At 67.8% G+C, this 55,031-nt stretch carries 55 protein-coding genes and 3 pseudogenes (2 of these 58 running past the window's edge); 25 read left to right on the top strand and 33 right to left on the bottom strand.

Going from position 1 to position 55,031, the window contains the following annotated elements:
* A protein-coding gene (locus QZH52_RS14855; RefSeq protein WP_286531133.1) for a response regulator transcription factor crosses the window boundary here: on the top strand, positions 1-215 show its 3' portion. Its footprint begins 154 nt before the window's first position; only the last 215 of its 369 coding nucleotides appear in the window; the start codon falls outside the window, past its left edge; its stop codon occupies positions 213-215.
* A gap of 21 nt (positions 216-236) precedes the next feature.
* Here QZH52_RS14855 and QZH52_RS14860 read toward each other — a convergent pair whose 3' ends face one another.
* The 3 genes from QZH52_RS14860 to QZH52_RS14870 form a co-directional block, all read right to left on the bottom strand.
* Positions 237-1,379 carry an autotransporter family protein gene (locus QZH52_RS14860; protein WP_301810350.1) on the bottom strand — a complete coding sequence of 381 codons (1,143 nt, stop codon included), beginning with the start codon at positions 1,377-1,379 and terminating at the stop codon, positions 237-239.
* 158 nt (positions 1,380-1,537) lie between these two features.
* Complete coding sequence (locus QZH52_RS14865; protein WP_286531136.1) at positions 1,538-1,981, bottom strand: hypothetical protein; 444 nt, start codon at positions 1,979-1,981, stop codon at positions 1,538-1,540.
* A gap of 64 nt (positions 1,982-2,045) precedes the next feature.
* The gene (locus QZH52_RS14870; RefSeq protein WP_301810353.1) at positions 2,046-2,636 is read right to left on the bottom strand and encodes a GNAT family N-acetyltransferase; all 591 of its coding nucleotides are present in this window, start codon (positions 2,634-2,636) and stop codon (positions 2,046-2,048) included.
* A 216-nt stretch (positions 2,637-2,852) separates the two neighbouring features.
* On the opposite strand from QZH52_RS14870, the gene QZH52_RS14875 reads away from it, so the two are divergent.
* Genes QZH52_RS14875 through QZH52_RS14895 form a run of 5 tightly spaced genes read left to right on the top strand, consistent with a single transcriptional unit; the run spans position 2,853 to position 7,485 of the window.
* A complete protein-coding gene (locus QZH52_RS14875; protein ID WP_286531139.1) occupies positions 2,853-3,563 on the top strand; it encodes a flavin reductase family protein in 711 nt (236 codons plus the stop codon).
* Between the two features lie 29 nt (positions 3,564-3,592).
* Positions 3,593-4,795: an alpha/beta fold hydrolase gene (locus tag QZH52_RS14880; protein WP_301810360.1), complete on the top strand. Its 1,203-nt coding sequence runs from the start codon at positions 3,593-3,595 to the stop codon at positions 4,793-4,795.
* A 13-nt stretch (positions 4,796-4,808) separates the two neighbouring features.
* Positions 4,809-5,702, top strand: coding sequence for an alpha/beta hydrolase (locus tag QZH52_RS14885; protein ID WP_301810363.1), 894 nt, complete (start codon positions 4,809-4,811; stop codon positions 5,700-5,702).
* A gap of 31 nt (positions 5,703-5,733) precedes the next feature.
* Positions 5,734-6,522, top strand: coding sequence for an enoyl-CoA hydratase/isomerase family protein (locus QZH52_RS14890; RefSeq protein ID WP_301810367.1), 789 nt, complete (start codon positions 5,734-5,736; stop codon positions 6,520-6,522).
* Positions 6,523-6,573: 51 nt separating this feature from the next.
* On the top strand, positions 6,574-7,485 hold the full coding sequence (locus tag QZH52_RS14895; protein ID WP_286531146.1) for a LysR family transcriptional regulator: 912 nt from the start codon (positions 6,574-6,576) through the stop codon (positions 7,483-7,485).
* A 2-nt stretch (positions 7,486-7,487) separates the two neighbouring features.
* Here the strand turns inward: QZH52_RS14895 and QZH52_RS14900 are convergent, their stop codons facing one another.
* Together QZH52_RS14900 and QZH52_RS14905 are read right to left on the bottom strand one after the other, a co-directional pair.
* On the bottom strand, positions 7,488-8,192 hold the full coding sequence (locus QZH52_RS14900; RefSeq protein ID WP_301810369.1) for a gamma-glutamylcyclotransferase: 705 nt from the start codon (positions 8,190-8,192) through the stop codon (positions 7,488-7,490).
* A gap of 109 nt (positions 8,193-8,301) precedes the next feature.
* Entirely contained in the window at positions 8,302-9,261 is a 960-nt protein-coding gene (locus tag QZH52_RS14905; protein WP_301810372.1) for a GlxA family transcriptional regulator, read from the bottom strand.
* Between the two features lie 93 nt (positions 9,262-9,354).
* Here QZH52_RS14905 and QZH52_RS14910 point away from each other — a divergent pair, with 93 nt between their 5' ends.
* On the top strand, positions 9,355-10,182 hold the full coding sequence (locus QZH52_RS14910; RefSeq protein WP_301810375.1) for an SDR family NAD(P)-dependent oxidoreductase: 828 nt from the start codon (positions 9,355-9,357) through the stop codon (positions 10,180-10,182).
* 91 nt (positions 10,183-10,273) lie between these two features.
* Here QZH52_RS14910 and QZH52_RS14915 read toward each other — a convergent pair whose 3' ends face one another.
* The 3 genes from QZH52_RS14915 to QZH52_RS14925 form a co-directional block, all read right to left on the bottom strand.
* Positions 10,274-10,654 carry a helicase SNF2 gene (locus tag QZH52_RS14915; RefSeq protein WP_301810378.1) on the bottom strand — a complete coding sequence of 127 codons (381 nt, stop codon included), beginning with the start codon at positions 10,652-10,654 and terminating at the stop codon, positions 10,274-10,276.
* Positions 10,655-10,806: 152 nt separating this feature from the next.
* Positions 10,807-10,935, bottom strand: coding sequence for a hypothetical protein (locus QZH52_RS14920; protein WP_301810381.1), 129 nt, complete (start codon positions 10,933-10,935; stop codon positions 10,807-10,809).
* Between the two features lie 163 nt (positions 10,936-11,098).
* Positions 11,099-11,857 (bottom strand): sulfite exporter TauE/SafE family protein, encoded by a 759-nt coding sequence (locus tag QZH52_RS14925; RefSeq protein ID WP_301810383.1) that lies wholly within the window; start codon positions 11,855-11,857, stop codon positions 11,099-11,101.
* A gap of 104 nt (positions 11,858-11,961) precedes the next feature.
* On the opposite strand from QZH52_RS14925, the gene pdxR reads away from it, so the two are divergent.
* Complete coding sequence (gene pdxR / locus QZH52_RS14930; protein WP_286531161.1) at positions 11,962-13,455, top strand: MocR-like pyridoxine biosynthesis transcription factor PdxR; 1,494 nt, start codon at positions 11,962-11,964, stop codon at positions 13,453-13,455.
* Positions 13,456-13,574: 119 nt separating this feature from the next.
* Positions 13,575-13,982, top strand: a complete 408-nt coding sequence (locus QZH52_RS14935) for a nuclear transport factor 2 family protein (protein WP_286531162.1) — start codon at positions 13,575-13,577, stop codon at positions 13,980-13,982.
* 38 nt (positions 13,983-14,020) lie between these two features.
* Here the strand turns inward: QZH52_RS14935 and QZH52_RS14940 are convergent, their stop codons facing one another.
* The gene (locus tag QZH52_RS14940; protein WP_286531164.1) at positions 14,021-14,908 is read right to left on the bottom strand and encodes a DUF3616 domain-containing protein; all 888 of its coding nucleotides are present in this window, start codon (positions 14,906-14,908) and stop codon (positions 14,021-14,023) included.
* Between the two features lie 287 nt (positions 14,909-15,195).
* On the opposite strand from QZH52_RS14940, the gene QZH52_RS14945 reads away from it, so the two are divergent.
* The 3 genes from QZH52_RS14945 (at position 15,196) to QZH52_RS14955 (ending at position 17,838) form a co-directional block, all read left to right on the top strand.
* Complete coding sequence (locus tag QZH52_RS14945) at positions 15,196-15,615, top strand: organic hydroperoxide resistance protein (protein ID WP_286531166.1); 420 nt, start codon at positions 15,196-15,198, stop codon at positions 15,613-15,615.
* Positions 15,616-15,625: 10 nt separating this feature from the next.
* Positions 15,626-16,432: an alpha/beta fold hydrolase gene (locus QZH52_RS14950; RefSeq protein ID WP_286531167.1), complete on the top strand. Its 807-nt coding sequence runs from the start codon at positions 15,626-15,628 to the stop codon at positions 16,430-16,432.
* A 68-nt stretch (positions 16,433-16,500) separates the two neighbouring features.
* Positions 16,501-17,838, top strand: coding sequence for an epoxide hydrolase family protein (locus QZH52_RS14955; protein ID WP_301810391.1), 1,338 nt, complete (start codon positions 16,501-16,503; stop codon positions 17,836-17,838).
* A gap of 11 nt (positions 17,839-17,849) precedes the next feature.
* Here QZH52_RS14955 and QZH52_RS14960 read toward each other — a convergent pair whose 3' ends face one another.
* From QZH52_RS14960 to QZH52_RS14990, 7 genes are all read right to left on the bottom strand, one after another.
* Positions 17,850-18,545 (bottom strand): hypothetical protein, encoded by a 696-nt coding sequence (locus QZH52_RS14960; protein ID WP_301810394.1) that lies wholly within the window; start codon positions 18,543-18,545, stop codon positions 17,850-17,852.
* A gap of 53 nt (positions 18,546-18,598) precedes the next feature.
* On the bottom strand, positions 18,599-19,636 hold the full coding sequence (locus QZH52_RS14965) for an alpha/beta fold hydrolase (protein WP_301810397.1): 1,038 nt from the start codon (positions 19,634-19,636) through the stop codon (positions 18,599-18,601).
* Positions 19,637-19,710: 74 nt separating this feature from the next.
* Positions 19,711-20,694, bottom strand: a complete 984-nt coding sequence (locus tag QZH52_RS14970) for a GlxA family transcriptional regulator (protein ID WP_301810538.1) — start codon at positions 20,692-20,694, stop codon at positions 19,711-19,713.
* A 42-nt stretch (positions 20,695-20,736) separates the two neighbouring features.
* Positions 20,737-22,152, bottom strand: coding sequence for a TolC family protein (locus QZH52_RS14975; RefSeq protein ID WP_301810400.1), 1,416 nt, complete (start codon positions 22,150-22,152; stop codon positions 20,737-20,739).
* A 19-nt stretch (positions 22,153-22,171) separates the two neighbouring features.
* Positions 22,172-23,074, bottom strand: a complete 903-nt coding sequence (locus QZH52_RS14980; protein ID WP_301810401.1) for an efflux RND transporter periplasmic adaptor subunit — start codon at positions 23,072-23,074, stop codon at positions 22,172-22,174.
* A gap of 7 nt (positions 23,075-23,081) precedes the next feature.
* Entirely contained in the window at positions 23,082-23,312 is a 231-nt protein-coding gene (locus QZH52_RS14985) for a DUF1656 domain-containing protein (RefSeq protein WP_301810403.1), read from the bottom strand.
* A complete protein-coding gene (locus QZH52_RS14990; RefSeq protein WP_301810405.1) occupies positions 23,306-25,354 on the bottom strand; it encodes an FUSC family protein in 2,049 nt (682 codons plus the stop codon). The genes QZH52_RS14985 and QZH52_RS14990 overlap by 7 nt, the downstream gene beginning before the upstream one ends.
* A 165-nt stretch (positions 25,355-25,519) precedes the next feature.
* Between QZH52_RS14990 and QZH52_RS14995 the strand changes: the two genes are divergently transcribed.
* Together QZH52_RS14995 and QZH52_RS15000 are read left to right on the top strand one after the other, a co-directional pair.
* On the top strand, positions 25,520-25,852 hold the full coding sequence (locus tag QZH52_RS14995) for a hypothetical protein (RefSeq protein ID WP_366919299.1): 333 nt from the start codon (positions 25,520-25,522) through the stop codon (positions 25,850-25,852).
* Between the two features lie 196 nt (positions 25,853-26,048).
* Complete coding sequence (locus QZH52_RS15000) at positions 26,049-26,828, top strand: enoyl-CoA hydratase (protein WP_301810408.1); 780 nt, start codon at positions 26,049-26,051, stop codon at positions 26,826-26,828.
* Between the two features lie 54 nt (positions 26,829-26,882).
* On the opposite strand, the gene QZH52_RS15005 is transcribed toward QZH52_RS15000, so the two are convergent.
* The 5 genes from QZH52_RS15005 to QZH52_RS15025 form a co-directional block, all read right to left on the bottom strand.
* Entirely contained in the window at positions 26,883-27,752 is an 870-nt protein-coding gene (locus tag QZH52_RS15005) for an MgtC/SapB family protein (protein ID WP_286531184.1), read from the bottom strand.
* Positions 27,753-27,817: 65 nt separating this feature from the next.
* Complete coding sequence (locus QZH52_RS15010) at positions 27,818-28,336, bottom strand: low affinity iron permease family protein (protein ID WP_301810540.1); 519 nt, start codon at positions 28,334-28,336, stop codon at positions 27,818-27,820.
* A gap of 181 nt (positions 28,337-28,517) precedes the next feature.
* Positions 28,518-31,178, bottom strand: coding sequence for an excinuclease ABC subunit UvrA (locus QZH52_RS15015; RefSeq protein ID WP_301810412.1), 2,661 nt, complete (start codon positions 31,176-31,178; stop codon positions 28,518-28,520).
* 33 nt (positions 31,179-31,211) lie between these two features.
* Positions 31,212-31,955: a DUF72 domain-containing protein gene (locus QZH52_RS15020; RefSeq protein WP_301810415.1), complete on the bottom strand. Its 744-nt coding sequence runs from the start codon at positions 31,953-31,955 to the stop codon at positions 31,212-31,214.
* A gap of 2 nt (positions 31,956-31,957) precedes the next feature.
* Positions 31,958-32,452, bottom strand: a complete 495-nt coding sequence (locus QZH52_RS15025; protein WP_301810417.1) for a hemerythrin domain-containing protein — start codon at positions 32,450-32,452, stop codon at positions 31,958-31,960.
* A gap of 221 nt (positions 32,453-32,673) precedes the next feature.
* Here QZH52_RS15025 and ku point away from each other — a divergent pair, with 221 nt between their 5' ends.
* On the top strand, positions 32,674-33,579 hold the full coding sequence (ku, locus tag QZH52_RS15030) for a non-homologous end joining protein Ku (RefSeq protein WP_301810419.1): 906 nt from the start codon (positions 32,674-32,676) through the stop codon (positions 33,577-33,579).
* A gap of 17 nt (positions 33,580-33,596) precedes the next feature.
* Here ku and QZH52_RS15035 read toward each other — a convergent pair whose 3' ends face one another.
* The gene (locus tag QZH52_RS15035) at positions 33,597-33,797 is read right to left on the bottom strand and encodes a hypothetical protein (protein WP_301810422.1); all 201 of its coding nucleotides are present in this window, start codon (positions 33,795-33,797) and stop codon (positions 33,597-33,599) included.
* A 179-nt stretch (positions 33,798-33,976) separates the two neighbouring features.
* Positions 33,977-34,345, bottom strand: a complete 369-nt coding sequence (locus QZH52_RS15040; protein ID WP_301810425.1) for a hypothetical protein — start codon at positions 34,343-34,345, stop codon at positions 33,977-33,979.
* A 241-nt stretch (positions 34,346-34,586) separates the two neighbouring features.
* Here QZH52_RS15040 and QZH52_RS15045 point away from each other — a divergent pair, with 241 nt between their 5' ends.
* The 3 genes from QZH52_RS15045 to QZH52_RS15055 all read left to right on the top strand — a co-directional run bounded on the left by QZH52_RS15045 (position 34,587) and on the right by QZH52_RS15055 (position 38,314).
* Positions 34,587-36,014, top strand: coding sequence for a serine/threonine protein kinase (locus tag QZH52_RS15045; protein WP_301810426.1), 1,428 nt, complete (start codon positions 34,587-34,589; stop codon positions 36,012-36,014).
* Positions 36,005-37,189, top strand: a complete 1,185-nt coding sequence (locus QZH52_RS15050) for an OmpA family protein (RefSeq protein WP_301810429.1) — start codon at positions 36,005-36,007, stop codon at positions 37,187-37,189. Before QZH52_RS15045 ends, QZH52_RS15050 begins: the two co-directional genes overlap by 10 nt.
* A gap of 147 nt (positions 37,190-37,336) precedes the next feature.
* Entirely contained in the window at positions 37,337-38,314 is a 978-nt protein-coding gene (locus tag QZH52_RS15055; protein ID WP_301810434.1) for a ferritin-like domain-containing protein, read from the top strand.
* 37 nt (positions 38,315-38,351) lie between these two features.
* On the opposite strand, the gene QZH52_RS15060 is transcribed toward QZH52_RS15055, so the two are convergent.
* Positions 38,352-39,266, bottom strand: a complete 915-nt coding sequence (locus QZH52_RS15060) for a LysR family transcriptional regulator (protein WP_301810437.1) — start codon at positions 39,264-39,266, stop codon at positions 38,352-38,354.
* Between the two features lie 136 nt (positions 39,267-39,402).
* Here QZH52_RS15060 and QZH52_RS15065 point away from each other — a divergent pair, with 136 nt between their 5' ends.
* From QZH52_RS15065 to QZH52_RS15095, 7 genes and pseudogenes are all read left to right on the top strand, one after another.
* Positions 39,403-40,437, top strand: a complete 1,035-nt coding sequence (locus QZH52_RS15065; RefSeq protein WP_301810439.1) for an SMP-30/gluconolactonase/LRE family protein — start codon at positions 39,403-39,405, stop codon at positions 40,435-40,437.
* A complete protein-coding gene (locus QZH52_RS15070) occupies positions 40,434-41,423 on the top strand; it encodes a fumarylacetoacetate hydrolase family protein (RefSeq protein WP_301810441.1) in 990 nt (329 codons plus the stop codon). Before QZH52_RS15065 ends, QZH52_RS15070 begins: the two co-directional genes overlap by 4 nt.
* Before the next feature lie 12 nt (positions 41,424-41,435).
* The gene (locus tag QZH52_RS15075) at positions 41,436-42,221 is read left to right on the top strand and encodes a cyclase family protein (RefSeq protein ID WP_301810443.1); all 786 of its coding nucleotides are present in this window, start codon (positions 41,436-41,438) and stop codon (positions 42,219-42,221) included.
* Positions 42,222-42,224: 3 nt separating this feature from the next.
* Positions 42,225-42,530, top strand: a pseudogene (locus QZH52_RS15080) (NAD-dependent epimerase/dehydratase family protein); the annotation flags it as partial.
* Positions 42,531-42,805: 275 nt separating this feature from the next.
* Positions 42,806-44,021: pseudogene (locus QZH52_RS15085) on the top strand (alpha/beta hydrolase family protein).
* A gap of 167 nt (positions 44,022-44,188) precedes the next feature.
* Positions 44,189-44,996, top strand: a pseudogene (locus QZH52_RS15090) (Bug family tripartite tricarboxylate transporter substrate binding protein).
* Between the two features lie 53 nt (positions 44,997-45,049).
* Positions 45,050-46,027, top strand: coding sequence for a Bug family tripartite tricarboxylate transporter substrate binding protein (locus tag QZH52_RS15095; RefSeq protein ID WP_301810446.1), 978 nt, complete (start codon positions 45,050-45,052; stop codon positions 46,025-46,027).
* A gap of 466 nt (positions 46,028-46,493) precedes the next feature.
* Here QZH52_RS15095 and QZH52_RS15100 read toward each other — a convergent pair whose 3' ends face one another.
* The 9 genes in view from QZH52_RS15100 to QZH52_RS15140 are tightly spaced (at most 51 nt apart) and all read right to left on the bottom strand, a layout consistent with a single transcriptional unit that may run on beyond the window.
* Positions 46,494-46,895 (bottom strand): FAD-dependent monooxygenase, encoded by a 402-nt coding sequence (locus QZH52_RS15100; RefSeq protein ID WP_366919300.1) that lies wholly within the window; start codon positions 46,893-46,895, stop codon positions 46,494-46,496.
* A 43-nt stretch (positions 46,896-46,938) separates the two neighbouring features.
* Positions 46,939-47,940 carry a Bug family tripartite tricarboxylate transporter substrate binding protein gene (locus QZH52_RS15105; RefSeq protein ID WP_301810449.1) on the bottom strand — a complete coding sequence of 334 codons (1,002 nt, stop codon included), beginning with the start codon at positions 47,938-47,940 and terminating at the stop codon, positions 46,939-46,941.
* Positions 47,941-47,965: 25 nt separating this feature from the next.
* Entirely contained in the window at positions 47,966-49,201 is a 1,236-nt protein-coding gene (locus QZH52_RS15110) for an FAD binding domain-containing protein (RefSeq protein WP_301810452.1), read from the bottom strand.
* A complete protein-coding gene (locus tag QZH52_RS15115; RefSeq protein ID WP_301810454.1) occupies positions 49,198-49,650 on the bottom strand; it encodes a VOC family protein in 453 nt (150 codons plus the stop codon). Before QZH52_RS15115 ends, QZH52_RS15110 begins: the two co-directional genes overlap by 4 nt.
* A 51-nt stretch (positions 49,651-49,701) precedes the next feature.
* Positions 49,702-51,816 carry a molybdopterin cofactor-binding domain-containing protein gene (locus QZH52_RS15120; protein ID WP_301810456.1) on the bottom strand — a complete coding sequence of 705 codons (2,115 nt, stop codon included), beginning with the start codon at positions 51,814-51,816 and terminating at the stop codon, positions 49,702-49,704.
* On the bottom strand, positions 51,813-52,295 hold the full coding sequence (locus QZH52_RS15125; protein WP_301810458.1) for a (2Fe-2S)-binding protein: 483 nt from the start codon (positions 52,293-52,295) through the stop codon (positions 51,813-51,815). Before QZH52_RS15125 ends, QZH52_RS15120 begins: the two co-directional genes overlap by 4 nt.
* A 25-nt stretch (positions 52,296-52,320) precedes the next feature.
* The gene (locus tag QZH52_RS15130) at positions 52,321-53,460 is read right to left on the bottom strand and encodes an NADH:flavin oxidoreductase/NADH oxidase (RefSeq protein ID WP_301810461.1); all 1,140 of its coding nucleotides are present in this window, start codon (positions 53,458-53,460) and stop codon (positions 52,321-52,323) included.
* Between the two features lie 19 nt (positions 53,461-53,479).
* Positions 53,480-54,622, bottom strand: a complete 1,143-nt coding sequence (locus QZH52_RS15135; RefSeq protein ID WP_301810464.1) for an amidohydrolase family protein — start codon at positions 54,620-54,622, stop codon at positions 53,480-53,482.
* Positions 54,623-54,658: 36 nt separating this feature from the next.
* On the bottom strand, positions 54,659-55,031 hold the 3' portion of the coding sequence (locus QZH52_RS15140; protein WP_301810467.1) for an ABC transporter ATP-binding protein. Its footprint extends 353 nt past the window's final position; the window shows 373 of its 726 coding nt (coding positions 354-726); its start codon lies beyond the right edge, outside the window; its stop codon occupies positions 54,659-54,661.

The following is a 55,031-nucleotide window of genomic DNA, read 5'->3' on the forward strand; positions in this document are numbered from 1 at the left end:
CGTCGGCCGACGTCGACGAGGCCGCGACGCTCGGACTGGTGCGCGCACTGAGGCAACGCGGTGTGGATTTGCCCGTGATCGTCCTGGGTCCGCACTCCGCGTTCCGCACGGCCGTCGACATCGCGCGGCTGGAGGCGACGGACTTTCTGGAGCGGCCGGTCAGCGTGCGCGAGTTGCGGGCCGCCGTGCGCCGCATGCGATCGGACACCTCCTAGCGCACAGTTCGTCAACCCCACTCACCACGCGTACTTCATGCCCCCGCGCACTGTCCATGCCTGGTAGGACTGGTTGCCCCACTGCCATCCGACGTCGCCCCAGCCGGCCCAGCCCGGCTTGAAATCGACATTGACGCCCGCCTTGACCTCATAGCGGCTGCCCGGGTACATGTCGCGCACCGAGAACTGGTTGACCGTGAGCTCTTCGCCGGTGTTGTCGTACCACCAGTTGAACGCCGCATAGGGCCTCACGCCCCAGCCCCAATCGGGGGAGGAGGTGCTGCGCAGCCGCAGTCCGAGCCTGGACGTGTAGGCGCTGCGATGGGAGCCCTTGACGGCGAGGCCATTCGGTTCGAGGGCGACATACGAATGGTTGTGCAGATAGATGATCTGGCCCTGTGGTTCGAGCACCCAGTTGCCGGATGCTCCCAATGGCATGGCATAGCCGCCTTCGGCAGAGAACATGCTGATGTGCGAGTCGTAGCCCGTGCGGTCGAAGGGAAGGCCGGTATCGACCGTGTTGCTGAAGCCGGCGTACTGGCCCCACACGTCCGTGTACCAGCCGAGCCGGCTCCGGTCGTTCTGGTACCAGGTGCCGTACATGCCGATCGCGCCGCCTGAGAAGTCGCCGCGCGCCTGGATCGGATTGCCGAGGGCGTTGGCGTCCGTGCGCCCGCTGGCATAGCCGGCCATGGCGCCGAGGTGCAGGCGGTCCGCACCGCCGAAAAGCGACCATTTCGCGACGTCCGCGCCACCCTGCAGGACCCAGCCCATGCTGTCGGTGTCGAACCGGCCGTCGGCGCTGGTCGAACTCATCCCCTGGCCACCGGCGCGGATCCAGGCGTTGCCCGGGCTGAGTTGCAGCGGGTCGCCCCACCGATCCTGCAGGCTGTGCACGAAGGCGAAGCTCGTCATTCGCTGAATGCCCATGTAGGCGCCGGTTTGCGGCCGAGCGAGGGCGGCGATGCTGGCGCCTGGATTGCAGAGGGTCGTGGCGCCGGCAGGTGCCGGGCTGCATTGGGCGAAGGCGCCGCAACTGCCTGCACAGAGGGCGGCGGCGGCCGATATGCGTGTGCAGGCCCGGGCAAGGTGCGTCCCCGGCCCACCAGCCGGCCGCCGGGCCGGAGCGCCTCTGCCGGGCACTCGTCGAGACGCACATCCCATGGCCGAACCCTCCTTCGGACAGGCCCGGCGATCTGGATTGCCGGACGGCTCGAGGGATTGTGCGCGGGTCTGCCGGAGTCGTCACTTACCGGCAAGCGGAATGTGGCGTTCCGTCAACTATTGCTGGTTTTGAGGTTTCGACCGCAGGCCGTCACCCTTCAGCGAGGCGCGCTCTTTTGAGCCTCCGCCCGCACCTGGGCTGCATTGGGCAGGGTCGACACGACCTTGCTGTTCACCCGCGACCCGCTGGTCACGTTCTGATCGGGGGCGGCGGCAGCGGCCTCGGCCTGGGCCCGAACCACGGCGGGGTCGGCCGTCGAGGTGAAGGGATCGGCGCCGCGCGAGCCGCGTGTCACGTTCTGATTGGGCGCGCGCGCGGTGTCGACGGCCTGCTGCTGCACCGCCGCGGGATCGGCCACCGAGTTGAACGGTTCGGCGCCGCGCGACCCGCGGGTGACGTTCTGGTTGGGCGCGTGGGCGGCAGCGATCGCCTCGGCTTGCACGTCGGCGCGGCTGCGGCCGGCCTGGGCATGCACCGAGCTTGCGAGCATCCACGCAATGGCCGTGGTCGAGACGATCTTGATGATGGGCGAGGCTTTCATGTGTCGATTTCCTTGGATCGTTGCAGCGGCTGATGTGCCGGCTTCGACCGCGATGCTATGGGCCTCACATTGCGCGACGATGACGAACCGGCCCTGCCTGCAGATCCAGGCGCAAGTTGGTGATGATCGCGAGCCCGGGCTCCTTGGAGAGCGTGAAGCCGAATCGCCGGGCGAGCGCCAGCATGCCCCTGTTCTCCGACAAGGTGCTCCCGACCAGCCGCCTGATGCCAGACTGCCGGGCCAGATCGATCAATGCCGTGAGCAGACGCACGCCGAGCCCCTGGCCCTGCCAGTCGTCGGCGATCACGATGGCGATCTCGGCCTCTTCGTCGGCGCCCTCGATGACGTAGCGCGCAACCCCCACCTGCCGTTCCAGACCATCGACGAAGACCGTCGCGACCATGGCTCCCTCACGCGATCGATCGATGTCGGTCCAGCGCCGGAGCTCTTCGTCCGACGGCTTTCTCGCCGACATCAGGCGTTGGTAGGCAGTGCGTGGTGAGAGCCCATCCACGAATGCGCGTTCGCGTTCGAAATCTTCCGGCTCGATCGGCCGGACATGGATGCCGCGCCACTCTTCGATGCCTTCCCCATGGAAGCCGGGAAGCCGGGAGTCGATACGGACGCCGGATGCGAGAGGACTCAGGGGGGACATGGTGGCTTGCTCCGATGGGCTGGGGTGTCTCGAATCTAGTCGTCGGGTTCTTCCGGAAAAAGGCGGTCCGGGGCAATGCGGTTTTGCGGTGGCTGAAAAAGTCGCCTCGCGTTCCTGCGCTCTATTGACGCGGCTGAAAAAGCGTTTTGTGCCGCGCGGCCTTACCGATCGGCAGCCGGCTTTCTACAGTCACGCCTCCTCAACCGGGAAGCCCTCATGATCATCGACGCCTCGACCCTCGACCCGACCTCGGCCTACAAGCTGCTGATCGGCTCCATCCTGCCCCGCGCGATCGGCTGGGTCAGCACGCAATCCCGCGAGGGCGTGGCGAATCTCGCCCCGATCTCCTTCTTCACCGCCGTCGGCCGCAAGCCGCCGATGGTCTCGCTGTCGCTCCAGCCGCGCTCGGACGGCGTGACGCTGAAGGACACCTTCTTCAACATTCGGGACACCGGCGAGTTCGTGGTCAACATGGTCACGCTGCCGCAGGCGCACGCCATGCACAGGTCGGCCTTCGAATTCGACTCGGACACCGACGAGTTCGCTGCGGTCGGACTGGAGAAGGAAGCCTCCGTGGCGGTCAGGCCGCCGCGCGTCAAGGGCGCACCCATCGCACTGGAATGCAGGCTCGACCGGCTCATCCCGATGGGGGACCTGGGGGACCACGTGGTCTTCGGCGAGGTGGTCCGCTTCCACATCCGCGACGACGTCTATCTCAAGGGCGGACGCATCGATACCGGCGCGCTGCAGGCCGTGGGCCGCCTGGCGGCCGAGTACACGCTGGTGCACAACGCCTTCACGACCCCGCTGGACGAACAGCTGCTGGCGTCGCTTCGCGGGCAGCGGGCAGGGCGCCTCGACGGCCATGCCGACGGCTATTCGCCGATCGACAGCAAGGAATGGTCCGCCTCCGGCGCGACGCGCTGAAACCCGAATAAATGACACAGGAGAATCGAATGACCGCATCCCATCCCTCCGTTCCAGACGAAGCTCGCGCCGGCGCGCCGGGTCCGACACTGGTCTTCGTGCACGGATTCCTCGACGGCGCCGCCGCCTGGGACGAGGTGGTCGCCGAACTCGGCGAGCGCGCGGCAGATGCGCTGTGCGTCGAGCTTCCGGGCATGGGCCTGCGGGTGGCCGAGTCCGGTCCGTACAGCCTCGACGGTTTCGCTGAAGACGTCGCCAGGCAGGTCCGCGCGCTCGCCAGCCCGGTGGTGCTCGTCGGCCAGAGCATGGGCGCGCAGGTTGCGGAACTGGCGGCAGGCCTGCTCGGGTCGCAGGTCCGCGCGCTGGTGCTGCTGACCCCGGTGCCGCTCGTGGGCACCGACCTTCCCGACGAGGCCATGAAACCCTTCCATGCACTGGGTGGCGATCCCGATGCCCAGCGCGGCTTGCGGCGCCAACTGGGCGTCCGGCTCGATGACGAGAAGCTGGAAAAGCTGGGGCGGCTCGGCGACCCGGTCGCGGCGGCCTCGGTCGGCGTCTTCGCCGACCTGTGGAACCAGGGCCATGCGCTGGGGGCCCAAGCCAGCCGGCATCACGGACCGACGTTGATCGTCCGGGGTGAACTCGATCCGTTCGTCACCGCCGAAGTGGTCGCGCAGGCGGTGCTGCCGCGCTTCGAGGCGCCCACGGTGGCGTCCATCGGCGAAGCGGGCCACTGGCCGCACGTCGAGCAGCCCAAGGCCTTCGCTGGGGTGCTGGCCGAGTTTCTCCGGGCGCTGGACGCCCGGCCGACCGCGGCGCCCTCGCAAGGCTGGACCCGCGCATTCGCGCAGAAGTCCTCCACGGCGTTTGCGGAGGCCTTCGCGAGCGACATCGTGCTCGAAGCCAGTGTGCTTGCCCATCCGGTCGTCGGCGCCGAGCAGGTCAAGACCGTCATGGGCGCCGCCAGCACGATCTACGAGGCGCTGGCCTTCACCCAGCAATCGACCAGCGGCCCGCGCACCTACCTCGAATGGGAGGCGCAGGCCTTCGGGGGCGAGAAGCTCTCGGGCGTCACGATCCTCACCCGCGACGACGAGGGAAAGATCGTCCGGGCCGCCATCCACCACAGGCCGTTGGGAAGCGCCCTGAAATTCTCGGCCGAACTCGGCCGCCGGGTGCAGGGCCAGGTGGCGGCCAGCCACTTCTTCGGCGCGGCCCACCCCAAGGACTGAACAGGAGATCGACATGGTGAAACGTACAGATGTGGAATTCGAGGTCGACGGCGGCGTCAAGCTGCGCGGCTGGCTCTTCGTGCCGCCGGGCGAAGGCCGGCGTCCCGCCATCACGATGGCCCACGGCTATGCCGGCGTGAAGGAGCACGGCATCGAGCCGTTCGCCAGGGCATTCGCCGAAGCAGGCTTCGTCGTGCTGCTGCATGACCACCGCGGCTTCGGCGCGAGCGAAGGCCTGCCGCGGCAGGACGTCGATCCATGGCGGCAGGTCGCCGACTGGCGAAGGGCCATCAGTTATCTGGAGAGCCTCGAAGTCGTCGACCCGAAGCGCATCGGGCTCTGGGGCACGAGCTATGCCGGCGGGCACGCGATCGTGCTGGGTGCGACCGAGCGCCGACTGCGCTGCGTCGTGGCCCAGGTCCCGACCATCAGCGGCTTCGAGCAGGGCCTGCGCCGCATAGCGCCGGAGAACATCCACATCATCGAGGAGATGTTCGCAGAGGACGACCGCGCGCAACTGCGCGGAGAACCGCCGCGCCGGCAGGCCATCGTGAGCGCCGATCCGGCCATTCCCGCCGCTTACCGCGCCAGCGACGCGATCGATTTCTACCTGCAGCCGGTGCCCGAAGGCGCCTGGGAGAACAACGTGACGGTGCGATCCACGCGCGCCGCGCGGATGTACGAGCCCGGCCACTGGATCGCACGCGTCTCGCCGACGCCGCTGCTGATGGTGGTGGCGACACGCGACACGATCACGCTGACCGACCTCGAACTCGCCGCCTACGAGCGCGCGCTGCAGCCCAAGCGGCTGGTGACGATCGAGGGCGGTCACTTCGACCCCTATCTGGGCGGCTTCAAGGCCTCCAGCACGGCGGCCGTCGAATGGTTCAGGCAGCACCTGAGCTGAGTTTGCCCATTGACCCTAGAGAGGACCCGCCATGCCCCACCTGACTGTCGCCTTCGACGAAAACCTGGCCACCATCGTGCTCGACCGGCCGCCCCAGAACCGCATCGACGACCAGATGATCGACGAGCTGGCCGCCGCCGTGACGGCCATCGAACGCAGTGAGGCTCGCGCGGTGCTGGTGCGCAGCGAGGGCGAGAACTTCTCGTTCGGCGGCGACATCATGAGCTGGCCGGGCGCCAGCGTTCGCGAGCTGCGCAGCCGTTTCGAGCACTACCTGTCGGTCTTCAACCGCTTCGAGCGGCTGCCGATGCCCGTCATCGCGGCGGTGCAGGGCCTCTGCTTCGGCGGCGGGCTCGAGCTGGCGGTTCGAGCGGACATGATCTTTGCGGGCGAGTCGGCGACCTTCGGCCATCCGGAACAGTCGCTCGGCATCGTGACCGTGCTCGGCGGCATCTACCGGGTCGCCGAACGTGCCGGCCGCTCGCGAGCCTCCGAATGGGCGATGACCTCGGAGCGGGTGCCCGCGGCCACGATGGAGCGCTTCGGCGTGGTCAATCGCGTGGTGGCGGACGCCGATCTGCTGAAGGAAACGCGTGAGTTCGCGCGCAAGGTCTCGGTGGGGCCCACGCGTGCCTACGCCGCGCACAAGGCGCTGCTGCGGGCCTGGGCGGTGGGCGGCGTCGCCTCGGCGGACGACGCCATGTTCGACATCGCCATGCCGCTGTTCGAGACCGACGATGTCCAGCGCGGGCTGAAGTCGGCGGTCGATGCGCTGAAGGCCGGCAAGCCGCGCCCGGTGCTGGCGTTCAACGGCCGCTGAAGTCCGCGATCGATCTATGATGGCCCTCCGTCTCAACGGAGGAGCCTCAACATGGACCGCATCGCCGCGATGAATGCCTTCGTCCGGGTGGTGGAGGCAGGCTCCTTCACCAAGGCCGCGGACACGCTCGACGTCCCGAACGCCACGGTGACCCGGCTGATCCAGGGTCTCGAGGAAGACCTGAAGGTGCGGCTGCTGCACCGCACGACCCGCTCCGTGACGGTCACCCCCGAAGGCGCGATCTACTACGAAAGGGTCGTGCGCCTGCTGGCGGATCTCGCCGACATCGAATCCTCCGCGCGCCTGTCGCAGGGCAAGCCCTCGGGCAAGGTGCGCGTCGAGACGGCCGCCGCCATCGGAGCGATGGTCATCGTGCCCGCCATGGCCGACTTCCAGCGCCAGTACCCGGACGTCGAAGTGGAGCTCGGTGTCGGCAACCGGCGCGCCGACGTCGTCGCCGAAGGCGTCGACTGCGCCATCCGTGCCGGGGAGGTCAGCGAGCAGCTGATGGTGGCGCGGCGGATCGGCGTCTTCCGGTTCGTCACGTGCGCCACACCGGCCTTCCTGGAGCTGCACGGCGCGCCGACGACGCCGGAAGAACTGCGCGAGCGGCCGGCTGTCGGGATGATGTCCGCGCGCAGCACCCGCGCGCTGCCGTTTCGCTTTTCCGCCGGCGACGCCGCGACCGACCTGGTGCTCGATCACAAGCTCGTCGTGAACGACACCAACTCCTACGTCGCCGCCGGATTGGCGAGCCTGGGCATCATCCAGGCGCCGAGCTATGCGGTGGGTCCGGCGATCAAGGCCGGGCAGCTCGTGCCGCTGCTCGAAGACTGGTGCACGCCGGCGATTCCGGTGCATGTGCTCTACGCCCCGAACCGCTACCTGAGCGCCAAGGTGCGGGTGTTCATCGACTGGACCGTCGCGCTCTTCGAACGCAACGACGACCTGCGGCTGCGTTGAGATCAGCTCGCGCCTGAATCCCCGAGCAGGATCGCCGCCTGCAGCCGCTCCATGCCGGCGTCGCGGATGCCCAGCCTTTCGAGCGTCCGCAGCGTCGCATCGAAGTACGCGCGCGAGCTGCCGATCGCGCCGTTGCCGGTGCGGATCAGCCGCGCGATGTCGGGGATCGGATGCCCTCCGATATAGCGCTCGTGCCGTCGGTCGACGACGAAGGTCAGGGCCCGAATCGCGCCTGCGCCGTTCTTGGCCGGCACCCAGTGGGCGTCGTAGGTGCCGGCGAACATTTCCCGTCGCCAGAGCAGCCGCAGCTCGGTGCGCACCTTCGCCGCGTCGATGCGGTAGAGGACCCCGCGGCAGGCGCCGCCCCTGTCCAGGCCCAGCATGGCACCGGGCGCCTGCTGCGATCCGCGCCCCAGCAAAGTGCGGATGCAGAAGCTGCGGTGCCAGCCTTGCACGCGCCCGATGCTGGCATGCGCCGCATCCATGGCCGGGTTCCACATGAGCGAACCGTAGCCGAAGACGTGCAGGTCCGCGCCCGGGTCGTGGGCGCCGAGCGCGGCTTCGAGCGTCTGCTCCATTTCGGCGTCGGTCCTGATCCTGACGCCTGCCGGCGGATTGGCCCGCAGCGACTCGATCATCGAACCGGTGATCAGCCGTTCGCGCGTCAGCAGGTGATCGGCGTCGAGGGGAATCGGGATGCTGTCCATGCGAGATGACGTGGCGTGTTCGTTCACGGCACTCTACCGATAGGAGCGATGCCGAGACAGCGTGCGCGGCTCAAAGCGCCATTGCGGAATCGACAACAATCGCTGCACCTCACGCGGCCGCCGAGGCGGCGGTGTGGCGCGCACGCGCTGCTCGCTTGAGGGCTTGCGGCGGCTGCCCGAAGATGCGCAGGAATGCCCGTCGCATGCGTTCGGGGTCGGAGAAGCCGGTCTTGCTCGCGATGCGTTCGATGCTCAATGTGTCGGCCTCGACCAGGATGCGGGCCGTTTCGGCGCGCAAGCGCTCGACGGCGCGCGCGGGCGATTGCCCGGTGCTCTGCCGGAACTCGCGACTGAAGTGGCGCGGGCTCATGTGCGCGGCGTGGGCCAGCGTCTCGACCGACAGGTCCCTGTGCAGGTGATCCTTGGCGTAGGTCAGTGCGGCCTGGATGCGGTCCGACTGCGACTCGAGCTCCGACAGCATCGAGAACTGCGATTGCCCGCCGGCCCGGCGATGGTGCACGACGAGCTTCTTCGCCACGGCGCGCGAGACGTCGACGCCCAGGTCTTCCTCGACGAGCGCGATCGCGAGGTCGATGCAGGCGGTCATGCCGGCCGAGGTCCAGACCGTGCCGTCGCGCACGAAGATGCGGTCTTCTTCGACACGCAAGGACGGGAACTGGCGCTGGAGTTCTCTCGCAAAGCACCAATGGGTGGTGACGCGCCGCGCATGGAGCAGGCCGGCGTTGGCCAAGACGAATGCGCCGGTGCAGATGCTCGTCATGCGCCGCGTCGGCTCGATCGCGCGCGCAAGCAAGCGCAGAAGCTTCGGCGACGACGTCGGCACCACGGTGGCCCCTGTCACGAGCAGCGTGTCGTAGGCGCCCGGGTCCAGCGCGATCGTCTGGACCGCGGCGCCGAGCGAGCTCTTGACGGCGCCGCCGCCCTCGGAGACGACATCGATCTCGTAGGCCGGATCGGCCACTTCGAGGTTGGCCATCTCGAAGACCGAGGCCGCCGCCATGTCGAGGATCTGGAAGCCCGGAAAGACGACGAGTCCGATGCGTTTCATGTTGGCTTAAAACGAGGGAAGTTTGTCATTCAGGACAGACCTTACATCGCTATCTTCGAACCTGTCAATCCACCCGACTCGAAAGGACTCCAGATGAAACCGACCGACCACTCCAAGCCCATCGCACTGGTCACGGGCGCCTCCAGCGGCATCGGCGCGATCTATGCCGACAGGCTTGCCAAGCGGGGCCATGACCTGATCCTCGTGGCGCGCGATGTCGCCAAGCTGAGCGCGCTCGCCGAGCGCATCCGATCCGAATCGGGCCGCCATGTCGAGCTGCAGCCCGCCGACCTGACGGCCAAAGACGACCTGCGGCGGGTCGAACAGCGGCTGCTGTCAGACGACCGCATCGAACTGCTGGTCAACAACGCGGGCGTGGGCGCCACCAGCGCGCTCATCGACTCGGACCCCGATCGGCTCGAGGACATGATCCAGCTCAACGTGACGGCGCTGGCGCGGCTCACCCGCGCCGTTGCCGTGGGCATGGCGCGCCGGGGAAAGGGCGCGATCATCAACATCGCGTCGATCGTGGCGGTGGCGCCCGAACTGCTCAATGGCACCTACGGCGGCAGCAAGGCCTTCGTGCTCGCCTTCACGCAATCGCTGCACCATGAGCTGGGTCCGAAGGGAATTCGTGTCCAGGCCGTGCTGCCGGGGGCGACCAGCACCGACTTCTGGAACGTTGCCGGCACACCGGTGGAACACCTTCCCGGCGAGATCGTGATGCGTGCCGAGGAGATGGTCGATGCGGCGCTCGCCGGCTTCGATCAGGGGGAACTGGCGACCATTCCTTCGCTGCCCGACCTCGGCGAATGGGAGCGCTTCGATGCGGCTCGCAAGGCGCTGGGTCCGAACCTGTCGCGCTCCCATGCCGCGCAGCGCTACCAGGCCGCGACCGCTCACGTTCTGGAGGCCGCATGATGCCGCTCGCCAGGAGCGCGTGAGCTTCCGTCTTCCCAAAAGAAAACGCCGTCTGCGAGAACCGCAGACGGCGTTTGTACGTGGGGCCGATTTACAGGGGCAGCTGCTGGCCATGCGCGGCAGCAAATGCCTGGGCGCGCACGGCGGAGCGATCGACCGCGCCCGAAGACACGGAGGTGACGCCTTGGCCGTAGCCCTCGGCGTACGGATTCGCGCTGTGGGCGGCGGCGACCGCAGTGCTGCGGACGGCACCGCGACCGGTCAGGCCGGTCGGAGCGGCTGCCACGCGCGAGGAGACGGCTTCGGCATAGGGGTTGTCGCTGTGTGCGGCAACCACGGCCTGGCTGCGCACATCGGCGCGCGCGTTCGCAGAGACGGGCGCTTGCACGCCCTCGTAGGTTTCGGCCTGGGCGCCGATGGCGGCAAGGAGAGAGACTGCGGCGGCAGCGACGATCTTCGTGGTGGTGTTCATTTCAGGTCCTTCAAAAGCTTGGATGAATCAGGACAGTGAACGACCGCCCTGTGGGGAGAAGTTTGCGGCAGAACGCGGCAAAGAAAACCCCTTGATCCCGCACTTGTCCGTTGATGAACTCGAAACAATCGAGGCGTGCGTTCTCTGCGGGGCTACGCGAGGAGCAAGGCAACGCCGAACGCGATTCCCGCCATCGAGAACGTCGCCAGCAGACAGGGAAGAATGAAGAGAGCGGCGCCGAAGTCCCCGTGGTGCGCTTCAATGGATTTCCATAGTTTCATTGCTGTCTCCTTGCGGTTCCTGGGAACCTTCGAGATCACTCTAGGCCTGGGCGGCCTCGTTTTCCAGTGGACGCTTTGAAATGGACTTTTCGTCGGCCAGGAACAATGAACGATTCGATGGAATGAGTGGTCGCCGCGGCACGAAAGCCGGCGTTCGAGCATCTCAGGCGAGATAGCCAGAAACGCCATCCCACAGAAGCTTCAGAGCCGTGAGGATCAACAGGCTGTAGGAGGCCCGGTACATCTGGCGCTGATCCAGCTTTTCATGCAGTCGCCAGCCCAGCCAGACACCTGAAGGGATGGCAAGCAAGCAGATTCCCATCAGGATCCAGACCTGTCCTGCCGGACGGGACAGCAGCAACCACGGCACGGCCTTCAGGATGTTTCCCACCGTGAAGAACATGCTGGTCGTCCCGGCATAGAGTTGCTTGCTCAGGCCCAGCGGCAACAGGTACATGGCCAGCGGCGGCCCGCCCGAATGCGCCACCATGGTCGTGATGCCGGACGAGAGGCCGGCGGCCACGGCCTTGGGCGACGAACGCGGCCGCACCTTCACCTGACCCCCGCTCTTGAACCAGAGAGCGACGAAAGTCAGGGTGATGGCCGCCATCACGATGGCGATGGCGCGGTGGTCCAGAAAGCGAAACAACGCATAGCCGATGCCGATGCCCGCCACCAGCCCCGGCACCAGCAACTTCAGGTCCGGCTTGGACCAGGTGGAGGGCTTCCAGTAGCGCAGGCTGAACAGGTCCATGGCGATGAACAGCGGAGCAAGCAGGCCGCCGGCCTTCACCGGGTCCATCACCAAGGAGAGCAGTGGGATCCCGACGATGGCAAAGCCGCCGCCGAAGGCGCCCTTCATGAAGCAGATCAGGAAGACGCCCGCGAAGGTGACGAGGATGGTGGTAGCGCTCAGGTCCATGGTGCTGTGTGCCGGTCGGTGCGGTGCGGGCTGTTCGGTGTGCTTGAAGCCCGAATATCCGGCCTGGGCGGCACAATGGGAAGTGCCAGTTCCTGGGTTTCTTCATGGGCCAGTTTTCACAGCCACCCCTTGCCGGCGCGCGCGGCGCCGAGCGTCGCATCTACCGCATGCTGCGTGCGCAGATCGAGGAGGGCGTGCTCGCTCAGGGCACCAGGCTCGCATCGACGCGGGCCCTGGCGGCCGAACTGGCCGTTTCGCGCACCACGGTCACGGCCGCCTACGAGCAACTGGCCGCCGAGGGTTTTGTCCAGACGTCGGCCGGCAAGGCCGCGCGGGTAGCCAGCGCCATCGGCGCGGGGAGCAGACGAGAGCATGCGAGATCGACGCGGAAAGAAGATGCGGCGCCGACGCTCTCACTCTACGGCCAGCGGGTCGCGGCCCTGCAGCCCTACAGCATGTCGTCGCCGCTGGCCCGCATCGACTTCAGGTACGGCGCGGTGGCTTCGCGTGATTTTCCGGCGCTGGGTTGGCAGCGTGCCTACCGGAGCGAACTGCTGCAGCGCCAGGAGAGTCGCCACGACAGCCAGCCCGAGGGCGAAGAGCGCCTGCGCAGTGCGCTGCACGGCTACCTGCGCCGCGCGCGTGGCCTGGCCTGCACGGTGGACCAGATCCTCATCGTGCACGGGTCGCAGCAGGGCCTGGACCTGTGCGCCCGGCTGCTGCTGAATCCGGGTGACGCCTTCGTCTTCGAAGATCCGGGCTATCGGATGGCGCGCTACTGCTTCGAGGCCACGGGCGCGCAGGCCTTGCCGGTGCCCGTCGATGCGTGCGGCCTGGACACGGCGAGCCTTCCGACCGACGGCCGCGCGCGCCTGGCCTTCGTGACGCCGTCGCACCAGTTCCCGATGGGCGCTGTGCTGCCCATCGCGCGCCGGCTTGAACTGCTGCAATGGGCAAGCCGCCACGGCGCGTGGATCATCGAGGACGACTACGGCGGGGAATTCCGCTACGGCCAGCGACCCATCGACGCGCTGCAATCCATGGACACCGACAGCCGCGTCATCTATGCCGGCAGCTTCTCCAAGGCCCTTTCGCCGCAGTTGCGCCTGGGCTATCTGGTGCTCCCGCGAGAACTGAGGCGGGTCTTTGGAGAAGCCAAGCGACTGACGGACCGCCACTCGGCCCGCTGGGAGCAGAACGTGCTGGCCGCGCTGATCGAGGAAGGCGCGTATGAGCGCCATGTTCGTCGTCTGCGGCGCGAGAACGAAAAGCGCCGCAAGGCGCTGCTGATGGCTGTCGAAGAGCAGCTTGCGGGTCGCGGGCAACTGATCGGCACCGCCGCAGGCCTGCACGGCGTGCTCATGCTGCCCGCACTGAGCGCCCGGGACGAACCGGCGCTGCAGGCGGCCGCGCTGGCGCGTGGGCTTGGCGTCTATCCACTGTCGCCGCTTTTTGCCGAACCTGAGACTCGAACGCGCAGGCGACCCGCCGGTCTCATTCTTGGCTATGCCGGCCTGACGGTGCCTGAGATCCATGAAGGCGTCGGCATTCTGGCCGCAGTGATTCGTCAGTGCCTGGCTCTGCCGCCAACGCGGTGACTATTCCGAAAGCGTGAAAAACGGATTGCGGCAAAGCGGCTTTTTCTCTCGCGGTGCCTCTCCTACAGTGCGTTTGTCGTCTTGCGAGACGCAACCCGTCAAACCTCCGAGGAGCCACCATGCACCCCCTGCGCAAACTACGCGAATCCGGTAGCGCCACACCCGCCCAGGTGAGCACGCTGCTGGCCGAGAACGTCGTATTCAACAGCCCGATCCTGGTCCGCCCGATCGAGGGGCGGGAACCCGTCGCAGCGATCTTTGCCCAGTCGAGCTCCACGCGCGGCAGCGGCACCTACACAGCGGAGTTCAAGCTCGATGACCGCACCACCTTCTTGCGCTGGGAAGGGACCATTGAAGGCCGCAAGCTCGAGAGCCTGGAGGTCATCGTGGACGACGAGCGAGGACTGATCGTGGAGCGCACGATTGCGCTGCGTCCGTATCCGGCGCTGAAGCTGTTCCGCGACGCCATGTACGCATCGCTCAAGGACAAGCTGCCGCCCGATGTGTGGGACTACCCGACGCCTTAGCCGCGTCGTTCCTGCCGACTCCCCGGACAGGCACAGCATCAAGACGCAGGCTGCAGTTGATCGAGGCCAATCCAAAGATAGTTCGCTGGCCGTCGGGCCTTGCGGTCACCGTCATCGCTGACCATGATGATTCCCGCAGCCCTGTCAATGACCGCCGGGCTCACCCCCTCGACGCGCGCCAGGTCCTTCAGACCCGGAACCACGAGGCGGCCCACAGCGTTGCTTCGCCAGCCATTCCAGAGCCAGAGAGAGAACTGGCCAGGCGCGCGGGAAACGGGTCCGCCGATGACCAGGTACTGTCCCAGTGCGGGAAGGAAAGACAAGGCGCGGATGCCATGGCCATCGAGGTCCAGTTCGTCGAGTTGGGGCGAAAGGCGGGGCTCTTCCCCCGCCTCGAAGATCGCCGCCGGATTGACGATCGCGGCAATGATCGCGCGGCCTTCATGCAGCGGGCTGCGAAATCCGATCAACAAATGATGCTCGATCGGATCGAATTCCAACGCTTCGATGTTGAGACCGCCAGCGGCTTTGACCTCCCGGATCCCGGCGGCTGAGGCCAGCACAGGATGCTGCTTCGTCAGGGCTTCCTTCAATCCTCGAACGACCCTCGGTGCGACGACCCGATTCCCCTCGACCCGGAAGCGCACCAGTCGCTCGCGCGATTTCTTCGCGTGGCCCTCGTCGTCACGAGAATGCGAGGTGATGGCGTAGAAGAAGCCCGCTCGATCCAAGGCAAGGCCCTCAAGATCGTCCAGTTTCCAAAAGTCACTGAAGAGCTGGAGCAGGGTGGCGGTGAGCGCAACGCTGTGGACATTGCCTGCGTCGATCGTGACCAGAGTGAATGGATGGTTCTTCTCGTCTTCGACCACAAGAAGACGCCCATCCGGCAATTGCCGGATCGCAGACGGCTCGTAGACGCCGGTCAAGGGTCGGAAACGCGGTGGTTCGAAGTTGGCCACCGGGCATTGTCTACCCATAGGTCGGCTCCCCACAAACACGCGGCGCTCGGAATTCCGATCGGCTCTCCCAGCATCACGATGTCTGAAAAGGGGGGGAATACGGCATTTGAAAGTCGGCGAGGACACCTATCTTCGAAATGCGAATGCTTGGTGGGATCGACGGGTACAGGCATTGACCAGGTCCCGTCGAAAACCGACCTGCACTGAATCGCTGCGAATGACTCCCAATCTCCCATCCATCTGAAGGAATGATCATGATCAATGAGATCGACAAGGTTCTCTACACCGCCAAGACCCACACCACGGGCGGACGCGATGGCGCTGGAAAGTCCAGCGACGGCGCTCTCGATGTGAAGCTGAGCAGCCCAGGCAGCAACAGGCCGGGCACCAACCCGGAGCAGCTGTTTGCCGTCGGGTGGTCGGCTTGCTTCATGGGTGCCATCGGCCTGGCGGCAAAGGCGAGGAGCATTGCCTTGCCCGCGGATGTCGCTGTCGATGCCGAAGTTGACCTTGGCATCACTGATGGCATCTTTTCGCTCCGGGCGCGACTCGACGTCCACGTGCCGGGATTGAATCGCCCGCTGGTGGAGGCCTTGGTCCGCGAGGCGCATCAGACCTGCCCCTACTCGAGAGCGACCCGCGGCAACCTCGACGTGACCTTCAACATCATCTGAGGGGGCTGTCATGAACACACCCACGACCGCGCTTCGAACCCTGCAGAACGCCTGCCTCGCGCTTCTGTTCGTCGCCGCCGCCTTGCTCCATCCGGCCGCGCACGCGGCAGCGCCATCGCCAGTACCGACCATCGTCCTCGTCCATGGCGCCTTCGCCGAGTCCCTGAGCTGGGAAGCCGTCATCGAGCGGCTGCTGGCGAAGGGCTACCCCGTCGTGGCCGTGGCCAATCCCTTGCGCGGGCTGCGAAGCGATTCGGCCTACGTGGCCAATCTGGTGGACACCATCCCCGGGCCCGTCGTCATGGTGGGCCACTCGTACGGCGGTGCCGTGATCTCGAACGCCGCCGAAGGCAAGGCCAACGTCAAGGGCCTCGTGTTCGTGGCCGCGTTCGCGCCGGAAAGCGGCGAGGCGCTCGGTGAACTGGGGGCACGGTTCCCCGGCAGCACGCTGGGCTCGGCGCTGGTTCCGGTTGCCCTGCCCGGCGGCGGCAAGGATCTCTACGTCCAGCAAGCCAAGTACCGCGAGCAGGTTGCAGCGGACGTTCCCGAGCGCGTCGCGGCCCTGCTCGCGGCCACGCAAAGACCCGTCGCCGAGGCTGCGTTCGCCGACAAGGCCGGCGCCCCTGCGTGGAAGGCTCTGCCGTCGAGGTTCATCTACGGCACGGCCGACAAGGCCATCGCGCCGCCACTGCTCGCGTTCATGGCGCGACGCGCGGGCTCGAAGCACACCGTTGCGGTTCCGGGCGCGTCGCACGCCGTTCTGGCCTCTCACCCCGACGAGGTCGCCGCGTTGATCGAAGAAGCTGCCGCCGATTGAAAAAGACGGCGCTGCGCTCAGCGCAGCGCCAGCTTCCCACTTGATCTTCAAATTGAAAGCCCATCCCCATGAATTCCCTCAAAAAAACACAGTCCTCGCCGCTGTCGCGGCGTCACTTTCTTGCCGGATCGACGGCCGCGCTTCTGACCAGTCCCTCGGCGTTCGCCCTGGCGCAATCCCGCCCCGATGAAGTCGCCGCGGCGCCCGTTGCGGGTCTCGTCGGCGACGATGCCCGGATCCGCCCCTTCGCCTTCCACGCACCGCAGTCCGAGCTCACCGACCTGCGCCGCCGGATCGCCTCGACGAGATGGCCTTCGCGGGAACTGGTGACGGACGCGTCGCAAGGCGTGCAACTCGCAACGATGCGCGAACTCGCGCGAACATGGCAGACGGACTACGACTGGCGTAAGTTCGAGTCGAGGCTGAACAGATGGCCCCAGTTCATGACGACGATCGACGGGGTGGACATTCATTTCATCCACGTTCGTTCGAAACATCCCGACGCCCTGCCGGTGATCGTCACGCACGGCTGGCCCGGTTCGATCGTCGAGCAGCTGAAGATCATCGATCCGCTGACCGATCCGACGGCGCATGGCGGCACGGCATCGGATGCGTTCGACATCGTGATTCCGTCGTTGCCGGGGCATGGATTCTCGGGAAAACCCACGACTCTCGGCTGGGACCCCATCCGCGTCGCGCGCGCATGGGTGGTTCTGATGGAGCGCCTTGGCTACACGCGCTACGTGGCACAAGGTGGCGACTGGGGCAATGCAGTCACCGAGCAGATGGCCTTGCTGAGGCCTCCCGGGCTGGTCGGCATCCACACCAACATGCCTGCGACGATCCCCGACGAGATCGCCAAGGCGCTGCAGTCCGGCGGACCGGCGCCGACCGGCCTCGCGGCTGACGAGAAGTACGCCTACGAACAGCTCGACTTCTTCTACAAGAATGGTCTGTCCTACGCCCAGGAGATGAGCAAGCGTCCCCAGACCCTCTACGGGATCGACGATTCCCCCATCGGGCTCGCCGCCTGGATGCTCGACCACGACGCCCGCAGCTACGCGCTCATCTCGCGTGTCTTCGCCGGTCGGCCCGAGGGGCTCACGCGCACCGACATCCTCGACAACGTCACGCTGTACTGGCTGACGAACACAGGCGTGTCTTCGGCTCGTCTCTATTGGGAAAGCAAGCTGGCCTTCTTCGCACCGAAGGGCGTCGCCATCCCTGTCGCGGTCAGCGCCTTTCCCGACGAGATCTACACGGCGCCGCGCAGCTGGACCGAGCGGGCGTATCCCAAGCTCGTCCATTACGGCAGGCTCGACAAGGGCGGGCACTTCGCAGCGTGGGAGCAACCGGAGGTCTTCGCTGCGGAGCTGCGCTCGGGGTTCAGATCGTTGCGCGGTTGAACCCGGTCGATTCAATCGAGGCGGATGTTGCTGATGTCGATGAACACCATTTCGGCGTCGAGCATCGGCCGCCCTTGGTCGTCTCTCATGTACGCGCGCCGCCGGGTCGGGAACTTGATACCGGCGGATTCCTGTATTTGGTCAACGTACTGCGCTGCTGCAAACCCGCCGGCGACATCGACCCGGTAGTCATGCCGCCGCAGCAGGCCGTCATCTCCAAAATAGAACTCTTGCGTGGTGCTGTGACTGGCGATCGCGGCCGGAAAGGTCGCGCGCAGTCCGCGCCAGCTTTCCTTGCCTTCCTGCCAGGGTTCGATGTCTTCGACGACGAATCCGGGCATGGCAAGGGCAAACGGCGACGTGAGATAGATCCACAACGCGTAGCCGTTGAAGTAGGCGCGCTGCAACGGGTCCCAGGGTGTCGCCAGCGCGTGGCCGGCGAAGGACGAGCGCGGGTCGCGGCGCTCGGCGACCACGGTGCCGTCCAGCTTTTCGATGGCGACGCGATCGGCTGTGAATCTGGTGCGCTGGTCAGGCGCCCCGAAGGGCGCAAGCGATGCCTGCTGCACGTGCAGCGAGACGGTCATTTCTCGCGGCGTCGGGTCCTGGGGCATGCCCTTGCGGATGAACAGCTGCCCGCCACTGACGATCGTGGCCCGGACACTGTTGAAACTGTGCCAACGGTCGAGTCCGCCATGGGCGTCCACGGCCTCTGACAAGAGCTTGTTCATGGCTTTGCTCCTTGCTTGGATGAAAAGTCTCAAAGACGGGTCACGTCGAGCACGGCCGCCGCGAAGGCTTCAGGTGCCTCCTGGGGCAGGTTGTGTCCGATGCCGCCGCTGACGAGCCGGTGCTCGTAAGGCCCCGAGAACTTCTTCGCGTAGGCGCTGGGCTCGGGATGCGGCGCACCGTTTGCATCGCCCTCCAGGGTGATCGTCGGTACCGCGATGACGGGAGCCTGCGCCAGCCGGGCCTCGAGGTCGCGAAACCTCGCCTCGCCATCGGCGAGGCCGATGCGCCACCGATAGTTGTCGATCACGATGCTGACGTGGTCCGGGTTGTCGAAGGCGGCCGCGCTGCGTTCGAAGGTCGCGGGATCGAAGCCCCACTTCGGAGACGCGGTCTGCCAGATCAGCTTGGCGAACTCCTTGCGATTCCGCTCGTAGCCCAGCCGGCCCCGTTCGGTGGCGAAGTAGTACTGGTACCACCACTGCGCTTCAGCCTGCGGTGGCAAGGGAATTTGGCCGGCCTGCTGGCTGCCGATCAGATAGCCGCTGACGGAGACCAGCGCGGTGACCCGTTGGGGCCAAAGCGCCGCCACGATGCAGGCCGTTCGCGCGCCCCAGTCGCAGCCGGCAAGCGTCGCCTTTTCGATCTTCAGTGCGTCCATCAGGGCGATGACATCGGCTGCCAGCGCGCTCTGCTGACCATTGCGAGGCGTCTTGTCCGAGAGAAACCGGGTCCCACCGAACCCGCGCAGGTACGGAACGATCACCCGGTGGCCGGCCGCGGCCAGCAAGGGGGCGACGTCGGCGTACGTATGGATGTCGTAGGGCCAGCCATGCAGAAGAATCACAGGCGCGCCATTGGCCGGGTCGATTTCGAAGTACTCGATGTCGAGGACGCCGGCGACGATGTGTTTCAGCGGCTGGAGGCGCTTCAGCGGCGATGCCTGCTGTCTGCCGGGCGAACCCGCGGCTTGGGCGAAAGCGGTCCCGGTGGCGAGCCGGGTGGCGACGATTCCGATTGCCGTGGCTCCCAGGAATGAGCGTCTGGGCAGGGAAGGGGTGTCTGACATCGTGAAAGTCCTTTCGAATCTGTGAGGAGAGATTTCTGGGTCCAGGATGGCGTCGATGTCGTCCGGACCCGTATTCATGTCACGGCGTGAGCGCCAGAAAACCGGCCCTCGGCGCGCACGGCAACGCTTTGCCTGGTCATCCTGCGCATGCTTTGCGGTGGTTGGCCCAGCGATCGAACGAAGGCCCGGCGCATTCGCTCGGGGTCCCCGAAGCCCGCCTCCTCGGCGATGACTCCGAGACTCAGATTGCCCGCGTCGATCATCACGCGGGCCGCCTCCACGCGCAGGTTCTCGATGGCGTGCGCGGGCGATTGCCCGGTTTCGGACTTGAAGGTCCGGCTGAACTGGCGCGGGCTCAGATGGGCGACTTCGGCGAGATCCTCGACAGACAGCGGCTTGCGCAGATTGGCGCGCGCGTGCGCCAGGGTCTGCTGGATGCGATCGGATTTCGGTTCCAGTTCGAGCAAGGCCGAGAACTGGGACTGCCCACCTGCGCGGCGGTGATACACGACGAGCTTCTTCGCAACCAGGCGGGCGACGTCGACCCCCAGATCGTCTTCCACGAGGGCGAGCATCAGGTCGATGCCTGCGGTCATGCCCGCGGACGTCCACACCGGGCCGTCGTGGACGAAGATGCGGTCCGCCTGCAGCTTGACCCGTGGATGGCGCTGCTCGAGTTCGTTGGCGAATGCCCAGTGCGTGGTGGCCAGGCGCCCGTCGAGCAAGCCGGCGTCGGCGAGGCCGAATGCGCCTGTGCAGATGCTCGCGATGCGCCGCGCACTGTGCTGGCGAGACCCGAGGAAGAGACGCAGCTTGTCCGATGTCAGCTGAGGGGCCAATGATCCGGTCATCACGATGGTGTCGAACTGCGTCGAATCGAGGGGCGTCGACGCGACCTGCACCCCCGACGAACTCTCGACCAGGCCACCCTCTTCGGACAGCACTGCGACCTGGTAGAACGGCTGCTCCAGGGACGCGTTGGCGAGTTCGAAGGCAGCAATCGCCGCCAGATCCAGGATCTGGAAGCCGGGGAAGATGAGGATGGCGACGCGTTTCATGATGAGCCGGGGTGAAGAAGCTGTGCGGTCGAACATGCGCGATCAACGTGGACGCCCGCTATCTTCCCAACCACCCCCGAGCGCAAGAAACACGTTGACCTGGTCCGACGCCAGCTTGCTGTCGGCGGCCGCGACGGATTGCTCGACGACGGTCAGCGTGCGCGTCGCATCCAGGACGGGCAGGAAGCCTTGTCTGCCGAGGGCAAACAGCTGTTGCGTGTCTTCGGCCGCACGGCTCGCCTTCTCGCGGGCCGCCTCGAGCAGGGCGCGCCGCTCCAGGTCGCGGGCGTAGGTCTCCAGTGCACTCTCTGCTTCCTTCAACGCGTTCAGCACGGTGCCGTCGAAGCGGGCGAAGGCAATCTGCTGGTCGGCATCCGCCGCGCGGATTCGGGCCTGAATGCGAGACCGATCGGGAAACTGCCAGCTGATCAGCGGCCCCAGCGAGAACTTCAAGGTGTCGGTATCGAGGAAGTTCTTGTTGAGCCCGACCGAGCCGATCGATGCGCCCAACGTGATCTTCGGATAGAGATCGGCGGTGGCCACGCCAATGCGCGCAGTGGCCGAATGCAGTTCGTACTCGCTGCGCCGGATGTCGGGGCGGCGACGCAGCAGGCCGGCGCCGTCTCCCACCGGAATCGGCCGCGCCAGATGCGGTTCTTGATCACACGACTGCACCGCACGCGGGAAGTCTTCGGGCGCGTGGCCGGTCAGCACCGCGAGCCGGTAGAGCGCCACCCGCTTCTGTGCGTTCAGGACCGGAAGGGTCGCGCGCACCTGGTCGGTCTGGGCCGACGCGCGGGTGACGTCCAGCGTGCTGCCCCGGCCGGTCCGGAACAAGGTCCGGGTCAGTTCGGTGCTTTTCTCCTGCAGGGCCACCGAACGCTCTGCCACCGCGATCTCGCGTCCGAACGAGCAGACTTCGAGGAAGGCACGGGTGGTCTCGGAGACGACCGTCACCCGTGTGGTGTCGTAGGCCGCGCGTGCGGCACCCGTGTCTGCGTTCGCCGACTCGATGGTCCGCGCGATCTGGCCGAACAGGTCGACCTGGTAAGACACGCCGGCGCCCAGGCCGTAGACGAAGTTGTTCGACAGAGGCTTGCCGGGCCTGAGTTCTTCCTCTGCCGAACGGCGCCCATAGGTGGTCGTGGCCAGCAGGGTGGTGGTCGGGTTCTTGGCAGCGTCGGCGTAGTCCAGGCCGGCGAGGGCGCGTTCGATGTTCCCCGCCGCGGCGCGGAGGTCGGTGTTGGCGACCAGGGCTTCCTGCACCAGCCCGTCCAGCGTGGCGCTTTCGTAGAGTCGCCACCAGTCTCCGGGGACGGGCTCGGGATCGAAGGCGGCATTGCCTGCGCCGAGGAACGGCCCGTTCGCGACCTGGCTGTTGGCGACCGCGCCGGCCGGACGTTCGTAGTTCGGCCCCACGGCGGCACAGGCCGTCAGCACGGCGGCGGCGACGAGCATGAAGAATCGACGGATCATTTCAGTACCCCTTGGCCACGCTGACGTCCTTGCCGCGCGGCGCCTCGACCACCTCGACGGTCGCGGTGCGGCCCATGATCAGGCGCGCATCCGGCGGTACGTGGTCCAGCTGCACCCGCACCGGTATGCGCTGTGCGAGCCGGACCCAGTTGAAGGTCGGATTCACGTTGGCGAGCAGGTTCGAGCTGCCGCTTCGCTCCCGGTCCTCGATGCCGGCCGCGATGCTGTCGACATGGCCATCGAGCCATTGGGTCTCACCGATCATGCGCACGCGCACCGGAGCGCCGACCCGGATGCGGCCGAGCTTGGTCTCCTCGAAGTAGCCCTGCACGTGCAGCGAGTCCTGGTCGACCAGCGCGAAGACCGGGCGGCCCGCCGTCGCGTAGGCGCCCGGGCGCAGGTCGAGGTTGGTCACCCAGCCATCGACCGGGGCCTTGACTTCGGTGCGGGCCAGGTTGAGACGCGCAGTGTCCAGCGTCGACGCGGCCTGCTGCAGGTTCGCCCTGAGCTGATCCACCTTGCTGCTGCCTTGCTCCCGGGACTCGGCAGGCACCAGGTCGCCGAGCGCGATGTTCCGACGGTTCTCGCGCCGGGCCTGATCGATCTGCACGCGCAACCCCTGCACCGTGGCCTCGGCCTGCTCGACCGCGAGCTGATGACGCGCGCGGTCGATGGTGAACAACACATCGCCCCGGTGCACCGCCTGGTTGTCGTGGACGGCGACCCTTTCGACCAGGCCCGACACATCGGGTGCGATCTGGATCACGTCCGCGCGCACCCGGCCGTCGCGCGTCCAGGGCGCCTCGCGGTAGTGGTCCCATGCAAGATGACCGACGAGGATGGCGGCGGCCACGATGGCCAGCGTCAGCACGACGCGGCCGATGGTTTGGAGCGAGGTTTTCATGTCGATTTCATCCCAGGAAAGCAAGCAGCCGGAGGTCTGGCGTACTGGCGGCGAAGGCGACGCCGCCCCACAGGAGCGTGAACAGCGCCAGGTCGACCAGCGCCGGGTGCCATACCAGTCGATACGCGCCGATGCGCGTCAGGACCTTGCGCAACGCAAGCAGCAACGCGCCGGCGATCACCGCTGAAGCCAGCCCCACGTTGACGAGGATTCCGAACAGGCTGATTTCGGCTAGCACGGCGCGCGCTCCGGGTCGTCGAGGGGCGGCGCCTCGGGAAACAAGCCTCGACGAAGGCCCGTCGCCGCGGCCAGGCCCCTGAGGCGCAATGCCCCGCCGCCAAGGGCGAGAAACTGCCGGAGGGTGTTGTCCAGCGCAGCAAGCAGGGCGCTTGACGGCTGTGCCGGACCTTTGCGCGCCTGGCTGGCGAAATGCGCCGAGAGCTGCCGCATCAGCGCGTCGACGGCCGGTGCGAAGGGGGCGCCTTCGGATTCGCCCGCGAGCTCGCGCAGAGTCGCCGTATTGACGCCGAGCCGCAGGTCGTTGAGCGCATCCGCGTGGCCCAGCCCCGAGGCTCCGCCCACGCGCGCGAGGCGCGGGATCAGCAGGCCGACGCGGTCGAGCATTCGGCTGGCCAGTGCGTCCGCACCGGGCGGCGTTCGCCCTGCGGCCAGCGCCGCGAGATCGCGCCATCCTGCGCGCAGGATGCGGGTCGCGCTGGTCTCGGCGCTCACGACACGCATGAGCGAAGTCACCAGGAGCGCGATGAGGCTGCCGGCCACTGCGCCGATGGCGATGTTCATGAAGCTGTCGAAGTCGGCACGCAGCGAGGGCTGGAGTGCCAGCAGCGTCTGCGAGATGAGGGCGAAACCCAGGGCGCGCAACCAGTGCTGCGGTGTGGCCAGGAACAGCGCGGTGCCGAAGTAGAGCGGCGACAGGGCCAGCGCGAAGGCACCGAAGCCGTCGACCGCCGGAAGGATCGCAAAGACATAGAGTGCGGCGACGGGCGCGGCGATCAGCGACCAGGCGACCATCAGCTTCTGCATCGGGCGGGGATCGTCGACGAAGGCGAAGACGGAAGAGCCGGCGGCCGCCAGGCCGATCATCGTCGCGCCCTGCGCCCAGCCGACGGTGATCGCCGCAGCCCCCGCGATGGCCACCGCCACAGCGGCCGCCAAGCCGGCGTAGGCGGCCAGACCATGGTCGACATGCAGTTGCCGCCGGCCCTGTGCGTCGGCGAGCCGCTGCGTCAGCGGGTCCTGCTCGCGGACCGGGTCGCGAATGAAGGGCATGAGATGAAGGCAGTCGTTCCAGGCCTCGGCGAGTTCGGCCAGGCGCTGGACCGCGCTTGCCGCCAGCATCTCGGTCCACGCGGGCAGGGTGCCAGGCGCCGGCAGCGCCTGCTGTCCTGCGGCGGCCAGCCGGTCGACACGGTCCTGGTCGCCCTGCGTGGCCTGGTCGATCCATTGCCGGACTTCCGCCACGTGCTGCGTCAATGCGGGCGGCATGGCGTTGCCGATGGCGCGGAGCCGATCCTCGACGGCGGACATCAAGGGAAGCAAGGCGACCAGGCGCGCTTCGAGCGCCGAGACGATGCGGCTGTCCGCCGCGCCCGCATCGGCATCGAAGCGCTGGCCGCTGGCGAGCTGGTGCAACTCCGTGAGGTCGGCGGCAACCCGCCGGCGGGCGGCCTTTTCCGCGGGCGTCGACCCCTCGGGCGACAGTGCGGCGGTCATCCAGGCGCGTGCGTCAGCCAGGATCGCGCCCAGCCTGGCGTCCATCTGGGACTTGAGCGAACGGGGAAACAGCAGGCTGTGCACCAGCGCTGCGCTGCACGCGCCGATGACGATTTCCTCGATGCGCGCGACGCCGATGTCGAAGAGTTGCGAGACGTCGCTGATCAGCGGCAGGCCCACCAGGGCGACGGTGTAGCCGGCCAGCAGGAAGGCATAGCTGCGGGGGCTGCGGTCCAGCAGCGAGACGTAGATGCACAGCCCCACCCAGGCCCCGACGGCAGCGATCATCAGCCCGGGCGTCTGGACCAGCGTGGGCAGGATCAGCATCGAGGCGATGATCCCGAAAACCGTTCCGGCGGAGCGGTACAGCGCGCGGGAGACGACGGAGCCGGAGGCAGCGCCCAAGGGTTGGCTCACGATGAACACCGTCAGCGATGCCCACCCGGGATTCGGCAGGCCGGCGCTGAAGGCGACATACAGGGCCAACAGCGCCGCCAGGGTGCAATTGGTCGCGTAGATCACGCCGCGGGTGTTGAAAGCGCTCATGGCGAGGATGGATCGTGAATGCCGGGGCGATGGCACCGGCTGCTCGTAGCGTAGGGCTGCAGATCGAGATTCGGAAGCCTGCGCGGTACAGAACGTTATTGCGCCGGCTGCAATAAATGTGCGGGTCGGGCGCGGCCGCATTGTTTCGCTGTGAGCAATAGCGCATTGACCGCGACCGTCTTTGTTCGCGATGCGACGGTGACTACATTGGGCGCATCGACCTTCAACCGGGAGATGGCAGTGACCGAAACAACCTCCACCCTCCGTCCGAACACCCGCACCGCGCATGCCGCTCATGCCGGCCGCTTCGAGTTGTGGTTCGGCTCCCTCTTCAACCAGGGGCGCGGCTTCGCTTTCGCGTGTGACGCCGAAGGCCGGGTGAGCATCGAAGGACTCTCGGTGCGCGGCCGCCGCAACTATCTCTTCGCCAGAGCGATGGTCGGCCGCGAGTTCGCGACCCCGAGCGTTCGCACGGCCACGATTTCTCTTCACTCTTGATCAAGCAAATACGCCATGAAGCATGAACATCGACACGCGGAGCACCATCCCCACGCCTTGGAAGAAGGGGCTGCATCTTCGGCTGACTCCGAAACGCCTTCCTCGTCCGCCGAGGTCGGCTGCATGCATCGGGAATCCCAAGACAATCCGGTCTGGGACAACTGGAAATCGGTACGTGATGTGGGTTGAGAAGAGCATGACTGACGACGTAACCATCGACACCGCCCAGGGCGTTCTGACCATCACTCTGGCTCGGCCCGAGAAGATGAATGCAATCACCAATGCGATGTACGGCGCCATGGCAGATGCCGTCGCTGGCGCTGAAGGGAATTCTGCCGTTCGAGTTGTTCTGATTCGAGGCGAAGGCGCCACGTTCACCGCTGGAAATGATCTGGGCGAATTCGCCGCAGAGGCAAGCGGCGAGACCTCACCGCAGGAGCGCCACGTCGTCCGATTCCTTCGCGCTCTCGCAGGCTGCTCCTTGCCGGTGGTGGCCGCGGTGAACGGACGCGCCGTGGGCGTGGGGACGACCATGCTGCTCCACTGCGATCTCGTGCTGCTCGCCGAGGATGCCCTTCTGTCTACGCCGTTCGTCAACCTTGCCCTCGTGCCGGAGGCTGGGTCGAGCTTGCTCCTTCCTGCTCGCATCGGGCACGTTCGCGCATTCCAGATGTTTGCGTTGGGCAAGCCCGTTTCCGCTGCGCAAGCCCTGGCCTGGGGGATTGCCAACCAGGTGGTGCCGACGGCGGAACTTCATGAGGAGGCTCGGCAAATTGCGCAGGCGCTGGCCAGGCAGGCTGCCGGATCCTTGATGGCGACGAAAAGCCTGATGCGCCATGCAGAAGCCACCGCAGCGGCGCAGATGGAAAAGGAAACCGCACAGTTCACCGAGCGGCTCAAGAGCCCCGAGGCGCGTGAAGCGTTCGCCGCATTTGCGCAGAAGCGGGCGCCTGATTTCTCGCGGCTTGCACGGTAGCGGCGGCGCCGCTTCGCTCCCCGATCGGTGTCGCGACGCCGGGATCGCGAGCGTTCATGCCCGGCTCGAGTGCGTCAAGGTGAATCCCTCGACATGCGCGAGTTGGGACAGCTCGTCCCCTATGGTGCTCAGGGCGCTGGTTCGCGCGCTCGAGCTCGCGAAGATCAGGCACTGGATTTCGAATTGGGTGCCGTCGAAACTGATGGCGACGCTCTCGGGAGGGATCTGAAGTCCGCGCTTGACCAGGAAGTGATGGACCTCCTCGGGACTCGGTTTGTGTCCCTTGCTGAATCGAAATGTCCCTGTCATCGCCGCGTGGGCGGGCAGGCGCTGCTCGATCCGCGGCACGACGGCCGTGCAGATCACGAACAGCGCCGTCAATCCAATGGCCGGCACGTAGAACCCCACCCCCACCAGGATGCCGATCGCAGAAGAACCCCAGATGGATGCCGCGGTCGTCAGTCCACGCACGTTGTGACCGCTCTTGACAATCAGGCCCGCGCCCAGAAACCCGATGCCCGTGAGGACGGCGCCGATGACCTTCGTCGGATCGGCCGCGATCGGGATGGTCTCGCTCCCCCAGTACCACATCGTCGGGTAGCCGGCCAGCAAGGTGACCGCGCAGGAGGTGGCGCAGACCAGGCAATAGACCTGGCTGCCCGCGGCGCGCCCGCTGAAATAGCGCTCGTAGCCGACAAACCACCCGAGCATCAGGGCAGCGGCCATGTTGAAGACCATCCACATGCCCACACCATGCCAGCTGTTGATCACGCCAAGTTGGAACACGTCGCCTCCTGTCGCATGAAGGCAGCGGACCAGGGTCGTATCTTCATCTGCGGGCCTGTCGTCGAGCGAGATTGCTTCGCGAACAGACCAGCCGACTCTAGGAAATCCACTGCCGATCGACAAGGCGATGAAGCGCAAAAAGCTATTTCGACTGCCTCAATAGCGGCGCAGTCGGCCGCGTGCCCAGGGCCCTTCCGGCAGGCTCAAGACGTCTCGACAAGACCCTCGGCTGGGGCAGTTCGCGGGTGATGCGCGCCAGCGCGACGATCGGTAGGCATTCCTTCTTCATCGATGGAATGCGTTTCCTTTCCTCTTCCACCATCCTTGGCACGAGCGGCCAGGCGAACGTAGAACTCCGCGACCTCCCGCAAGTCCTGTTCGTCCAGGTCCTCGATGCCGATCATGCGATTGCTCGCCTGCTTGCTCGCCGCCAGGAGCTCGTTGAGCTTCAGGTGCAATGCGATGCTGTCCTTGTTCTGGCTTTGCTGAATCATGAACACCATCAGGAACGTGACGATGGTGGTGCCCGTGTTGATGACGAGCTGCCAGTTCTCCGAGTAGTCGAAGAAGTGCCCGACCGCGGCCCAGACAACGACGGAGGCCAGGGCAAGCGCAAACGCCACAGGCGACCCGGCCCATCGGGTGACCCGCGAAGCGAAGCGGTCGAAGGCGGTAAAGAGGACGGAACGGCTGGCGTACGCCGACGTATTGGTCGCCGGCATCGAGCCCAGCGAGTCGTCCGGCGTCTCTGTCAGTTCTGGGGGCACGGCACTCTCCTTTCCAGGTTCCCGTCGCGAAGCCATGAGCTTCATGGCGCCTTGGAAGTACGCGTGTCGGCAGCTTGTTGCCAACAACGTAGGCGCGCGCCCCACCGTCGCATCGGTGCACCGCCAAAAGCGCCGATCAGGGCAATCTCGGCGCGTGGATCGACGGGGCGCCCACCAAGGACGCCAGGTAGCGCCCCGTGAGGCTTCCCGCCGCAGCCGCCACGCCTGCCGGCGTCCCGGACACCACGATGCGTCCGCCTTCGTGACCGGCACCCGGTCCCATGTCGATGACCCAATCGCATCCCGCCACCACGCGCATGTCGTGCTCGACCAGGACCACCGTGTTGCCCGCGTCGACCAGGCCGTTGAGTTGCACCATGAGCTTGTCGACATCGGCGGGGTGAAGTCCGGTGGTGGGCTCGTCGAGCACATAGAGCCCGTTGCCGCGTTGGGCGCGCTGCAGTTCGGCGGCGAGCTTGATGCGTTGGGCCTCGCCGCCCGAGAGCTCCGTGGCGGGCTGGCCCAGGCGCAGGTACCCGAGGCCGATGGCCTGCAGGAACAGCAGCGGGCGTTCGACCACGGGCTCGCCGTCGAAGAACCGGACGGCCTCGTCGACGGTCATCCCGAGCACGTCGGCGATGTTTTTCCCGCGCCAGCGGATGGCCAGCGTCTTCTCGTTGTAGCGTGCGCCGTGGCAAGTCGGGCAGGGCGCGTAGACGCTGGGCATGAACAGCAGTTCGACGCTGACGAAGCCCTCGCCCTCGCAGGTGTCGCAGCGCCCCTTGGCCACGTTGAACGAGAAGCGGCCGGCGTCGAATCGCCGCGCCCGCGCCGCGGGGGTCCCGGCGAACAGCTTGCGAACATGATCGAAGAGTCCCGTATAGGTCGCGAGGTTCGACCGTGGCGTGCGGCCGATCGGCTTCTGGTCGACGTGCACCAGCCGCCGCAGCGATTCCGCGCCGCTGGCGATATGGCCCCTGACCCGGTCCTTGGTTGTCGATTCGAGGCCGGCTTCGTCGTCGTCCTGCGGCAGCTCGTGACCCAGGTGCGTCGAAATGATTTCCGTCAGCGCGCGCGTGACCAGGCTCGACTTGCCGGAGCCCGAGACACCAGTGACCCCCGTGAGAACACCGAGCGGGAACTCGACTTCGAGGTGGTCCAGGTTGTTGCAGCTCACATGCGAAAGCGCGAGCCAGCCGTGGGGCTCTCGCGGCCTTCGGGCCGGCAACGCGTCGGTTTCGAACAGGTAGCGCGCCGTGTGCGACCCCTCGATCGCGCGCAGGCCTTCGGGCGGGCCGCTGAACAGGATCCGGCCCCCATGTTCTCCGGCGTCGGGCCCGACATCGACGATCCAGTCCGCGCGCCGCATGATGCCGAGATCGTGCTCCACGACGAACAGCGAGTTCCCGGCGCTCTTGAGGCGGACCAGTGCGGCCAGCAGGGCTTCGCCGTCGGCCGGGTGCAAGCCGGCGGACGGCTCGTCGAGGACGTAGACCACGCCGAAGAGGTTGGAACGGATCTGGGTGGCCAGCCGCAATCTCTGGAGCTCCCCGGGTGACAGCGTCGGCGCGATGCGGTCGAGCGAGAGATAGCCGAGCCCGAGGTCGAGCAGCGTGGCGACACGCTCGAGGACGTCGTGGGCGATACGTTGGGCCGCGATTCTCTTTTCTTCCGAAAGGGCCGGCGTCCGGCGCACATCGGGGGCGGCAAGATGGGCCGACCCGCCGGCCGCCACGCGCCTGGCCGTGTCGCGCCTGGCTGCGGCACGGGTCAGGACCGTCGCATCGGTGGCTTTCGAGAAGCCGCCGCTTGCTGCGGGCTCCAGCACTCGCGCCAGGTCCGCGAGGGGCATGGCCGACAGCGCGCCGATGTCGTGGCCGGCAAAGGTCACGGACAGCGACTCGCGCTTCAGTCGCCGCCCTTTGCAGTCCGGACAAATGCTGGGCGCCATGAAGCGCGCCACGCGCTTCTTCATGAGTTCGCTGCGGGTGGTCGCAAAGGTGTGGAGCACGTACCTGCGCGCGCCGGTGAACGTGCCCTGGTAGCTCGGCTCCATCCTGCTGCGCAATGCGGCCCGAGTCTCGGCCGGCGTGAAGCCGGCGTAGACGGGAACCGTGGGCTGTTCCTCGGTGAACAGGATCCAGTTGCGCACCTTCTTGGGCAGGTCGCGCCACGGCGTGTCGACGTCGTGGCCGAGCGTCACGAGGATGTCGCGCAGGTTCTGCCCGTGCCATGCCGGCGGCCACGCGGCGACGGCGCGCTGGCGGATGGTGAGCGAGTCGTCCGGCACCATCGAGCGTTCCGTCACCTCGTAGGTCAGACCGAGTCCGTGACAGGTGGGGCACGCGCCCTGCACCGTGTTGGGCGAGAAATCTTCCGCGAACAGCATCGGCTGGCGCGGCGGATAGGTGCCGGCTCTGGAATAGAGCATGCGCAGCGAACTGGAGATCGTCGTCACGCTGCCGACGGACGAGCGGCTGCCGGGTGTGCCGCGTTGCTGCTGCAATGCCACGGCTGGTGGCAGTCCCGTGATCGAATCGAAGTCCGGCACGCCGGCCTGGTCGATCAAGCGGCGCGCGTAGGGCGCTACCGATTCGAGGTAGCGCCGCTGCGCTTCCGCATAGAGCGTCCCGAAGGCGAGGGAGGATTTTCCCGAGCCGGATACGCCGCTGAACACGACCAGCGCATCTCGCGGCACGTCGACGTCCACGCTCTTCAAATTGTGTTCACGCGCGCCGCGCACACGGACGAAAGAATCCCGACGTGCGTCCAAATCGCCGACTTGGGGTTTGTTCATGATGCGAATCTGCTGGCAGCCTGCTGGGGCTGTTCAAGAAAGAGCCGGATTCGGAGGCTGCTCCAAGGCGGCTTTGAGCCGAAGCGCGTCCCCCACCGCCGCGCCACCGGCGGTGTTGTCGAAGATACACCAGCAGTGCCTGGCGGCGCTCGCGGCCTCGCGCAGGCGCAACGCGAGCGCTGCCAGCAGGGCATCGTCGTATCGGGACCAGTACACCCGGGGCGAGCCATGAAGCCGGAGATAGATGGTTTCGTGCCATCCGCCAGGGGCGACGCCCGGATCGTGGCGAACGGGGTCGGCCAGCACGCGCGCGAACTCGAATCTCGCCAGCAGGGCGTCCGCCTCGGGCGTGAACCAGCTTGCGTGGCGTGGCTCGACCGCGACCGCACCGTCGAATCGTCGGCGCATCCGGCTCGCGAAACGATCGACAAGCCGTGCTTCGAAGGCGAGGCTGGGCGGCAGCTGCACGAGCAGCCATCGCAGCTTCGCGCCCAGCCCTTGCGCTTCATCGAGAAATGCTTCGAAGAGCGGTATCGCGGCGGAGGACAGTCTCGACTCGTGGGTGATGGTCTTGGGAACCTTCACGCTGAACGCAAAGCCGGCGGGCGTGCTGGATGACCAGCGCTCGTAGGTCTGTCGGCGGTGCGGTCTGTAGAACGAACTGTTGATCTCAACGGCGTTGAAGCGGGTGGCATAGCGCGCCAGCTGGGATCCGGCTGCGTCGAAACGGTCGCGGATGGCGCTGGGCAGGCTCCAGCCTGCGCAGCCGATGTGCACGCTCAGGCGGTCGAACCCGTGAGTTCTGACATGAGCTCTTCCTTGCGGGTTTCGAGCTGCTCGCGCATGCCCACCAGGTCAAGGCCGCGTGCTGCTCGGGCCTTGACGAACATCTCATTGCGTTCCTCCTTGACATGGTGGTCGATGTACTCGCCGAGCACGATGACCTTGGCGTCGAACATGTCATCGACATCCGCAGCTTCCTCGATCTGGGCGATCAGGTCCTTGGCGCTGGCATGCTCCACCTCGGCCTCGTCGAGCAGGTCGGTCTCCTTGATGGCTTCGCGAAGGGCAGGGTAGAAGATTTCTTCTTCGATCTGGGCATGGACTGTCAGCTCCATGCAAATTTCATTGGCGAGTTCGCGCTTCTTTTGTGGTGCGCCGGCGGCATTGGACTTGGTGAGTTCCTCGTAGGCCTTGAACATCTTCTTCACCTTGCGATGGTCGGCATCCAGCAGCGAGCATGCATCGGGTTCGGCGCGTTTGGTGGTGGGCATCTATGGCTCCGGTTGGGTTGCGGGGAAAGGTACCGTGCGGCCCGGCCCGGATGGCGCACGTAGGATTTGGCCGCAGGTTCTTGACGGAGCTACCGAGCGGTCGGCCGATGTGCCTGTGTCGGTTGCCAAGGTTGACAGGAACAGCCGCCAAGCGCCTACGCGGCCTCGTCCACCTGGGGGCCAGACTGGCCATCAGCGATTGCATGACAAGGACGACCACCATGGCCACTGGCAGCAGAACACTCTGGAAGGGCGCCATCAGCTTCGGCTTGGTGCACATCCCGGTCGGACTCCACACGGCGACGACCGAGCAGGGCGTGGACTTCGACTGGCTCGACAAGCGCAGCATGGACCCGGTGGGTTACAGGCGCATCAACAAGAAGACGGGCAAGGAGATCGCCAAGGAGAACATCGTCAAGGGGGTCGAGTACGAGGACGGCAAGTACGTGGTGATCTCGCCCGAAGAGATCGCAGCCGCATACCCCCGCACGACGCAGACCATCGAGATTCAGCGCTTCATCGAGGCGAACGAGATTCCTTTCGTGTATCTCGAACGCCCGTACTACGTTGCCCCGATCAACAAGGGGCAAAAAGTGTATGCGCTGTTGCGCGAGACGCTTGTGAAGACCGGCAAGGTGGGATTGGCCAAGGTGGTCATCGCCACCAGGCAGCACCTCGCCGTGCTCGTGCCCTCTGGCGCTGCGCTGGTGCTGAACCTCCTGCGCTGGGGCGACGAGGTGAAATCGCTTGCGGGGCTCGACCTGCCCGCCGAGGGCGTCAAGGGCGCGAAGCTCACTCCGGCCGAGATGAAGATGGCCGAGCAACTGGTCGGCGAGATGACCGGTCCGTGGGAACCGCAGGACTTCAAGGACGAGTTCAAGCGCGAGGTGATGAAGATCGTCGACAAGAAGGTCAAGGCGGGCGACACGGAGACGGTGATTCAGCCCGAAGAAGAGCCCGCTCAGGAGAACGCGAACGTGATCGACCTCACGGCGCTGCTGCAGCGCAGTCTGAAGGGCGCCAAGAGCGCTCCGAAGTCGGAGCCGGCGAAGAAGACCAAGGCCCGTATCCGCGCCAGGACGGCGGCGGCCAAGGCCCCTCCGAAAGCGACGCGCAAGGCCGCGTGACCTCCCGAGGATTCCTGCTACTTCTTGTCGCCCCGGGCCGCGATGTGCTCGACGTACAGCGCAGCCACGGCGTCGGACCATTCCTCGATGGCCTGGCGCCGCGCCGAGGGTCCGTCCCGCCTGCGGGGCAGCACGGGCGTCGGACGAACCGGTGGGAAATCCGGAACGGTCGTGCCCGCCCTGCGCAGGATGGCTTCTTTTTGGTCGATGGTGAGCATGTCTGTGCAACTCCAGCTGACGACTGCCTTCGCGGGAAGCGCGGCTTCTGACGGCATGCTTGCATTGGCGCGCAAAGCGCACGCGAACGGGGTGCGCGGCCTTCGTCAGTGCGCGTCGGTCCGGACGACGCGTGCTTGCAGGCGGAAGGGCCGCGAAGGGGCGTCAGTAGCGGCAGCGATCATTTCGCCGGGCTCGGCTTGCGAGGCACGTACACGGTCCTGGTGTAGTCCTCCTGGCCTGCCGGTTCCGGCGTGGGTGCCACTGGCGCAACGAAGTTGGCGAAGACCTCGTCGTCGAAGGACTGCTGCCGCCTGATCGGGGCGGCCGCGTGCCGCTCCTTCGACGAAGCGCGCAGGCGCGCGAGATCGGTCCTGAGTTCTTCGAGCGAGCGCATGTTGCCGGCAGCGGCACCGGCCTGGGGCGGCTCGACCTCCGGACCAGTGCGGGGAGCCTGCGCCAGCGTCGAGGCGGGCGCGCTTGAAGAAGACAGGCGGTCCTTCCATGAACGAAACGCGCAGCCCCAATGGGCGAGAAATCGAGAAAACATGTGTCGCCTGAGAGTCTGCTGGTGGGATGTGGAATATGCGGCCGCAGGCATGCGGAAGTTTTCGGTTGAAAGCTGCAGCGCGGGTCGGACCAGTCCTACGCGGCGCCATTCGTCGCCGCCGCGCGCCCAAAGGCGCCCCGAACTTCGACTCATTCGTGCGATATGCACGCATGGATGGCGTCATGCCGTGCCAGACTCGTGGACACGGTGCGCGGTCTTGCGCCACGGTCGAGACTCCTCAATGAAAACCCAATCGATGGCGGCAGAGAAGACCGTTCCCTACATCAGACCCGCGAATGCGGCCGACAGCGCGCCCAACGATTCACATGCCGGCTACCTGGGCGCGATCCATGCGCTGCCCGAGGGCACCGAGATCGAGGGGTTCCGGATCCTGCGTCAGATCGGCGAAGGCGGATTCGGCATCGTCTACCTGGCCTGGGATCTCGCGCTCGAGCGCCATGTGGCGATCAAGGAATACATGCCGTCCTCGCTGGCGGTGCGCGGCGCCGTGTCGCTCGAGGTGTCGATGCGGTCCGAGCAGCACCGCGAGACCTTCGCCGCAGGCTTGAAGAGCTTCGTCAACGAAGCACGGCTGCTCGCCCGCTTCGATCACCCGGCGCTCGTGAAGGTGCTCCGATACTGGGCGGCCAACGGCACGGCCTACATGGCGATGCCGTACTACGAAGGCCCGACCCTCAAGACGGCGCTGGCGCAGCTTGGAACGCGACCACCCGAATCGCTGTTGCGCGAATGGCTTCACCCGCTGCTCGACGCGCTGAGCGTGATGCATCGAGAGCAGTGCTATCACCGGGACATCTCGCCCGACAACATCCTCCTCACCGCCGCCGGTCCGCTGCTGCTCGACTTCGGCGCCGCGCGCCATGTGATCAACGACCGGACACAGGTGCTGACCACGATGCTCAAACCGGGCTTCGCGCCGGTCGAGCAGTACGGCGGAACCATGCTGCAAGGCGCCTGGACCGATCTCTATGCGCTGGCGGGCGTGCTTCACTACGCCATCACCGGCCGGCCGCCGATCGCCTCGGTGGTGCGGGTGGTCAAGGATCCGGTGCAGCCGCTCGCGCTGACCCATGCAGGGCGCTACAGCGATGCCTTTCTGCACGCCATCGATGCGGCACTGGCGGTTCGCCCGGAGTCGAGGCCGCAGGATGTGGCCGAGTTCCAGGCGCTCCTCGATGCCGAGCCGAAGCAGGGCGCCTCGCGCCGCCCTTCCACACGACACGCGCTGATCTCGCTCCTGGTGTGCGCCGCCGCCGGAGGAGCCTTGTGGTTGGGCGGGCGGGCGTCCAACGTTGCCGGGCCAGTTCCTTCTGAAGTCCCTGTTGTCATCGAGCGGGGGCCGGTAGATCCGGTCGCGCCTTCCACGCCGGCACCCGTCCCGGTCGTCGATGCGCCGGCCGCGACGCCAGACCCGCAACCTCCGGCGCGTGCCGCAACGCGCAAGGCTGCGCCGGCCCTGTCCACCCGGGGGGCCGCGGACACGATCAGGGATTCCGAGAAAAACCGCACAGTTTCCGAGGACCAGCCCACTGCTGCGTCCTACACCCCGTCGGGCCGACCACCTAGATGCAGCGATCTCGTTTTGAAGTCTTCTCTGGAACCACTCAATCCCGAAGAAGCTGCATTTCTGAAGTCCCGATGCAAATAGACCGCCGCGCGAATTTCCATGAACATTTCCTCCGTCTGCTCTTCGGCGCCTTCCTATCGATCGGCCTGACCGGTTGCGCCACGCCACAACGCAGCGACCCGCCACAACCCTTCGACCAGGCGGTCGCCACGGTGACCGATGCCCTGCTGAAGCAGGCCGGGCCCAGCCAGGGCTTGGCGCAGCCGAACAAGCAGGTCATCGTGCTCGATCCGACGCTCGACGCCGGAAGCGGCCAGCAGACCGCCGGTACGCAGCGTCTGGACCGCGGCATCGCTGCCCACGCGGCCGTGAACTTCAAGCAGATCGAGACGCTCGCATTCAAGGCAGCGAACCTTCCGCGTGCCCAGTACCTTCTTGCCGGCACGCTGGCGCGCGAAGACGCCGGCCTGCGCATCAGCCTCGCCCTGGTGAATCTGAAGGACGGCACCGTGGCCGCCCAGGCCTCCACGCTGGCGCGGACGAACGATGTCGACATGACTCCGCTGGCTTACGACCGCGACAGTCCAGTGCTGTTGAAGGACGAGGTTGTCGAGGGCCTGGTGCGGACCAGCCGCGCGGCCCGGGGCGAGAAGGCCGATGCGGTCTATCTCGCGCACATGGCGACCGGCACCGTGATCCACGACGCCAACCAGCTCTACAACGCGGGTCAGTACCGCGAGGCGCTCGCCCAGTACCGCCGTGCCTCGGCGACACCGGGCGGTGACCAGATCCGGGTGCTCAACGGCATCTACCTCACGACCCTCAAGCTCGGGCAGTCGGCGGAGGCCGAGGACGCATTCGGACGCGTGGCGGCCTACGGGATCGCGCACAACCAGCTCGGGGTGAAGTTTCTCTTCAACCCCGGCACGACCGCCTTCTGGTCGGACCCCAAGGTCACGAGCGCATACCGCATGTGGCTGCGACAGATCGCCAGGCAGGGCGGCAGCTCCCGGGTCTGCATGGCCATCATCGGCCATTCGAGCAAGACCGGGCCCGAAGAGGTGAACGATTCGCTGTCGCTGCGGCGCGCGCAGTACATCAGGCAACGGCTGGTCGCGGAATCCGGGCAGCTGGCCGACCGGACGCGGGCCGAGGGCCAGGGCTCGCGCCACAACCTGGTCGGCAGCGGCACCGACGACGTGGTGGACGCCCTCGACCGGCGGGTCGAGTTCTCCATCGTCGAGTGCGGCGCCTAGCGCGCGCGGGTCGTCGAGGTCTTGGCTGACAACCACTCCACGCTTGCGATGACCTGCAAGCGCCCGCCGCCTGCCTACGGTGCTCCTCGAAGCGTTTCGACGGAGCGCTCCCGACCCTGCCCGATGGGGGCAATACAAGGAGATGACATGGCAACAGATGACGGCCAACTCGGCAATGGCGTTCCCAATCGAGACCCGATCACCGGCGCACCCGGCGCCCATCCCGTGGGCACCGGCCTTGGCGCGGCGGGCGGCGGCCTGGCCGGCGCAGCAGCCGGCTCGCTCGCAGGTCCGATCGGGACGGTGGTGGGCCTGGTGGCCGGTGCCGTCGTCGGCGGGCTGGGCGGCAAGGCCGCGGCCGAAGGCGTCAACCCGACCGCCGAGGATGCGTACTGGCGGGAGAACCACGGCCGCCAGCCCTACGTGGCTGTGGACCGAAGCTACGACGACTACGCGCCGGCCTACGAGATGGGCTGGTCCGGCCGCAGCACCCGCGGCACCGATTTCGAAACCGCAGAGCCGCTGCTCGCGTCCGAATGGGAAACCAGGCGTGGCGCGTCGGACCTCGCATGGGCGGATGCCCGGCCGGCGACCCGGGCCGCCTGGGAGCGCGCCGACGAGGTCTACTACGCGAAGCAGGCCAATGGCAGCGACATCGTGAGCCACGAAGACCTGTCGAACGACGACGTGGTCGACATCCTGAACGACCTGCTGGAGAACGCACGCGACGGCGAATACGGATTCAAGACCTGTGCCGAGCAAGTCGAGAGCGCAGCGGCTAAGAAGCTCTTCGCCAGCCGCGCCGAAGGCTGCCGCCAGGCGGGCGAGGAGTTGGTGCAACTCGTGCGTGCCTACGGCGGCGAACCGGCGTCTGGAGGCACCGCGGCCGGTGCGATGCATCGGGGTTGGGTGCAACTCAAGGGAAGCGTCGGTGCAGACAGCGAACTGTCGATTCTCGAGTCCTGCGAGCGCGGCGAGGACAGCGCGGTGGCCCGCTATCGGAAGGCCCTGAAGCAGAGTCTGCCGGCCGATGTGCGCGTCGTCGTTCAGCGCCAGGCCGATGGTGCGCAGCGCAACCACGACCAGATCCGCGACCTGAGAAACGCGGCACGCGCGCGCGGCTGAGCGCCCGCTGCGTGGGTGTGCGCTCGGCCGTATTGCTTCAGATCGCGGGCATGACCTCGGCCAGCGCGACGATCTGCTCGCGAACCCAGCGCACACCCGGATCGTCCTCGCGATAGCGGTGCCATTGCAGGACCTCGGTCAATCGAGGCGTCTCAAGCGGCGGCTCGAACAGGGCCAGCGGCATCGACTGGACGAATTGCTTCGCCAGCCTTGTCTGGACGGTTGCGATGCGGCGCGTACCGACGACGAAGCGCGGGATCAGCAGGAAGCCGTGCGCCACCACCTCGACACGCCGCGTGTTGCCGTGCTGGTTGGCATACCACTGCTCGAACCACGGGTTGTCCCCCTGCTCGGCCTGGTACACGACGTGGCCGAGCGACCTGTACTGTTCGAGCGTCAGGCCGTCACGCAGGTCGACGTTCTGCTGGCAGGCGATGACGTGGTAGGTGTCGTCGAAGAGGATGGCCTGCGGGTGCTCCGGCAGTGTCAGGTGCGCGGGCGTGACCAGGAAATCGGCGCGGCCTTGGTCCAGGTCCTGCGCCATTCCGCTGTGGGTCGGCCGCACATCGAAGCTCAGGCGCGGCGCCATCTGCGCGATGCGGCGCAGCACCTCGGCGAGCAGCACCTGGGTCACATAGTCGGAAGCGATGACTCGGAAATGCCGCTCGGCCGTCGCCGGCTCGAACTCGGGCTTCACGCCCAGCGTGGCGTCCACCTGCAGCAGGATCTTGCGCACCGGTTCGGCCAGGCTTTCCGCCCGCGGCGTCAGCTGCATGCTCCGGCCCATCGGCACCAACAGGGGGTCCTCGAAGTAGTCGCGCAGGCGCGCCAGCACGCCGCTCATCGCGGACTGCGTGAGGTGCACGCGCTCGGCCGCGCGCGTCACGTTGCTTTCGCTGAGCAGGGCGTCGAGCGCGATCAGCAGGTTCAGGTCGATGCGTTGAGAGCGCATGCGGGGAGTCTCCTCGGGATCCCGGAGATCTTAGGCCAGTGCGAGGTATCCGCCCGCGCGATGCCTGCCATCGGAAGATTCGGTTGGTGCGAACCCGGGTGTCGCGCCTATGCTGCGCGCACTTTTGCGAAGCAGCATGACCAAGAACAATCCTCTTCTAGGCTGGCAGGTCGATCGAGCCGCGATCCGCCACGTCGGCCACGGGCTCCAGCGCCCCGAGTGCGTGCTGGCCGAGCGCGATGGCACCCTCTGGGCCGCGGATGCGCGCGGCGGCGTGATGCGCATCGCGCCCGACGGCAGCCAGCGGCTCGTCGCGCCGGCCGCGCCAGATGACGACGCGGCGGCGGACTTCGGCAAGCGCTACGTGCTGAGCCAGGGATCGCTGCCCAACGGCCTCGCGTTCCTGCCCGACGGCGACATCCTCATCGCCAACTGGGGCAGCGATTCGGTCGAGGTCATGAGCCGGGAAGGCAAGGTGCGCCGCCTCTTCGACCGCATCGACGGCCAGCCGATCGGCAAGGCCAACTTCGTGCTGAGGGACCGGCGCGGCCGCCTCTGGCTGACCGTCACGACCCGCATGCAGCCCTGGACCGATTCGATCAACGCCCGCGCGCGCGACGGTTACATCGCGTGCGTCGACGAGCGCGGCGTGCGCATCGTGGCCGACGGCCTCGAGGGCACCAACGAGGTCCGCATGGACGCCGACGAGGCGTGGCTCTATGTGGTGGAAAGCAACGCCCGCCGCATCTCGCGGCTCAAGGTGCGCGATGGCGGCGAGCTTGGCGCGCGCGAGACCTACGGCCCGGACCGCCTGCCGGGCTTTCCCGACGGCTTTGCCTTCGACGCCTTCGGCAACCTCTGGGTCACCCTGGTGATGAGCGACCGGCTGGTGGCGATCACGCCCGAGGGGAACTTGCTGACCTTGCTCGACGACGGCAACCCGGAGGCGACGCGCGCGCTCGACGCCCACTACGAGTCCCGCACGCTGACGCCCGAGATCATGGCCGCCGCCTGCGGAAGCCTCGCGCCGTGGATGGCCAGCCTGACCTTCGGCGGCCCGGACCTCCGGACCGTCTACCTTGGCAGCTTGCGCGGCACGACCCTGCCCAGCTTTCGCTCGCCGGTGGCGGGGCTGGCTCCCGTCCATTGGAACGAAGAGATACTCGCATGAAACTCGCCACCCTCAAGAATGGCCGCAAGGACGGCCGCCTGGTCGTGGTCTCGCGCGATCTGCAGCGCGCCGTCGCCGCGGACGACATCGCGCCGTCGATGCTCGATGCGATCGAGCGCTGGAGCGACACCGCGCCGCACCTGGCGGCACGCTACGAGGCCCTGAACGCCGGCACCGCCGCGGGCGCCTTCGACTTCGATCCCGCGGCCGCCGCAGCACCATTGCCGCGCGCGCCCCAGTGGTGCGATGGCTCGGCCTTCCTGAACCATGGCCGCCTGATGGAGAAGGCCTTCAACATCGATCCCATCCCGGACAGCGACAAGGTGCCCCTGATGTACCAAGGCGGCTCCGACGACCTGCTCGGGCCGCACGACGACCTCCCGCTGCCCGACGTCGCCCATGGCATCGACTTCGAGGGCGAGTTCGGTGTCGTCGTCGACAGCGTGCCGATGGGCTGCTCGGCCACCGCGGCCCGCAGCCGCATCCTGCTGCTGGTCCAGATCAACGACGTCAGCCTGCGTGCCTTCGGGCCGCGCGAGATGCGCACCGGCTTCGGCTTCTTCCAGGCCAAGCCTTCGTCCAGCTTCGCGCCGGTGGCGGTGACGCCGGACGAGATCGGCGATGCCTGGAAGGATTCGCGTGTGCACCTGGACCTCGCGGTCGACTACAACGGTCGCTGGTTCGGCGAGCCCAACGGGCGCGAGATGAACTTCGGCTTCGATGAACTCATCGCGCACGCAGCCGTCACGCGGCGCCTGTCGGCCGGCACCCTCATCGGCTCGGGCACCGTCTCCAACGCAGGCGGCGCAAAGGGCTCGGCCTGCATCGCCGAGCGTCGCGCGATCGAGCTGATCGAGCAAGGGGCGAGCGCGACGCCGTTCATGCGTTTCGGCGACCGCGTCCGCATGGAGGCGCGCTGGAACGACCGGCCGGTCTTCGGCGCGATCGACCAGCGCATCGTGCAGGCGCCGCCGGCGCAGGCCTGAGGGGAGACCGCCATGCCGCGCTTTGTCGACCTGTCGATCTATCTCGAGAACGATGTGCTCTCGGACCCGCCGCCGCTGGCGCCGAAGATCACCTACCAGAAGCACGGGGACACGCTGCCCGAGTTCATGCAGATGATCCCCGGCACAAGGGCCGAGGACTATCCGGACGGCGAAGCGGCGGCCGCGGAGTGGGTGAGCCTGTCCACGCACAACGGCACGCACCTCGATGCGCCCTACCATTTTCACTCGACACAGGACGCCAAGCTGGGCGGCAGCCGGCCGTCGATCACCATCGACCAGGTGCCGCTCGACTGGTGCTTCAGGCCGGGCGTGAAGCTCGACTTCCGAAGCTTTCCCGACGGCTATGTCGCCACCGCGAAGGATGTCGAGGCCGAGCTGCAGCGCATCGGCCATGCGCTTCGCCCGATGGACATCGTGGTCGTCAACACGCGCGCCGGCGAGCGCTACGGCCACGGTGACTATGTCTCGGCCGGCTGCGGCATGGGCTACGAGGCCACGATGTACCTGCTCGAGCGCGGCGTGCGCCTGACCGGCATCGACGCGTGGAGCTGGGACGCCCCGTTCGCCTACACGGCCCGGCGCATCGCCGAGACCGGCGACACATCGCTGATCTGGGAAGGGCACAAGGCCGGCCGCGACATCGGCTACTGCCACCTCGAGAAGCTGCACAACCTGGAAGCCCTGCCGGGCGACGGCTTCACCGTCTGCTGCTTCCCGCACAAGATCCGCGGCGCCTCCGCCGGCTGGACACGGGCCGTGGCCATCTTCGAGGACTGACGGATGAAGGTGCTCGTGACCGGCGCGGGGGGCTTCATCGGTGCTCAGCTGGTGGGGCTGCTGCAGTCCGAACGGAGGGTCGGGGACCGTGCGATCGAGACGCTGGTCGGCCTGGACCACCGGCTGCAGCAGGACCAGGGCGGCGTGCTCGCGATCGAAGGCGACCTCGCGGGCCCGGAGGTTCGGCAGCGCATCGCGGCACTCGCGCCGGACCTCTGCTGTCACCTCGCCGCGGTGCCCGGTGGCGCCACTGGTCCCGATGCGACGGCGTGGTGGATGTCGGCCCGCCGCTGCGCGCAGAACCTGGTGCACGCCGCGGCCATGGCGGTGGAGGACCGTGAGGCCCGGGGTCGCGCATGGCCGCTGCCGGTGCTGCGGCTGTCGATCGCGCAGGTCGTGCGAACGCTCTCGCAGGTCCATGGCGTCGAGGGCGAGCGGCTCGTGCGCTACGCGCCACAGGCGGCGGTCGAGGCCGTCTTCGGCCGCTACCTCGCGCTCGAAGACGGCGCCGCGCGCTCGACCCTGGCTTCCGCGACCCAGCCGCCGACGGCCCGGCGTGGGCCTGACACAAAAACAGGAGACACATGTTCAAGTACTTTCCCACCCACTACGTCTGGAATCTCTCGGTCGACCTGGCGATCGAGATTGGGCGCGCGCATCGGCGAGATCGAGGTGATGTGCGCGCCGCTGCAGGAGGCCGCCCGCCAACCCGATGCAGCCGCCTCGCTCGCCTTCCGCGAGAGCTGGGAACGCATGGCCGACCGGCTCGCCGAGCTCGCGCGCGAGGACGAGGCCAGGGGACGCCTGATCTCGGCGGGCGACAAGCTGGGACGGGCCGCCACCTACCTGATCACCGCGGAGCGGCTGCAGGCCCACCGTGCGCCAGGGCGCGCGGCGCTCTACCGCCGCTTCCTGGAGACCTTCGCACGCGGCGTGCGGCTCGCGGGCGAGAACTGCGAGCGGGTCGAGATTCCGTATGGCGAGGCGCACATCGCCGGCCTCTACGTGCGCGCCGAGGGCCTGCCGCCCGGCAGCCGCGCCCCGGTGCTGGTCCAGGTCAACGGGCTCGACTCGACCAAGGAGATGAAGTACCGCGTCGGCCTGCCCCGCTGGCTGGCGCGGCGCGGGGTCGCCTCGCTCGTCATCGACCAGCCGGGATCGGGCGAGGCCCTGCGCCTGCATGGCCTGACGGCGCTGGTCGAGTCGGAGCGCTGGGCGGCGCCGGTCGTCGACTGGCTCGAGCGGCGCGCGGACATCGACCCGCGCCGCATCGGCCTGGAGGGCGTGTCGCTCGGGGGCTATTTCTGCCCGCGCGCCGTCGCCTTCGAGCCGCGCTTCACCTGCGGCGTGGTGTGGGGCGCCAACCATGACTGGCGCGACGTGCAGCGCCAGCGGCTCGCGCGCGAAGGCAGCTTGCCGATTCCTCATTATTGGGAACACGTACGCTGGGTCTGGGGTGCGAAAGACCAGGAAGAGTTCCTGCGCATCGCCGAGCGCGTCCATCTCGATGGCGTGGTGGAGCGGATCCGCGTGCCTTTCCTCGTGACGCACGGCCAGAAGGATTCCCAGATTCCCCTGCACTGGGCGCAACGCACCTACGACCAGCTCGTCAACAGTCCCGCGCGCGAGCTGAAGGTGTTCACGGAGCGCGAGGGTGGCGTGCAGCACTCGAGCTTCGACAACTCGGCCAACGCGGGCGCCTGGATCGCCGACTGGGTCGCCGAGACTCTCGGGGGACACACCGCAATGCGCTCGACGACGGCCGCTTCGACGCCATCCCCCACGGAAACCACCGCATGACGAATCGCAGAAACTTCGTGGCCGCCGCCCTCGCGGCGCTCGGACCCCTGGCCGCCACCCGAAGCGCGTGGGCGGCCGACGCCTTCCCCCAGCGTCCCATCAAGCTGATCGTGCCCAATCCGCCCGGCGGTTCCTCGGACATCGTCGCCCGTTTCCTCGCCGAATCGATGCGCGCCGAGCTGGGCCAGCCGCTGGTGATCGACAATCGCCCAGGCGCCTCGGGCCTGATCGGCACGGCGGTGGTCGCGAATGCGCCGCCCGACGGCTACACGGTGCTGGTGACCTCGCGTTCGAATCACATCGTCGCGCCGCTGGTGCAGCAGGGCGCGCAGGTGGATCCGGTCCGCGACCTGGCGCCGGTGGGCCTGGCCTTGCGCGCCGTCGGCATCCTGGCGACGCCGGCCAAGTCGCCGTGGCGCGCTGCACGAGTTCATCGCACAGGCCAAGGCGCAGCCGGGCAAGCTGTTCTACGGCAGCGCCGGCATCGGCGCGACCAACCACATCGCCATCGAGCAGTTCAAGGCGCTGGCCGGCATCGAACTGGTCCACGTCCCGTACAAGGGATCGGGGCCGCTGATCACCGGGCTGATGGGCGGCGAGGTGCAGCTGGCGCTGCTGGACTTCTCTTCGGCGCAGGCGGGCCTCAAGGGCGGCACCCTGGTGCCCCTGGCGCAGACCGGATCGCGCCGCCTCAGTTCCATGGCCGAGGTGCCCACGCTGGCCGAATCCGGCTTCCCGCGCTTCGACCCTTCGTTCTGGATCGGGCTGGCGGTGCCGCGGCCGACTCCGGCACCGGTGATCGCGCGCCTGAACAAGGCGCTCGACATGGCGCTCGCCGACACGCAGATGAAGGCGCGGGCGCAGGTCAACGGCTGGGAGCTGATCGGCGGTGCGCCCACGGCGCTCGAGGCCACCATCCGACAGGACATGGCGGACTTCCCGCCGCTGGTGCGGCGGCTCGACCTGAAGGCCTGAATGCCGTGCACCGTTCCACGATTTCGCAACAGAGACAAGCAAAGAGGCAAGAGATGACATCGACCAGGATCTCGCGACGCACCGCGATCGGCATGGCAGGCGTGTGGATGGCTGCCGCCACGGGCGCCGCGCGCGCCCAGGCGCCGTACCCCTCGCGCCCCGTGAAGCTCATCGTCCCGTTTCCCGCCGGCACGTCACCCGACGTGATCGCGCGGCTTTGGGGTGACGAGTTCGCGCGGGCCACCGGCCAGCCGGTGGTGGTGGAGAACCGGTCCGGCGCCAGCACCATCATCGCGGCGCAGGCCGCGGCCAATGCGCCCGCCGACGGCTACACGCTGCTCTGGACCGTGAACAACACCTTCTCCATCAACCCCTACGTCTACAAGAAGCTGCCGTACAAGGCCGAGGACTTCGTGCCTGTGACGCGGATCCTGTCCGTCCCCTATGTGCTGGTCATCTCCAACGAGTCCAGGATCCGGTCGCTGCAGGACCTGGTGCGCGAGGCCAAGGCCCGGCCCGACGCGATGACGTATGCGAGCGCCGGCATCGGGCAGGGCACCCACGTGGCGATGGCCCGGTGGCTCAACCAGGCCGGCCTCTCGATGACGCACGTGCCCTACAAGGACTACTTCCTGCCGGACGTGATCGCGCAGCGCGTCGATATCGCACTCGACGCCAGCACGGGCGCCATTCCGCAGGTGAAGGCGGGCAAGGTGCGCGCGCTGGGCGTCACGAGCCCGCAGCGCATCGAGGCCCTGCCCGACGTGCCGGCGATCGCCGAGGCGTTCCCGGGCTTCGTGGGGGACTCGTGGCACGGCATCTTCGCGCCCAGGGGAACGCCGCCGCAGGTGCTGGCGGCCTTGCTGGCGCAGTCCCAGCGCATCGTCTCCGGCTCCGATTTCCGGGCCAAGCTGAAGGGCTATGGCCTGACGCCGGTGGGCGAGCCGCCGGAGGCCTTCCAGCGCTTCCTCGACGAGGACGCCCGGGCCTGGGCCAAGGTGGTCAAGGACAATCGGATCGCCGCGGAGTAGGGGCCTGCGGCACGTGGCGGCGACGAGGGCTGACTTGATCTGCCCTGGTCGTGATCGTCCGGATGCGGCGAGTTCAGCGTCTCTTCGGACTTGACCGTTCCTTCCTCGATGTGCGCCTCGGCGACGCGCAGCTGCGCTTCGTGGCGGGCCTGTTCGAGCAGGTCCCCGGCTTCTCCATCAATCGATTCGGGTGGGTGCTGGGTCATGGGAACTCTCCTGGGTCACCGTGCAGCCTGACGCAAGCGCCGATGCATTCCTGCCGCCAGGCGGGTGACGAGGGCGCCCCGACGCGGCGCCAGGGCCTTCGCGAGCGCCAGGGCGTCGGCTGCCGTCTTCGCCGTGCTGCCTGCGGTGTGCGGGCGCGGTACTCGAGCAACAAGTGATCGCGCCCCTGCTGGAACACGAAGGCGCTGCCGAGCCTCGCGGCAGCAGCCCCGCCCAATGCCGCCTCCGGAGCCAGGCCGCGTCAGGCGACGGAGCCCGCATAGGCCGGGCTGGTTCCGGGCAGCAGCTGGCTGCGCACGGTGGAGCCCGCGCCGTCGGCGCAGATCAGCAGGTCGCCTCTTTCCATCCGGCCGCTCGCGAACAGTACCGTCACGCGCTCGCCCGACTGCTTGAAGCTCACCAGCCGTTCACCCGCATGGACGCAGCTGGCCGGCAGCGCCCTTCGCATGGCACCGTAGAGGATGTTCCGGGAGGTCTGGGTCTGCGGCATCCAGGCGCGGTGGATCACCTCGTCCTCGGCATCCAGGTAGATGCGGTCGCCCGATCGCACGCCCAGCGCGTCGGTATGCCCGTGCCGCGACTTGTGCGACGCCTCGACTGTCGGTGGCTGGCGTTTCCGGCCGATTTCACGCGGCGGGCGGATGTCTTACAGATGCAAGATGCCGGGCACGCACCGATGCCGCGCGCTACTCCCTCATGCCTGCGAAGTCGACGATGCGCTTGTATTCCACGGCGTCCCTGGCCATCAGCTGGGGCAGGTTCTCGTCGCCGCGGCCGACCACCACTCCGATGCGCTCGAGCTTCTGTCGCACCGTTGCGTCCTGCAGCGTCTCGCGCAGCGCGCGCTGCAGCCTGGCCTGCGGATCGGGTGCCAGCCCGCGCGGCGCCATCAGCGCGTACCAGGCCACCAAGTCGTAGCCCTTGAGGGCCGGATGCTCGCCCAGCGCCGGCACATCCGGCATCAGCGCGATGCGCTGGGCACTGGTCACCGCGATCGGGACGATGCGCCCGGCATCGATGAAGGGCTTGGCTGCGCCCGGCCCGAGGAATGCGAACTCGATCGCGCCGCCCGCAAGGTCGCTGCCGATGTTGCCGGCGCCGCGGTAGGGGACGTGGGTGATCGACAGTCCAGCCTGCTTCTTCACGAGCTCGCCCGAGAAATGCAGCATCGATCCGATGCCCGAGGTTCCGTAGCTCAACTGGCCGGGCTTCTGGCGGGCGACCGACACGAACTGCGCCAGCGAGGTCACGCCGCTCTGCGTCGATGCGACCAGTACCAGGGGAATGGCGCCGACGTAGCCGACCGGCGTCAGGTCCCTGGCGGCGTCGTACTTCTGGGCCGGATTGAGGAAACGAGTGGCGACGAATTCGCTGCTCGATCCGAAGATCAGCGTGTGGCCGTCGGGCGCCGCGTTGACCACCTTCTGCACGCCGATGGCGCCCGCGGCGCCGCCGGCGTTGTCGACGACGACGGTCGCGCCGAGCTTCTTGCCGAGCGTCTCGACAACGGCGCGGCCGACGGCATCGACGCTGCCGCCGGGTGGATAGCCGATCACGACGGTGATCGGACGGCTGGGCCAGGCCGGCTGCGCCGCCGCCGGCGCGCCCAGGATGCAGGCGGTGGCCAGAGCGAGCAGGGCTGTGAGTCGTCGGGCGTTGCGAACGCGAACGCAGGGCGATGAAGACATGGCTGGGTGCATGAAGAAAGCGAGCTCAGTGCGCCACGGGCGGAACGGCGGTTTCGCGCATCACGGCCTCGGTGCTCCGGTAGCGTTCGGCCATCTCGCGCTCGGCCGGCGTGCTGATCTGCGCCTGCATGTAGGCGCCCAGCGCGCGTGCGTGGTTGACGATGAAGCTGCCGGCGCCGAGACGCGAGGCCTCGTAAGCCTGCAGCGCGGACGGCACATCGGGCGTTTCGGCGAGCGCACGAACCAGCGCCGCGGCGTCGCTGCCGGCCTTGGTGACGCCCATCCCGCAATGCGGCCGGGCAACGAAGGCCGCGTCGCCCAGCAGCGCCACCCGGCCGAAGGCCAGCGCCGAGCTTTCCAGATCGAAGATCGGCTGGAAGAACAGGTTCGGCGTCTTCTGCACCACCTCCGCGAACTGCGGCGCCAGTACCTCTTGCGCCGCCTGGCGTGCGGCCGCCAGCACCTCGGGCCGGATCAGCGGCGGCGGGATGCCGTCGGGCCAGGTCTTGCCGGTCGCATCGGTCAGCATCTCGCGCAGCGTCGTGTTCTCGTCGGCCGGCCGGTACCAGACGAAGTTGTAGCGCCGCTTGCCCGGCTCCACGCTGTTGCCCTGTCCCGCTACCGGGTAGGCGATCATCTGTTCCCGCGGCGGCAGGCCGAATGCGAAGTACGGAAAGAGTTCAGCCAGGACGCGCGGCGAGAGGCTCGCTTCCTCGACCAGGCCGCGCCATGCGAGGTAGCCGGCATAGCGGGGCCGGGTGTCGGGTTGCAGCATCTGGCGCACCGTGGAGCGCAGGCCATCGGCCGCCACCAGCAGGTCGGCATGCACCACCTCGCCATCCGCGAAGGTCGCGTGCACGCCTGCCGCATCCTGTTCGAAGGAGACCAGTTGCCGGCCGTTGTGATAGCGCTCCGACGGGAAGGCGCGGCGCAGCACCTGGTACAGGCGGCCCCAGGCGGTGAGCAGCTGCGGCAGTGGGCGCGAGTCTTCGACCTGGCCATCGCGTGCCAAGGTGATGCGCTCGCGTACCTCGACGCCGATGCCGTCGGTCACGTCGACGCCCGCGGCGCTCAGCACCTCCATCAGCTCGGGATGCGTCACGACGCCGGCGCCGCGGCCTTCCAGTTCGTCGGCCACGCGCTCGTGGACATGGACGTCCCAGCCGGCGCGCAGCAGCAGGTTGGCAGCGAACAGGCCGCCCAGGGAGCCGCCGATGACCAGCGCCTTGCGCGCGGCCTTCACGGTTTGCGGCGCGTTCATGCGTGAGCTCCGTGTTCCCGGGCTTCTTCGGCCGGGTAGTTCAGCTCGATGGTGACGCCGGACGGGTCTTCGACGAACAGTTGGTGCAGACCGATGCTTGGCACCGTGCGTTCGCGAAAACCCAGGCCGGCCTGCTGGAGCCGTCGGCGCATGTCGGGCAGGTCGGTCGCCAGGAAGGCGAGGTGGTCGATCGCGGCGCTGCCGTGCAGCGACGCCTCGCTCTTGTCGCCGAGGTACTCGATCAGGCCCTGCGGCGCGTCGGGATCGATGCCGATGATGTGCACGACGCCGAACTGGGCTTCGTCGTCGCCCTTGTAGAGCCAGAGGCCGGGGAAGTCGAATGGCGGCCGGAAGCCTTCGCGGAAGCCGAGCACGTCGACATAGAAGTGGCGCGAAGCCTCGAGCCGGGTGGTGCGCACCGAATAGTGGGCAAGGGTCTGGATGGCCATGAGTGAGTCCTTGAACAGGGGATTCGAATCGGGGATTGGGAAGGCGGTCGCTCAACCGGCGGTGATCAGGTGCGCCAGCCGCTCGGCGGACAGCGGCAACTGCCGGGCGCGCAGGTCGAGCGCATGCGCGACCGCATTGGCGACCGCCGCGGCGGCCGGGCCCGCGGCGGCCTCGCCGGCGCCCAGGCTGGGCTCGCCCGGCCGTTCGATCACGCGCACGGCGATCTCGGGGATCTCGTCGAAGCCCAGGATCGGGTAGTGCTCCCAGTCCCCGGACGTGATGCCGCTGCGGTCCCAGGTCACGCTTTCCTTCAGTGTCCAGCTGAGCGACTGCAGCAGGCCGCCCTCGATCTGGTTCACCAGGCCATCGGGATTGACCACCACGCCGGCATCGACCACGGCCCAGGCCTTCTCGACCCGGACCTTCTCCTCGACGCTGACCTGCATGGCGACGGCGCAGTACGCGGCCTGGTTCTTGTAGCGGCCGACGGCGATGCCCAGGCCGCTGCCGCTGCCGCTTTCGCCGCGCCGGCGCCAGCCGGCCATCTCGGCGGCCGCCTCCAGCACCGCACGCGCACGGGGGTCGCCGAGGTGGCGCAGGCGGAATTCGACCGGGTCGCAGCCGGCCCACTGCGCCAGCTCGTCCATGAAGCTTTCGATCGCATACAGGTTGGCGTAGGAGCCGAGCGAGCGCAGCGCCGACACGCGCACCGGCGAGTCGGGGATGAAGTGGTAGTCGACCTGCTGGTGGGGCAGGTCGTACAGCGCGATCGCGTTGCGGTCGCCGCCGCCCATCGGCAGCGGCAGGTCGCGCGGCGTTGGCCGCGGCAGCGGCGGATCGACCTCCCAGGCGCCGAGCAGGTTGATGCCGTCGCCCCAGCCGGGCCGGTTCATGTGGGTGTGGCTCCACAGGGACATGGCCCAGCCGCCGATGCGGCCGGCGTCGTCGAGGCCGGCCGTGAGCTGCACCACGCTGGCCGAACCGAACGGTGACATCGACATCTCGTCCTCGCGCATCCACTGCACGCGCACCGGCTGCCCGATGCGGGTGGCGGCGAAGGCGGCATCGAAGGCGGCATCGTCGGCGCCGTTGTGGCCGTAGCACCCTGCGCCTGGCGCATGGATGACCTCTACCGTCGCGGCCTCGCGTCCCAGCGCCGCGGCGATCTGGTCGCGCAGCGGATAGACGCCCTGCGTATGGGACCAGACGCGCAGCTGTCCGCCGCGCGGATCGGCCAGCGCGCAGGCCGGGCCGATGGACGCGTGCGCCAGGTAGGGGCGGGAGTAGGTGGCGCTGTAGGCCTGCAGCCCCGTGCCGGGCGTGCCGCCCTCGTGCACGCGGCGCGTGCTGGCGGGCAGGCCCTGCAGCAGCGTGACGGTGTCCTGACCCGCATGGGGATCGGGCATGGCATCGAAGTCGAGCAGCTTGCGGGCCTTGGGCAGTGCGCGCACCAGTGCGCCTTCGTGCGGGCCCACGAGGGCCAGGAAGCGGCCGCTCTGCACCACCTGCGACACACCCGGCAGCGCCCGCAGTTCGGCGAGGGGCACCGCCGCCAGCCGCTGCGAGGGATGCCGCCCGCGCAGCATCCGCACGTGCTGCATGCCGGGAATGACCAGGTCCTGCAGATAGCCGGCGCCGGTGAGCTTGGCCCGGAGATCCACGCGCGGCAGCGATCGCCCCACGTAGGGCTCGGGCGCGTGACGGATGCTGGCGGGGGCCGAGACGATGGCGACGTCGAGATCGATCTCGGCGGCGAGCTCCCAGTAGTCGGTGCCGCGCGTGCCGCCGGCGTCGCTGAAGCAACCGGCATCGACTTGCAGGTCCGACGGCGAGACATCCAGCCGGCGCGCGGCCAGCGCAACGAACACCGACCATGCGTGCGCGCAGGCCCAGCGCAGCGCCGCGCCGCCGTACTGCACCGAGAGGCTGCCTGCGGTGTAGCCCTCGTCGGGCGAGCGGTCGGTGTGGCCGGCCACCAGCACCAACTGCGCCGGCATCAGGCCGAGGCCATCGCAGGCGATCTGCACCAGGGCCGTCTCGATCCCCTGGCCCAGTTCGACCTTGCCGGTGAACACGGTGAGCTGGCGCCCGGGTCCGATGCGCAGCCACTGGCCGAGCCGCGGATGGGCCTGGATGGCGGGCGGCGTGGAGAGCGTGGAACTCATGGCTGTCCTTCCGCGGGCAACCGGGCCGCGGCGGCCTCGATCGCCTTCAGGATGCGCGCATGCGCGCCGCAGCGGCACAGGTGCCGGTGCATCGTCTCTTGCAGCTCGGCCTCGGTCGGCGTGGTGGTGCGACGCAGCAGGGCGGTCACCGACATCAGGATGCCGTTGATGCAGTAGCCGCACTGCGCGGCCTGCAGCGAGACGAAGGCGTCGAGCACGACCGTGCCGACCGGGTCGCTCGCCAGTTGCTCGACCGTGGTGAGCTCGCGGCCGGCGGTGCCCCACAGAGGCATGTCGCAGGACTGGACCGCGCGGCCGTCCATCCAGACGGTGCAGGCGCCGCAATGGCCGGCGCCGCAGCCGAAGCGCACGCCCTTGCAGTCGAGGTCGTTGCGCAGGACATAGAGCAGCAGGTCGTTCTCGTCGGCCTGCACTCGGTGCGCGCGGCCGTTGACCTTGAGTTCGAAAGTGGAAGTCATGGGCACTCGAAATGGGGCCGCGCGCTCAGGCGTCCGCTGCCATGGCGGGCTTGCGGAGGCCGGCGGCGCGACGGTACGGCGGGGGGTAGTAAGGCGTGATGCCCAGCGTCTCCGCTGCTCGCCAGACCCAGCGCGGGTCGGCCAGGAAGGGGCGCGCCAGGGCGACCTGATCGGCCTGGCCCGAGGCCACGATCGCGGCCGCCTGCGCCGGCTCGCTGATGCCGCCGACGGCGCGGGTGGCGATCCCGCTGCGGCGCCGCACTTGCGCGGCCAGCCCGACCTGGAAGCCGGGGCCGAACGGAATGCGCTCGCCGCGCACCACGAAGCCGCTGCTCACGCAGACGTAGCCGAAGCCGATGTCCTTGAGGCCCTGGGCCAGGCGCACCGCGTCGTCGACCCCGAGGCCGCCTTCGGCCCAGTCGGTTCCGGTGATGCGGGCACCGAGCACCCGGCTGCCGGGCACCTGCTCGTGCAGGCGCCGGGCGATGTGCAGCGGCAGCCGGTCGCGCCCGGCCGCGTCGCCGCCCCAGGCGTCGTCGCGCCGGTTCGATAGCGGCGACTGGAACTGGTGCAGCAGGTAGCCGTGCGCGCAGTGCAGCTCGATGACATCGAAGCCCAGGCGCACGGCGCGCCGCGCGGCGTCGACGTAGGCCTCGACCAGCCCTTCGATGCCGGCTTCGTCGAGCGCCTCGGGCGTGTGCCAGTCGGGCGCGAAGGGCAGGGCGCTCGGCGCCGCGCAGCGCCACGGCGCGCCGCCGTCGCCGCCGGCCTTCAGCGGCCCGCCGCCTTCCCAGGGCACCTGGGCCGAGCCCTTGCGGCCCGCATGGCCGAGCTGGATGCCGAAGCGCGTGCTTGGCGCGGCCACCGCGCGTGCGGCCTGCAGCACGCGCGACAGCGCGGCCTCCGCGGCGTCGCTGTAGAGGCCCAGGCAGCCGTGCGTGATGCGCCCGCGGGCGTCGACGGCGGTGGCTTCGACCATGACCAGGCCGGCGCCCGACATCGCGAGCTGCATGAGGTGCTGCAGGTGCCAGTCGTTGGCGACGCCGTCGCGCGCCGAGTACTGGCACATGGGCGAGACGACGATGCGGTTGGGGAAGTGCATCCCGCCCATCGCGAGTGCGCTGAACAGGTGGGATTCGGGTGCTGCGGGTGACGTGACGGACATGGTCATGGCTCCTGGCGGGTCAGCGCATCGGCGCGATGTCGAGCAGCTTCAGGGCGTTGAGCCCTTCGATCTGCGCCACCTCGTCGCTCGACAGGCCGCGCACCGAGGCGATCAGTTCCCGGGGCCGCTCCTCGCCCATGTCGTAGGGATAGTCGGTGCCGAGCAGCACCCGGTCGGCACCGAAGAGATCGACCAGATGGCGCAGCATCTCGGGGTCGAACACCATCGTATCGACATAGAAGGTCTTGAGATAGCTCGACGGCGCGCGATCGATCACCGTGCGGCAATCCTTGCGCGCGCGCCAGGCGTGGTCCATGCGCGCCCAGTAATGCGCCACGTAGCCGCCGCCATGCGCCGCGATGAACCTGATGTTCGGATGGCGCGCCACGACGCCGTCGAAGATCAGGTGGCTGACGGCCACGGTCGTGTCCAACGGGTTGCCGATCACGTTGTTGAAGTAGTGGTCGGTCAGCCGGGAACCTTCCGAGAAGCCGACCGGATGCAGGAAGATCACCGCACCGAGCGCGTCGGCGCGGGCGAAGAAGGGTTCCAGCCCGAGTCTGGCATCGGTCAGGTCGAGCCCGTTGACGTTGGTGTTGATCTCGATGCCGCGCAGGCCGAGCGTGCCGATCGCGTGGTCGAGCTCCTGGATCGCGAGCTCGGCATTCTGCAGCGGCACCGAGCCGAGGCCGACGAAGCGCCGCGGCGTGGCCGCCACCAGCGCCGCGATGCCTTCGTTCACCTGGCGGGCCAGGACTGCCCCGCGCTCCGGCGGCGTGAAATAGAAGAACTGGAAAGGCGCCGGGCTGATCGCCTGGATGTCGATGCCCATGCGGTCCATATCGTCGAGGCGCTGGTCGACGCCGGTCAGCTTCGGCGCACGCTCCCGCATCTGCGCGACGTTGGTCTCGCGCGTGAGTGCGTTCGCATGGATCACGCTCGGGTCGTGGCGACCGACGTCGAGGTCGCTCGCCGCCTTGGCGACCTCCGGGTTCAGGTAGTGGCAGTGGACGTCGACGACCGGCGGGCGGTCGCCGCGCACCGGTGCCGACGCGCTGGCCGCGCTCGGCATCGAAAGGGCGGCCGAGCGCGCGCGGCCCGTCGGCGCTGCGGCGTGGTGGTGGGTCGGGTCGGTGCAGTGGGGGGAGCAGGTGTAGAGCACGTGAGTTCCGTTCGATGTGTGTTGGAAAAGTCCGGGCTAGAACACGCCGAGATGGCGGGTCGCGAGTTCGGGTTCGGCGCGCACGGCGTCGGCGCTGCCGGCATGCACGACGTGGCCGGTGTTGAGCACGACCACGTCGTCCGCCACCTCGAGCGCCAGGTTGAAGTTCTGCTCGACCAGCACGATCGAGAGCCGGTCGGCCTTGAGCATCTTGATGGCCTGCGCCACCTCCGCGACGATCAGCGGCGCGAGCCCTTCCGACGGCTCGTCGAGCAGCAGCACGCGCGGGTTGCCCATCAGCGCGCGGCCGATCGCGAGCATCTGCTGCTCGCCGCCGGAAAGGGTGCCGGCACGCTGGCGCATGCGCTCCTTGAGGCGGCCGAAGGTGGCGTAGACGCGCTCGAGGTTC

It is taken from the genome of Variovorax ginsengisoli (assembly GCF_030486595.1).
Taxonomy (GTDB): Bacteria; Pseudomonadota; Gammaproteobacteria; order Burkholderiales; family Burkholderiaceae_C; genus Variovorax; species Variovorax ginsengisoli_B.

Bases quoted from the DNA above. Each gene is read 5' to 3' on its own strand.
- QZH52_RS14895 (WP_286531146.1), top strand. From the start codon at position 6,574: ATGGACCGCATCGCCGCGATGAATGCCTTCGTCCGGGTGGTGGAGGCA.
- QZH52_RS14945 (WP_286531166.1), top strand. From the start codon at position 15,196: ATGATCAATGAGATCGACAAGGTTCTCTACACCGCCAAGACCCACACC.
- QZH52_RS14860 (WP_301810350.1), bottom strand. From the start codon at position 1,379: ATGGGATGTGCGTCTCGACGAGTGCCCGGCAGAGGCGCTCCGGCCCGG.
- ku (WP_301810419.1), top strand. From the start codon at position 32,674: ATGGCCACTGGCAGCAGAACACTCTGGAAGGGCGCCATCAGCTTCGGC.
- QZH52_RS14910 (WP_301810375.1), top strand. From the start codon at position 9,355: ATGAAACCGACCGACCACTCCAAGCCCATCGCACTGGTCACGGGCGCC.
- QZH52_RS15050 (WP_301810429.1), top strand. From the start codon at position 36,005: ATGCAAATAGACCGCCGCGCGAATTTCCATGAACATTTCCTCCGTCTG.
- QZH52_RS14915 (WP_301810378.1), bottom strand. From the start codon at position 10,654: ATGAACACCACCACGAAGATCGTCGCTGCCGCCGCAGTCTCTCTCCTT.
- QZH52_RS15060 (WP_301810437.1), bottom strand. From the start codon at position 39,266: ATGCGCTCTCAACGCATCGACCTGAACCTGCTGATCGCGCTCGACGCC.
- QZH52_RS15045 (WP_301810426.1), top strand. From the start codon at position 34,587: ATGAAAACCCAATCGATGGCGGCAGAGAAGACCGTTCCCTACATCAGA.
- QZH52_RS15105 (WP_301810449.1), bottom strand. From the start codon at position 47,940: ATGTCTTCATCGCCCTGCGTTCGCGTTCGCAACGCCCGACGACTCACA.
- QZH52_RS15120 (WP_301810456.1), bottom strand. From the start codon at position 51,816: ATGAGTTCCACGCTCTCCACGCCGCCCGCCATCCAGGCCCATCCGCGG.
- QZH52_RS14975 (WP_301810400.1), bottom strand. From the start codon at position 22,152: ATGCTCGTCGCCGCCGCCGTGCTGACGGCCTGTGCCGCCGTGGGGCCG.
- QZH52_RS14880 (WP_301810360.1), top strand. From the start codon at position 3,593: ATGACCGCATCCCATCCCTCCGTTCCAGACGAAGCTCGCGCCGGCGCG.
- QZH52_RS15115 (WP_301810454.1), bottom strand. From the start codon at position 49,650: ATGGCCATCCAGACCCTTGCCCACTATTCGGTGCGCACCACCCGGCTC.
- QZH52_RS15125 (WP_301810458.1), bottom strand. From the start codon at position 52,295: ATGACTTCCACTTTCGAACTCAAGGTCAACGGCCGCGCGCACCGAGTG.
- QZH52_RS14870 (WP_301810353.1), bottom strand. From the start codon at position 2,636: ATGTCCCCCCTGAGTCCTCTCGCATCCGGCGTCCGTATCGACTCCCGG.
- QZH52_RS14920 (WP_301810381.1), bottom strand. From the start codon at position 10,935: ATGAAACTATGGAAATCCATTGAAGCGCACCACGGGGACTTCGGCGCC.
- QZH52_RS15010 (WP_301810540.1), bottom strand. From the start codon at position 28,336: ATGCCGGCGACCAATACGTCGGCGTACGCCAGCCGTTCCGTCCTCTTT.
- QZH52_RS14890 (WP_301810367.1), top strand. From the start codon at position 5,734: ATGCCCCACCTGACTGTCGCCTTCGACGAAAACCTGGCCACCATCGTG.
- QZH52_RS15035 (WP_301810422.1), bottom strand. From the start codon at position 33,797: ATGCTCACCATCGACCAAAAAGAAGCCATCCTGCGCAGGGCGGGCACG.
- QZH52_RS14950 (WP_286531167.1), top strand. From the start codon at position 15,626: ATGAACACACCCACGACCGCGCTTCGAACCCTGCAGAACGCCTGCCTC.
- QZH52_RS15025 (WP_301810417.1), bottom strand. From the start codon at position 32,452: ATGCCCACCACCAAACGCGCCGAACCCGATGCATGCTCGCTGCTGGAT.
- pdxR (WP_286531161.1), top strand. From the start codon at position 11,962: ATGGGCCAGTTTTCACAGCCACCCCTTGCCGGCGCGCGCGGCGCCGAG.
- QZH52_RS14900 (WP_301810369.1), bottom strand. From the start codon at position 8,192: ATGGACAGCATCCCGATTCCCCTCGACGCCGATCACCTGCTGACGCGC.
- QZH52_RS14990 (WP_301810405.1), bottom strand. From the start codon at position 25,354: ATGAGCGCTTTCAACACCCGCGGCGTGATCTACGCGACCAATTGCACC.
- QZH52_RS15040 (WP_301810425.1), bottom strand. From the start codon at position 34,345: ATGTTTTCTCGATTTCTCGCCCATTGGGGCTGCGCGTTTCGTTCATGG.
- QZH52_RS15000 (WP_301810408.1), top strand. From the start codon at position 26,049: ATGACTGACGACGTAACCATCGACACCGCCCAGGGCGTTCTGACCATC.
- QZH52_RS15065 (WP_301810439.1), top strand. From the start codon at position 39,403: ATGACCAAGAACAATCCTCTTCTAGGCTGGCAGGTCGATCGAGCCGCG.
- QZH52_RS15015 (WP_301810412.1), bottom strand. From the start codon at position 31,178: ATGAACAAACCCCAAGTCGGCGATTTGGACGCACGTCGGGATTCTTTC.
- QZH52_RS14885 (WP_301810363.1), top strand. From the start codon at position 4,809: ATGGTGAAACGTACAGATGTGGAATTCGAGGTCGACGGCGGCGTCAAG.
- QZH52_RS15110 (WP_301810452.1), bottom strand. From the start codon at position 49,201: ATGAACGCGCCGCAAACCGTGAAGGCCGCGCGCAAGGCGCTGGTCATC.
- QZH52_RS14980 (WP_301810401.1), bottom strand. From the start codon at position 23,074: ATGAAAACCTCGCTCCAAACCATCGGCCGCGTCGTGCTGACGCTGGCC.
- QZH52_RS14865 (WP_286531136.1), bottom strand. From the start codon at position 1,981: ATGAAAGCCTCGCCCATCATCAAGATCGTCTCGACCACGGCCATTGCG.
- QZH52_RS14970 (WP_301810538.1), bottom strand. From the start codon at position 20,694: ATGAAACGCGTCGCCATCCTCATCTTCCCCGGCTTCCAGATCCTGGAT.
- QZH52_RS14955 (WP_301810391.1), top strand. From the start codon at position 16,501: ATGAATTCCCTCAAAAAAACACAGTCCTCGCCGCTGTCGCGGCGTCAC.
- QZH52_RS15095 (WP_301810446.1), top strand. From the start codon at position 45,050: ATGACATCGACCAGGATCTCGCGACGCACCGCGATCGGCATGGCAGGC.
- QZH52_RS14935 (WP_286531162.1), top strand. From the start codon at position 13,575: ATGCACCCCCTGCGCAAACTACGCGAATCCGGTAGCGCCACACCCGCC.
- QZH52_RS14925 (WP_301810383.1), bottom strand. From the start codon at position 11,857: ATGGACCTGAGCGCTACCACCATCCTCGTCACCTTCGCGGGCGTCTTC.
- QZH52_RS14965 (WP_301810397.1), bottom strand. From the start codon at position 19,636: ATGTCAGACACCCCTTCCCTGCCCAGACGCTCATTCCTGGGAGCCACG.
- QZH52_RS15070 (WP_301810441.1), top strand. From the start codon at position 40,434: ATGAAACTCGCCACCCTCAAGAATGGCCGCAAGGACGGCCGCCTGGTC.
- QZH52_RS15055 (WP_301810434.1), top strand. From the start codon at position 37,337: ATGGCAACAGATGACGGCCAACTCGGCAATGGCGTTCCCAATCGAGAC.
- QZH52_RS15130 (WP_301810461.1), bottom strand. From the start codon at position 53,460: ATGTCCGTCACGTCACCCGCAGCACCCGAATCCCACCTGTTCAGCGCA.
- QZH52_RS14905 (WP_301810372.1), bottom strand. From the start codon at position 9,261: ATGAAACGCATCGGACTCGTCGTCTTTCCGGGCTTCCAGATCCTCGAC.
- QZH52_RS15075 (WP_301810443.1), top strand. From the start codon at position 41,436: ATGCCGCGCTTTGTCGACCTGTCGATCTATCTCGAGAACGATGTGCTC.
- QZH52_RS14875 (WP_286531139.1), top strand. From the start codon at position 2,853: ATGATCATCGACGCCTCGACCCTCGACCCGACCTCGGCCTACAAGCTG.